General features: G+C 51.0%; 47 protein-coding genes (2 of these 47 only partly in view). 31 read left to right on the forward strand and 16 right to left on the reverse strand.

Annotated elements, in window-relative coordinates; translation table 11 throughout:
• Both focA and ycaO read right to left on the reverse strand, forming a co-directional pair.
• On the reverse strand, positions 1-130 hold the 5' end (the start) of the coding sequence (gene focA, locus ACJHX4_RS03655) for a formate transporter FocA (RefSeq protein ID WP_001295917.1). 728 nt of this gene lie to the left of the window's left edge; only the first 130 of its 858 coding nucleotides appear in the window; its start codon is at positions 128-130; its stop codon lies off the left edge, out of view.
• A 405-nt stretch (positions 131-535) separates the two neighbouring features.
• Positions 536-2,296 (reverse strand): 30S ribosomal protein S12 methylthiotransferase accessory factor YcaO, encoded by a 1,761-nt coding sequence (ycaO, locus tag ACJHX4_RS03660; RefSeq protein WP_000194832.1) that lies wholly within the window; start codon positions 2,294-2,296, stop codon positions 536-538.
• A 129-nt stretch (positions 2,297-2,425) separates the two neighbouring features.
• On the opposite strand from ycaO, the gene ACJHX4_RS03665 reads away from it, so the two are divergent.
• From ACJHX4_RS03665 to ACJHX4_RS03730, 14 genes are all read left to right on the forward strand, one after another.
• Positions 2,426-3,118 carry a DUF421 domain-containing protein gene (locus tag ACJHX4_RS03665; RefSeq protein ID WP_000642852.1) on the forward strand — a complete coding sequence of 231 codons (693 nt, stop codon included), beginning with the start codon at positions 2,426-2,428 and terminating at the stop codon, positions 3,116-3,118.
• A gap of 198 nt (positions 3,119-3,316) precedes the next feature.
• Entirely contained in the window at positions 3,317-4,405 is a 1,089-nt protein-coding gene (gene serC / locus ACJHX4_RS03670; RefSeq protein WP_000057158.1) for a 3-phosphoserine/phosphohydroxythreonine transaminase, read from the forward strand.
• A gap of 70 nt (positions 4,406-4,475) precedes the next feature.
• Positions 4,476-5,759 carry a 3-phosphoshikimate 1-carboxyvinyltransferase gene (gene aroA, locus ACJHX4_RS03675; RefSeq protein ID WP_000445240.1) on the forward strand — a complete coding sequence of 428 codons (1,284 nt, stop codon included), beginning with the start codon at positions 4,476-4,478 and terminating at the stop codon, positions 5,757-5,759.
• Between the two features lie 169 nt (positions 5,760-5,928).
• Entirely contained in the window at positions 5,929-6,693 is a 765-nt protein-coding gene (gene ycaL, locus ACJHX4_RS03680; protein WP_001385260.1) for a metallopeptidase YcaL, read from the forward strand.
• A gap of 172 nt (positions 6,694-6,865) precedes the next feature.
• On the forward strand, positions 6,866-7,549 hold the full coding sequence (gene cmk / locus ACJHX4_RS03685; RefSeq protein WP_000125016.1) for a (d)CMP kinase: 684 nt from the start codon (positions 6,866-6,868) through the stop codon (positions 7,547-7,549).
• A 110-nt stretch (positions 7,550-7,659) separates the two neighbouring features.
• Positions 7,660-9,333 carry a 30S ribosomal protein S1 gene (rpsA, locus tag ACJHX4_RS03690; RefSeq protein WP_000140327.1) on the forward strand — a complete coding sequence of 558 codons (1,674 nt, stop codon included), beginning with the start codon at positions 7,660-7,662 and terminating at the stop codon, positions 9,331-9,333.
• Positions 9,334-9,492: 159 nt separating this feature from the next.
• A complete protein-coding gene (gene ihfB / locus ACJHX4_RS03695; protein WP_000167336.1) occupies positions 9,493-9,777 on the forward strand; it encodes an integration host factor subunit beta in 285 nt (94 codons plus the stop codon).
• 205 nt (positions 9,778-9,982) lie between these two features.
• Positions 9,983-12,247, forward strand: coding sequence for a ComEC family protein (locus ACJHX4_RS03700; protein ID WP_000705731.1), 2,265 nt, complete (start codon positions 9,983-9,985; stop codon positions 12,245-12,247).
• 36 nt (positions 12,248-12,283) lie between these two features.
• Positions 12,284-14,032, forward strand: a complete 1,749-nt coding sequence (gene msbA, locus ACJHX4_RS03705) for a lipid A ABC transporter ATP-binding protein/permease MsbA (protein ID WP_000551259.1) — start codon at positions 12,284-12,286, stop codon at positions 14,030-14,032.
• Positions 14,029-15,015 carry a tetraacyldisaccharide 4'-kinase gene (gene lpxK, locus ACJHX4_RS03710; protein WP_000570547.1) on the forward strand — a complete coding sequence of 329 codons (987 nt, stop codon included), beginning with the start codon at positions 14,029-14,031 and terminating at the stop codon, positions 15,013-15,015. Before msbA ends, lpxK begins: the two co-directional genes overlap by 4 nt.
• A gap of 36 nt (positions 15,016-15,051) precedes the next feature.
• Positions 15,052-16,284: a crosslink repair DNA glycosylase YcaQ gene (gene ycaQ / locus ACJHX4_RS03715; RefSeq protein ID WP_000056492.1), complete on the forward strand. Its 1,233-nt coding sequence runs from the start codon at positions 15,052-15,054 to the stop codon at positions 16,282-16,284.
• Positions 16,285-16,335: 51 nt separating this feature from the next.
• On the forward strand, positions 16,336-16,518 hold the full coding sequence (gene ycaR / locus ACJHX4_RS03720) for a protein YcaR (RefSeq protein ID WP_000350057.1): 183 nt from the start codon (positions 16,336-16,338) through the stop codon (positions 16,516-16,518).
• Entirely contained in the window at positions 16,515-17,261 is a 747-nt protein-coding gene (gene kdsB / locus ACJHX4_RS03725) for a 3-deoxy-manno-octulosonate cytidylyltransferase (RefSeq protein WP_000011610.1), read from the forward strand. Before ycaR ends, kdsB begins: the two co-directional genes overlap by 4 nt.
• A 153-nt stretch (positions 17,262-17,414) precedes the next feature.
• On the forward strand, positions 17,415-18,308 hold the full coding sequence (locus tag ACJHX4_RS03730) for a YcbJ family phosphotransferase (RefSeq protein ID WP_000436917.1): 894 nt from the start codon (positions 17,415-17,417) through the stop codon (positions 18,306-18,308).
• Here ACJHX4_RS03730 and elyC read toward each other — a convergent pair.
• A complete protein-coding gene (gene elyC, locus ACJHX4_RS03735; RefSeq protein ID WP_000899600.1) occupies positions 18,285-19,064 on the reverse strand; it encodes an envelope biogenesis factor ElyC in 780 nt (259 codons plus the stop codon). The two genes, ACJHX4_RS03730 and elyC, sit on opposite strands and share 24 nt — an antisense overlap.
• A 135-nt stretch (positions 19,065-19,199) precedes the next feature.
• On the opposite strand from elyC, the gene cmoM reads away from it, so the two are divergent.
• The 7 genes from cmoM to gloC all read left to right on the forward strand — a co-directional run bounded on the left by cmoM (position 19,200) and on the right by gloC (position 29,960).
• Positions 19,200-19,985 (forward strand): tRNA uridine 5-oxyacetic acid(34) methyltransferase CmoM, encoded by a 786-nt coding sequence (gene cmoM, locus ACJHX4_RS03740; protein WP_001295930.1) that lies wholly within the window; start codon positions 19,200-19,202, stop codon positions 19,983-19,985.
• A complete protein-coding gene (mukF, locus tag ACJHX4_RS03745) occupies positions 19,982-21,304 on the forward strand; it encodes a chromosome partition protein MukF (protein ID WP_001288856.1) in 1,323 nt (440 codons plus the stop codon). The genes cmoM and mukF overlap by 4 nt, the downstream gene beginning before the upstream one ends.
• Positions 21,285-21,989: a chromosome partition protein MukE gene (gene mukE, locus ACJHX4_RS03750; protein WP_001295931.1), complete on the forward strand. Its 705-nt coding sequence runs from the start codon at positions 21,285-21,287 to the stop codon at positions 21,987-21,989. Before mukF ends, mukE begins: the two co-directional genes overlap by 20 nt.
• A complete protein-coding gene (mukB, locus tag ACJHX4_RS03755; protein ID WP_000572654.1) occupies positions 21,989-26,449 on the forward strand; it encodes a chromosome partition protein MukB in 4,461 nt (1,486 codons plus the stop codon). The genes mukE and mukB overlap by 1 nt, the downstream gene beginning before the upstream one ends.
• A gap of 260 nt (positions 26,450-26,709) precedes the next feature.
• Positions 26,710-28,557: a L,D-transpeptidase gene (ldtD, locus tag ACJHX4_RS03760; RefSeq protein ID WP_000925990.1), complete on the forward strand. Its 1,848-nt coding sequence runs from the start codon at positions 26,710-26,712 to the stop codon at positions 28,555-28,557.
• A 180-nt stretch (positions 28,558-28,737) separates the two neighbouring features.
• Positions 28,738-29,286 (forward strand): YcbK family protein, encoded by a 549-nt coding sequence (locus ACJHX4_RS03765; protein ID WP_001295932.1) that lies wholly within the window; start codon positions 28,738-28,740, stop codon positions 29,284-29,286.
• 26 nt (positions 29,287-29,312) lie between these two features.
• A complete protein-coding gene (gene gloC / locus ACJHX4_RS03770) occupies positions 29,313-29,960 on the forward strand; it encodes a hydroxyacylglutathione hydrolase GloC (protein ID WP_001109456.1) in 648 nt (215 codons plus the stop codon).
• A 49-nt stretch (positions 29,961-30,009) separates the two neighbouring features.
• On the opposite strand, the gene aspC is transcribed toward gloC, so the two are convergent.
• From aspC to pncB, 4 genes are all read right to left on the reverse strand, one after another.
• Complete coding sequence (aspC, locus tag ACJHX4_RS03775; RefSeq protein WP_000462681.1) at positions 30,010-31,200, reverse strand: aspartate transaminase; 1,191 nt, start codon at positions 31,198-31,200, stop codon at positions 30,010-30,012.
• 184 nt (positions 31,201-31,384) lie between these two features.
• Positions 31,385-32,473: a porin OmpF gene (gene ompF, locus ACJHX4_RS03780; protein WP_000977908.1), complete on the reverse strand. Its 1,089-nt coding sequence runs from the start codon at positions 32,471-32,473 to the stop codon at positions 31,385-31,387.
• Positions 32,474-33,075: 602 nt separating this feature from the next.
• Positions 33,076-34,476, reverse strand: a complete 1,401-nt coding sequence (gene asnS / locus ACJHX4_RS03785; RefSeq protein ID WP_000117888.1) for an asparagine--tRNA ligase — start codon at positions 34,474-34,476, stop codon at positions 33,076-33,078.
• Positions 34,477-34,644: 168 nt separating this feature from the next.
• Positions 34,645-35,847 (reverse strand): nicotinate phosphoribosyltransferase, encoded by a 1,203-nt coding sequence (gene pncB / locus ACJHX4_RS03790; protein ID WP_001295933.1) that lies wholly within the window; start codon positions 35,845-35,847, stop codon positions 34,645-34,647.
• A gap of 265 nt (positions 35,848-36,112) precedes the next feature.
• Between pncB and pepN the strand changes: the two genes are divergently transcribed.
• Positions 36,113-38,725, forward strand: coding sequence for an aminopeptidase N (gene pepN / locus ACJHX4_RS03795; protein WP_000193867.1), 2,613 nt, complete (start codon positions 36,113-36,115; stop codon positions 38,723-38,725).
• A gap of 42 nt (positions 38,726-38,767) precedes the next feature.
• Here pepN and ssuB read toward each other — a convergent pair whose 3' ends face one another.
• From ssuB to ssuE, 5 genes are read right to left on the reverse strand one after another with little or no spacing between them, the layout of a single operon-like run.
• Positions 38,768-39,535 carry an aliphatic sulfonates ABC transporter ATP-binding protein gene (gene ssuB, locus ACJHX4_RS03800; protein ID WP_001090493.1) on the reverse strand — a complete coding sequence of 256 codons (768 nt, stop codon included), beginning with the start codon at positions 39,533-39,535 and terminating at the stop codon, positions 38,768-38,770.
• Positions 39,532-40,323: an aliphatic sulfonate ABC transporter permease SsuC gene (gene ssuC / locus ACJHX4_RS03805; RefSeq protein ID WP_023363144.1), complete on the reverse strand. Its 792-nt coding sequence runs from the start codon at positions 40,321-40,323 to the stop codon at positions 39,532-39,534. Before ssuC ends, ssuB begins: the two co-directional genes overlap by 4 nt.
• Before the next feature lie 11 nt (positions 40,324-40,334).
• A complete protein-coding gene (ssuD, locus tag ACJHX4_RS03810; protein WP_000055987.1) occupies positions 40,335-41,480 on the reverse strand; it encodes an FMNH2-dependent alkanesulfonate monooxygenase in 1,146 nt (381 codons plus the stop codon).
• On the reverse strand, positions 41,477-42,436 hold the full coding sequence (gene ssuA, locus ACJHX4_RS03815) for an aliphatic sulfonate ABC transporter substrate-binding protein SsuA (protein ID WP_001226266.1): 960 nt from the start codon (positions 42,434-42,436) through the stop codon (positions 41,477-41,479). Before ssuA ends, ssuD begins: the two co-directional genes overlap by 4 nt.
• On the reverse strand, positions 42,429-43,004 hold the full coding sequence (ssuE, locus tag ACJHX4_RS03820; RefSeq protein ID WP_001263945.1) for an NADPH-dependent FMN reductase: 576 nt from the start codon (positions 43,002-43,004) through the stop codon (positions 42,429-42,431). Before ssuE ends, ssuA begins: the two co-directional genes overlap by 8 nt.
• A 236-nt stretch (positions 43,005-43,240) precedes the next feature.
• Here ssuE and pyrD point away from each other — a divergent pair, with 236 nt between their 5' ends.
• The gene (pyrD, locus tag ACJHX4_RS03825; RefSeq protein ID WP_001295934.1) at positions 43,241-44,251 is read left to right on the forward strand and encodes a quinone-dependent dihydroorotate dehydrogenase; all 1,011 of its coding nucleotides are present in this window, start codon (positions 43,241-43,243) and stop codon (positions 44,249-44,251) included.
• A 173-nt stretch (positions 44,252-44,424) separates the two neighbouring features.
• Positions 44,425-44,967, forward strand: coding sequence for a cell division protein ZapC (zapC, locus tag ACJHX4_RS03830; protein WP_001295935.1), 543 nt, complete (start codon positions 44,425-44,427; stop codon positions 44,965-44,967).
• Here zapC and ycbX read toward each other — a convergent pair.
• Positions 44,964-46,073, reverse strand: a complete 1,110-nt coding sequence (gene ycbX, locus ACJHX4_RS03835) for a 6-N-hydroxylaminopurine resistance protein YcbX (protein WP_000224299.1) — start codon at positions 46,071-46,073, stop codon at positions 44,964-44,966. The genes zapC and ycbX overlap by 4 nt on opposite strands.
• Before the next feature lie 97 nt (positions 46,074-46,170).
• On the opposite strand from ycbX, the gene rlmKL reads away from it, so the two are divergent.
• The 6 genes from rlmKL (at position 46,171) to rmf (ending at position 54,209) form a co-directional block, all read left to right on the forward strand.
• Positions 46,171-48,279 (forward strand): bifunctional 23S rRNA (guanine(2069)-N(7))-methyltransferase RlmK/23S rRNA (guanine(2445)-N(2))-methyltransferase RlmL, encoded by a 2,109-nt coding sequence (gene rlmKL / locus ACJHX4_RS03840; protein WP_001086497.1) that lies wholly within the window; start codon positions 46,171-46,173, stop codon positions 48,277-48,279.
• Positions 48,280-48,290: 11 nt separating this feature from the next.
• On the forward strand, positions 48,291-50,198 hold the full coding sequence (locus ACJHX4_RS03845; RefSeq protein ID WP_000053085.1) for an ABC transporter ATP-binding protein: 1,908 nt from the start codon (positions 48,291-48,293) through the stop codon (positions 50,196-50,198).
• Between the two features lie 129 nt (positions 50,199-50,327).
• Positions 50,328-51,581 carry a membrane integrity-associated transporter subunit PqiA gene (pqiA, locus tag ACJHX4_RS03850; RefSeq protein ID WP_000333176.1) on the forward strand — a complete coding sequence of 418 codons (1,254 nt, stop codon included), beginning with the start codon at positions 50,328-50,330 and terminating at the stop codon, positions 51,579-51,581.
• 4 nt (positions 51,582-51,585) lie between these two features.
• Positions 51,586-53,226, forward strand: coding sequence for an intermembrane transport protein PqiB (pqiB, locus tag ACJHX4_RS03855; protein ID WP_000445547.1), 1,641 nt, complete (start codon positions 51,586-51,588; stop codon positions 53,224-53,226).
• Positions 53,223-53,786 (forward strand): membrane integrity-associated transporter subunit PqiC, encoded by a 564-nt coding sequence (pqiC, locus tag ACJHX4_RS03860; protein WP_000759108.1) that lies wholly within the window; start codon positions 53,223-53,225, stop codon positions 53,784-53,786. Before pqiB ends, pqiC begins: the two co-directional genes overlap by 4 nt.
• 255 nt (positions 53,787-54,041) lie before the next feature.
• The gene (gene rmf / locus ACJHX4_RS03865) at positions 54,042-54,209 is read left to right on the forward strand and encodes a ribosome modulation factor (protein WP_000828648.1); all 168 of its coding nucleotides are present in this window, start codon (positions 54,042-54,044) and stop codon (positions 54,207-54,209) included.
• A 69-nt stretch (positions 54,210-54,278) separates the two neighbouring features.
• Here rmf and fabA read toward each other — a convergent pair whose 3' ends face one another.
• Complete coding sequence (fabA, locus tag ACJHX4_RS03870) at positions 54,279-54,797, reverse strand: bifunctional 3-hydroxydecanoyl-ACP dehydratase/trans-2-decenoyl-ACP isomerase (protein WP_000227926.1); 519 nt, start codon at positions 54,795-54,797, stop codon at positions 54,279-54,281.
• A 68-nt stretch (positions 54,798-54,865) separates the two neighbouring features.
• On the reverse strand, positions 54,866-56,626 hold the full coding sequence (locus ACJHX4_RS03875; RefSeq protein WP_000156502.1) for a Lon protease family protein: 1,761 nt from the start codon (positions 56,624-56,626) through the stop codon (positions 54,866-54,868).
• Between the two features lie 185 nt (positions 56,627-56,811).
• On the opposite strand from ACJHX4_RS03875, the gene matP reads away from it, so the two are divergent.
• A complete protein-coding gene (gene matP / locus ACJHX4_RS03880) occupies positions 56,812-57,264 on the forward strand; it encodes a macrodomain Ter protein MatP (RefSeq protein ID WP_000877153.1) in 453 nt (150 codons plus the stop codon).
• A 75-nt stretch (positions 57,265-57,339) separates the two neighbouring features.
• Here matP and ompA read toward each other — a convergent pair whose 3' ends face one another.
• On the reverse strand, positions 57,340-57,671 hold the end of the coding sequence (gene ompA, locus ACJHX4_RS03885) for a porin OmpA (protein WP_001346420.1). It continues 721 nt past the right edge of the window; 332 of the gene's 1,053 nt are visible here — the last part of the coding sequence; the start codon falls outside the window, past its right edge; it ends in the stop codon at positions 57,340-57,342.

A 57,671-nucleotide genomic window follows, 5' to 3' on the forward strand; every position in this document is an offset into this window, starting at 1 on the left:
AAACACCGGCGGTAATCGCCAGATAGAAAGTCTTAAGCGGATGTTTCGTTGCTTTATAGACACCTGCCTCTTCGGCCACTTTGGCCATTGCAGCAGGAAGTAAAAGATCAAAAGGGTTGTCAGCTTTCACACTAACTCTCTCTTTATTAAGTCGGCGACGAGATACTAACAAAGCATTATAGATGAGAAATTGATATAGATCATATCTCGCCTGGCTTATAGGCCCGTAACTCGCATGGTTTTTATGCAAATACGGAGTAAATATTTGATTATCCAAATAAAAATAAATTTTAAAAATTAACAAATGAGTTGAATTTTTTCCGCATCCTCCGCTAAAACAGTTAATTAAAAGGGAGCACCTGGCGAATAAAGTAACAATATCGATCGTATTTATTAAATACGAATTACCGATATTTAACCTTATAATTACAATTATTTTATTAATGCAAATATATGTAAAGCGGGGCATTAAAAAAACGCCCCGTAATATAACTCAGACGAATCATTAAGCCTACATTGCGTAGGCTATTTGATTTTATTTTGCCCAGAATGCTGCTTTGGCGCGTTGCAGCTTTTCGTAGGCCTTCAACAACGACTGATGTGCAGCAAACGCGTGCAGATCGCTATCTACTGGTTGCAAGCCATAAAACGCCGCTTCGCCGCTCATTGCTGCACTGGCGGCTTCCACGGCATCTGCGCCGTACATGCGAACAAACGCATTCAGATATTGCAGCGGCTGGCGATCTTCTTCCTGCGCAAGTAATAACAATGTTTGCAGGCAGCGATAATAATTGGCGCGTTCCGGGCTGAATACTGATGAGTTAAACTCCATCGTCCATTCGGTCCAGACCAGAGCCTGTTCCAGATCGCCACCAGCCAGCGCCAGCATGGCTTTTAATTCACCGATACGCAGAGTGTACCAGCCGTTATCCGACCCGGTCGCCAGGCCCAACAGTTCACGCACGCGGGTAAAGTCATCAAAACCTTCTTCATCCAGTTGCTCGATGAGGTTCAGGTAATCTTCCTTTTCCCACTCGCTACCGGGCAGTGACAGAATCGTTTCACGTAAATGGCTGCCCATACTGTTATTCGCCAACCACAGATCTTCAGCCGGATAAATATCGGACATGCCAGGTACGATAATACGGCAAGAGTAGACACCCAGATGCTCGTAATCGGCAATATAAACTTCTTTATCTTCCTTTTTGAAGATAGCCATCAGCGTGGCGAACTCTTCTTCCGTGGTGCCGGAGAAGCTCCAGTCAACAAACGGATAATCGGCATCCTGCTTGAACAGGTCCCAGGAGATTAAACCGCTGGAATCGATAAAGTGCGTTTCGAGGTTGGTATGTTCAGCGACTTCTTCATCATCGAAGGTTGGTGGAGTAAACACATCCAGATCTTTCAGGCCACGACCTTGCAGCAACTCGGTCACGGTACGTTCCAGTGCAACGCCAAAATCAGGATGCGCACCGAATGAGGCAAAGCAGGTACCGTTAGCAGGATTGAACAGTACCACGCAAATCACCGGATACTGGCCGCCAAGCGAACCGTCATAAGCGAAGATCGGGAAACCTTCCGCTTCCAGCGTTTCGATCGCTTCAACTACTGCTGGATAACGTGCCAGCACGTCTGCCGGGATTTCCGGCAAGCTGATGCTTTCAGCAATAATGCGGTTTTTCACGTAACGTTCGAAAACTTCGGATAACCCCTGAACGCGTGCTTCGTTACGGGTATTGCCAGCAGACATACCGTTAGAAACGTACAAGTTACCAATGATATTCATCGGAATATAAATGGTCTGATTGTCGGACTGGCGCGTAAACGGTAGACCGCAAATACCACGATCTTCGTTACCGGATTGCAGGTCAATCAGCATACTACCGGTCAGTTCATTCTCCGGATCGTAAAATGCGCGCAGACGGTCATCGAGCAGCCCTTCTGGTACATCGTCATTTTCGGTCAGTGGGAACCATTTTTCGTTGGGATAATGCACGAATGGGCCGTTGGCGATGGTTTCGCCCAGCCAGAAGTCCGCAAAAAAGTAGTTGGTTGAGAGACGCTCGAAATATTCACCGAGGGCAGAAGCCAGCGCCGCTTTTTTGGTTGCGCCTTTACCGTTGGTAAAACACAGTGCGCACTCTTTGTCGCGAATATGTACAGACCAGACATTAGGCACGGGATTCAGCCAGGAGGCCTCTTCAATCTGAAAACCGAGGTCTGAAAGTTTTTGCTGGAAGCGAGCGATGGAATCTTCCAGAGCGGCATCTTTGCCGGGGATAAATGTTTGCGTCATGAAAATCACTTTAGTCGTACGGAAAGCGCGCAATAATACGGGTTTTATCTCAAAGGCGCTATCACCGCCGCCATGCCGATGAACTGTTGGCTATGCTTTTAGCGGATAAACCACGATAAGAGCATAAAAATGAAGGCGTTCGATCTCCACCGTATGGCATTTGATAAAGTGCCTTTTGATTTCCTTGGCGAAGTTGCACTACGTAGTCTTTATACCTTTGTACTGGTTTTTTTGTTCCTCAAAATGACCGGAAGACGCGGTGTGCGGCAGATGTCGCTGTTTGAAGTGTTAATCATTCTGACACTGGGTTCAGCGGCGGGAGATGTGGCGTTTTATGATGATGTGCCGATGGTCCCGGTACTTATCGTCTTTATTACTCTGGCGTTGTTATACCGCCTGGTAATGTGGTTGATGGCGCACAGTGAAAAACTGGAAGATCTTCTGGAAGGCAAGCCGGTTGTCATTATTGAAGATGGCGAGCTGGCCTGGTCGAAACTCAATAACTCCAACATGACGGAATTTGAGTTCTTTATGGAGCTACGATTGCGCGGTGTAGAGCAGTTGGGGCAGGTACGTCTGGCGATTCTCGAAACCAACGGGCAAATCAGTGTTTATTTCTTTGAAGATGACAAGGTGAAACCGGGGTTACTTATTTTACCCAGTGACTGTACTCAGCGTTACAAAGTGGTGCCGGAGTCGGCGGACTATGCCTGCATCCGTTGCAGTGAAATCATTCATATGAACGCGGGGGAAAAACAATTATGTCCGCGCTGTGCAAATCCAGAATGGACGAAGGCAAGTCGAGCTAAACGGGTGACCTGACAGCAAAAACATCGGCTTTTTGCTAATAATCCGAGAGATTCTTTTGTGTGATGCAAGCCACATTTTTGCCCTCAACGGTTTTACTCATTGCGATGTGTGTCACTGAATGATAAAACCGATAGCCACTGGAATAATGTATTACCTGTGGTCGCAATCGATTGACCGCGGGTTAATAGCAACGCAACGTGGTGAGGGGAAATGGCTCAAATCTTCAATTTTAGTTCTGGTCCGGCAATGCTACCGGCAGAGGTGCTTAAACAGGCTCAACAGGAACTGCGCGACTGGAACGGTCTTGGTACGTCGGTGATGGAAGTGAGTCACCGTGGCAAAGAGTTCATTCAGGTTGCAGAGGAAGCCGAGAAGGATTTTCGCGATCTTCTTAACGTCCCCTCCAACTACAAAGTATTGTTCTGCCATGGCGGTGGTCGCGGTCAATTTGCTGCAGTACCGTTGAATATTCTTGGTGATAAAACCACTGCAGATTATGTTGATGCGGGTTACTGGGCAGCAAGTGCTATCAAAGAAGCGAAAAAATACTGCACACCAAATGTGTTTGATGCGAAAGTGACCGTTGATGGTCTTCGCGCAGTTAAGCCAATGAGTGAATGGCAACTCTCTGATAATGCTGCTTATATGCATTACTGCCCGAACGAAACCATCGATGGTATCGCTATCGATGAAACACCAGACTTCGGTAAAGACGTGGTGGTCGCCGCTGACTTCTCTTCAACCATTCTTTCCCGTCCGATTGATGTCAGCCGTTATGGTGTAATTTACGCTGGCGCGCAGAAAAATATCGGCCCGGCTGGCCTGACAATCGTCATCGTTCGTGAAGATTTGCTGGGCAAAGCGAATATCGCCTGCCCATCGATTCTGGATTACTCCATCCTCAACGATAACGATTCCATGTTCAACACGCCGCCGACATTTGCCTGGTACTTATCTGGCCTGGTCTTCAAATGGCTGAAAGCGAACGGCGGTGTGGCTGCAATGGATAAGATCAATCAGCAAAAAGCAGAACTGCTGTATGGGGTGATTGATAACAGCGATTTCTACCGCAATGATGTGGCGAAAGCTAACCGTTCGCGGATGAACGTGCCGTTCCAGTTGGCGGATAGCGCGCTTGATAAATTGTTCCTCGAAGAGTCTTTCGCTGCGGGCTTACATGCGCTGAAAGGTCACCGAGTGGTCGGCGGAATGCGTGCGTCTATTTATAACGCCATGCCGCTGGAAGGTGTTAAAGCACTGACAGACTTCATGGTTGAGTTCGAACGTCGTCACGGCTAATGTCGAAATTTTGCATAATCCCCACAGCCAGCCTGTGGGGTTTTTATTTCTGTTGTAGAGAGTTGAGTTCATGGAATCCCTAACGTTACAACCCATCGCTCGTGTCGATGGCACTATTAATCTGCCCGGTTCCAAGAGCGTTTCTAACCGCGCTTTATTGCTGGCGGCATTAGCACACGGCAAAACAGTATTAACCAATCTGCTGGATAGCGATGACGTGCGCCATATGCTGAATGCATTAACAGCGTTAGGGGTAAGCTATACGCTTTCAGCCGATCGTACGCGTTGCGAAATTATCGGTAACGGTGGTCCATTACACGCAGAAAGTGCCCGGGAGTTGTTCCTCGGTAACGCCGGAACGGCAATGCGTCCGCTGGCGGCAGCACTTTGCCTGGGTAGCAATGATATTGTACTGAGCGGTGAACCGCGAATGAAAGAACGCCCGATTGGTCATCTGGTGGATGCGCTGCGCCAGGGCGGGGCGAAGATCACTTACCTGGAACAAGAAAATTATCCGCCATTGCGTTTACAGGGCGGCTTTACTGGCGGCAACGTTGATGTTGATGGCTCCGTTTCCAGCCAGTTCCTCACCGCACTGTTAATGACTGCGCCTCTTGCGCCGGAAGATACGGTGATTCGTATTAAAGGCGATCTGGTTTCTAAACCTTATATCGATATCACCCTCAATCTGATGAAGACGTTTGGTGTTGAAATTGAAAATCAGCACTATCAACAATTTGTCGTAAAAGGGGGGCAGTCTTACCAGTCTCCGGGCACTTATTTGGTTGAAGGCGATGCATCTTCGGCTTCTTATTTCCTGGCAGCAGCAGCAATCAGAGGCGGCACTGTAAAAGTGACCGGCATTGGACGCAACAGTATGCAGGGTGATATTCGCTTTGCTGATGTTCTGGAAAAAATGGGCGCGACCATTTGCTGGGGCGATGATTATATTTCCTGCACGCGTGGTGAACTGAACGCCATTGATATGGATATGAACCATATTCCCGATGCGGCGATGACCATTGCCACCGCGGCGTTATTTGCAAAAGGCACCACCACGCTGCGCAATATCTATAACTGGCGTGTTAAAGAGACCGATCGCCTGTTTGCGATGGCAACAGAACTGCGTAAAGTCGGTGCGGAAGTCGAAGAGGGGCATGATTTCATTCGCATTACGCCACCGGAAAAACTGAAATTTGCTGAGATCGCCACTTATAATGATCACCGGATGGCGATGTGTTTCTCGCTGGTCGCATTATCAGATACGCCTGTGACGATTCTTGATCCAAAATGTACCGCTAAAACTTTTCCAGACTATTTCGAGCAATTGGCGCGGATAAGTCAACCCGGCTGAATGAATAACGGGCGATAACATAGACAATCCTTTCTTTTCAAAGACGTCGGCACATTGCCGGCGTTTTTTTTCGGACCTTGTGGGGTATTTTTATTAATGGTAGCGTTAATTATCAATGTAACTTGTTGATACATAATGTTTATATATAATTAATCAACGGATGATTCACATGAAGAATACTAAATTATTGCTGGCGATTGCGACCTCTGCAGCCTTACTGACAGGATGTCAGAATACGCACGGTATTAATACCGATTTGGCTATCAGCTCAGGTCTGAATGCTTATAAAGCCGCAACATTAAGCGATGCTGATGCTAAAGCAATCGCCAATCAGGGCTGTGTCGAAATGGACAGCGGCAATAAAGTGGCAAGCAAATCCAGCAAGTACGGGAAACGTCTGGCAAAAATCGCCAAAGCATTGGGTAACAATATTAATGGCACGCCAGTCAACTATAAGGTTTATATGACCAGCGACGTCAACGCATGGGCGATGGCGAACGGTTGTGTTCGTGTCTACAGTGGCCTGATGGACATGATGAACGACAACGAAATTGAAGGCGTTCTGGGCCATGAACTGGGCCACGTCGCGTTGGGTCACTCGCTGGCTGAAATGAAAGCTTCTTATGCGATCGTGGCCGCACGCGATGCCATTTCAGCTACCAGCGGTGTGGCTTCCCAGCTTTCCCGCTCACAATTGGGTGATATCGCAGAAGGCGCTATCAATGCTAAATACTCCCGTGATAAAGAGTCAGAAGCAGATGATTTCTCCTTTGATCTGTTGAAGAAACGTGGCATCAGTACCCAGGGGCTGGTTGGTAGCTTTGAAAAACTCGCTAGCCTGGATGGCGGTCACACCCAGTCCATGTTTGATTCTCACCCACCATCAACAGAGCGTGCGCAACACATCCGTGATCGTATCGCCTCTGGTAAGTAAATCATTGTCATCTTTCGGGCTGGTCTTCTGCCAGCCCGCTATAATTGCGCAATAAATCCCCATCTGAATACAGACAAAACTGGTTTTTGCACACAACGTTAACGATTTGTGGCGTCGGCGCGTATAATGCGCGCGGTTATGTTAACGGTACGCCTGTTTTAAGGAGATAAAGATGACGGCAATTGCCCCGGTTATTACCATTGATGGCCCAAGCGGTGCAGGGAAAGGCACCTTGTGTAAGGCTATGGCGGAAGCGTTGCAATGGCATCTGCTGGATTCGGGTGCAATTTATCGCGTACTGGCACTAGCGGCATTACATCACCATGTTGATGTTGCATCGGAAGATGCGCTGGTGCCGCTGGCATCCCATCTGGATGTACGTTTTGTGTCAACCAACGGCAATCTGGAAGTGATCCTCGAAGGGGAAGATGTCAGCGGCGAAATTCGTACTCAGGAGGTGGCGAATGCTGCTTCACAAGTCGCGGCATTCCCACGCGTTCGTGAAGCATTATTGCGTCGCCAACGCGCGTTTCGCGAATTACCAGGCCTGATTGCCGATGGGCGCGACATGGGAACGGTGGTATTCCCTGATGCGCCAGTGAAAATTTTCCTTGACGCCTCCTCGGAAGAACGTGCGCATCGCCGCATGCTACAGTTGCAGGAGAAGGGCTTTAGTGTTAACTTTGAGCGCCTTTTGGCCGAGATCAAAGAACGTGACGACCGCGATCGTAATCGAGCGGTAGCGCCACTGGTTCCGGCAGCCGATGCTTTAGTGTTGGATTCCACCACCTTAAGCATTGAGCAAGTGATTGAAAAAGCGCTACAATACGCGCGCCAGAAATTGGCTCTCGCATAAGCGACCGAATTTGCAGTACCCCCGTTGCAATGGAATGACAGCGGGTATGTTAAACAACCCCATCCGGCATGGAGCCAGGTGGACGTTAAATATAAACCTGAAGATTAAACATGACTGAATCTTTTGCTCAACTCTTTGAAGAGTCCTTAAAAGAAATCGAAACCCGCCCGGGTTCTATCGTTCGTGGCGTTGTTGTTGCTATCGACAAAGACGTAGTACTGGTTGACGCTGGTCTGAAATCTGAGTCCGCCATCCCGGCTGAGCAGTTCAAAAACGCCCAGGGCGAGCTGGAAATCCAGGTAGGTGACGAAGTTGACGTTGCTCTGGACGCAGTAGAAGACGGCTTCGGTGAAACTCTGCTGTCCCGTGAGAAAGCTAAACGTCACGAAGCCTGGATCACGCTGGAAAAAGCTTACGAAGATGCTGAAACTGTTACCGGTGTTATCAACGGCAAAGTTAAGGGCGGCTTCACTGTTGAGCTGAACGGTATTCGTGCGTTCCTGCCAGGTTCTCTGGTAGATGTTCGTCCGGTGCGTGACACTCTGCACCTGGAAGGCAAAGAGCTTGAATTCAAAGTAATCAAGCTGGATCAGAAGCGCAACAACGTTGTTGTTTCTCGTCGTGCCGTTATCGAATCCGAAAACAGCGCAGAGCGCGATCAGCTGCTGGAAAACCTGCAGGAAGGCATGGAAGTTAAAGGTATCGTTAAGAACCTCACTGACTACGGTGCATTCGTTGATCTGGGCGGCGTTGACGGCCTGCTGCACATCACTGACATGGCCTGGAAACGCGTTAAGCATCCGAGCGAAATCGTCAACGTGGGCGACGAAATCACTGTTAAAGTGCTGAAGTTCGACCGCGAACGTACCCGTGTATCCCTGGGCCTGAAACAGCTGGGCGAAGATCCGTGGGTAGCTATCGCTAAACGTTATCCGGAAGGTACCAAACTGACTGGTCGCGTGACCAACCTGACCGACTACGGCTGCTTCGTTGAAATCGAAGAAGGCGTTGAAGGCCTGGTACACGTTTCCGAAATGGATTGGACCAACAAAAACATCCACCCGTCCAAAGTTGTTAACGTTGGCGATGTAGTGGAAGTTATGGTTCTGGATATCGACGAAGAACGTCGTCGTATCTCCCTGGGTCTGAAACAGTGCAAAGCTAACCCGTGGCAGCAGTTCGCGGAAACCCACAACAAGGGCGACCGTGTTGAAGGTAAAATCAAGTCTATCACTGACTTCGGTATCTTCATCGGCCTGGACGGCGGCATCGACGGCCTGGTTCACCTGTCTGACATCTCCTGGAACGTTGCAGGCGAAGAAGCAGTTCGTGAATACAAAAAAGGCGACGAAATCGCTGCAGTTGTTCTGCAGGTTGACGCAGAACGTGAACGTATCTCCCTGGGCGTTAAACAGCTCGCAGAAGATCCGTTCAACAACTGGGTTGCTCTGAACAAGAAAGGCGCTATCGTAACCGGTAAAGTAACTGCAGTTGACGCTAAAGGCGCAACCGTAGAACTGGCTGACGGCGTTGAAGGTTACCTGCGTGCTTCTGAAGCATCCCGTGACCGCGTTGAAGACGCTACCCTGGTTCTGAGCGTTGGCGACGAAGTTGAAGCTAAATTCACCGGCGTTGATCGTAAAAACCGCGCAATCAGCCTGTCTGTTCGTGCGAAAGACGAAGCTGACGAGAAAGATGCAATCGCAACTGTTAACAAACAGGAAGATGCAAACTTCTCCAACAACGCAATGGCTGAAGCTTTCAAAGCAGCTAAAGGCGAGTAATTCTCTGACTCTTCGGGATTTTTATTCCGAAGTTTGTTGAGTTTACTTGACAGATTGCAGGTTTCGTCCTGTAATCAAGCACTAAGGGCGGCTACGGCCGCCCTTAATCAATGTAGCAACAGCAGCCGCTTAATTTGCCTTTAAGGAACCGGAGGAATCATGACCAAGTCAGAATTGATAGAAAGACTTGCCACCCAGCAATCGCACATTCCCGCCAAGACGGTTGAAGATGCAGTAAAAGAGATGCTGGAGCATATGGCCTCGACTCTTGCGCAGGGCGAGCGTATTGAAATCCGCGGTTTCGGCAGTTTCTCTTTGCACTACCGCGCACCACGTACCGGACGTAATCCGAAGACTGGCGATAAAGTAGAACTGGAAGGAAAATACGTTCCTCACTTTAAACCAGGTAAAGAACTGCGCGATCGCGCCAATATTTACGGTTAAGTTTTTACTCAAACTTGAACGCGAGAAAAGCACCTGTCGGGTGCTTTTTTCATTTCTCTAATCTGGAACTGGAAGCTGCCTCGCAGAGTTTTGAGCAGTTTTCACCCTATCGTTAAATTCTTCTGAACGTGCCTCGGGGAACGCAAAACTCCCACCAGACAACCGTTCAACAAAGTTGCACACTTTCTATAAACAGGGAGGGTGCATGAAAATAACGACAGTCGGCGTATGCATAATTTGCGGAATTTTTCCGTTGCTGATTTTGCCCCAATTGCCAGGGACAGTAACCCTTGCGTTTCTGACTCTCTTCGCCTGTGTACTGGCATTTATCCCTGTTAAAACCGTCCGTTATATCGCGCTGACGTTGCTGTTTTTCGTTTGGGGCATATTAGCAGCAAAGCAAATTTTGTGGGCAGGAGAAACCTTAACTGGCGCGACGCAGGATGCAATTGTTGAGATCATTGCTACTGACGGCATGACCACTCATTACGGTCAAATTACTCATCTACAAGGTCGACGTATATTCCCTGCGCCAGGCCTCGTACTGTATGGCGAATATCTTCCGCAAGCGGTTTGTGCCGGACAAGTATGGTCAATGAAACTCAAAGTTCGTGCAGTTCATGGTCAACTTAATGATGGCGGCTTTGATAGCCAGCGTTATGCCATTGCCCAGCATCAACCGCTCACCGGCCGTTTTCTGCAGGCAAGTGTCATTGAACCGAATTGTAGCCTGCGTGCACAGTATCTGGCGTCACTACAAACAACGCTGCAACCCTATATGTGGAACGCGGTTATTCTTGGATTAGGTATGGGGGAACGGTTATCCGTCCCCAAAGAAATCAAAAATATCATGCGTGATACTGGAACGGCGCATTTAATGGCGATATCAGGATTGCACATCGCTTTTGCGGCGTTGCTGGCTGCAGGACTCATTCGCGGTGGGCAAGTTTTTCTGCCTGGGTGCTGGCTCCACTGGCAAATGCCATTAATTGGTGGAATCTGCTGTGCTGCTTTTTATGCCTGGCTTACGGGAATGCAACCTCCTGCATTGCGTACCGTGGTGGCGCTTGCCATTTGGGGAATGCTTAAGTTAAGTGGACGACAATGGAGTGGCTGGGATGTATGGATATGTTGTCTGGCGGCAATTTTGCTGATGGATCCTGTTGCCATTCTCTCGCAAAGTTTATGGCTTTCTGCCGCTGCGGTCGCGGCACTGATTTTTTGGTATCAGTGGTTTCCCTGTCCGGAGTGGCAGCTGCCGCCGGTATTGCGCGCGGTTGTTTCCCTCATCCATCTGCAACTGGGAATCACCCTCCTGCTTATGCCCGTGCAAATTGTCATATTTCATGGCATTAGTCTGACCTCGTTTATTGCAAATCTTTTTGCAATTCCCCTGGTGACATTTATCACGGTTCCGTTGATTCTCGCCGCGATGGTTGTGCATTTAAGCGGGCCGTTTATTCTGGAACAAGGGTTATGGTTTCTTGCCGACCGGTCTTTGGCTTTACTTTTCTGGGGGTTAAAGAGTTTGCCGGAAGGGTGGATCAACATTGCTGAACGTTGGCAATGGCTAACATTTTCCCCATGGTTCTTACTGGTGGTATGGCGATTAAACGCCTGGCGAACGTTGCCAGCAATGTGTGTGGCTGTAGGCTTGCTGATGTGCTTGCCGCTGTGGCAAAAACCTCGACCTGACGAGTGGCAAGTGTACATGCTTGATGTCGGGCAGGGGCTGGCAATGGTCATTGCGCGAAACGGCAAAGCGATTCTCTATGACACGGGACTGGCCTGGCCCGAAGGGGATAGTGGGCAACAACTGATTATCCCCTGGCTCCACTGGCATAATCTTGAACCGGAAGGCGTTATTTTGAGTCATGAACATCTGGATCACCGGGGAGGGCTGGACTCAATATTGCACACATGGCCGATGTTATGGATCCGAAGTCCGTTAAACTGGGAACATCATCAGCCCTGTGTGCGTGGCGAAGCGTGGCAATGGCAAGGATTGCGTTTCAGCGCGCACTGGCCTTTACAAGGTAGCAACGATAAAGGAAATAACCATTCCTGTGTGGTTAAGATTGATGACGGGACGAATAGCATTCTTCTAACCGGTGATATTGAAGCCCCCGCTGAACAAAAGATGCTAAGCCGTTACTGGCAGCAAATGCAGGCAACATTACTTCAGGTACCTCACCATGGCAGTAATACCTCATCATCGTTGCCATTAATTCAGCGAGTGAATGGAAAAGTGGCACTCGCATCGGCATCGCGCTATAACGCATGGCGACTGCCCTCAAGCAAAGTTAAATATCGCTATCATCAACAGGGTTATAAGTGGCTTGATACTCCACATCAGGGGCAAATAACGGTCAATTTTTCAGCGCAAGGCTGGTGGATTAGCAGCCTCAGAGAGCAAATTTTACCTCGTTGGTATCATCAGTGGTTTGGCGTGCCAGTGGATAACGGGTAGAATATGCGGCTATTTCAACAAATGCTGGTTTTTTGAATGCATAACGACAAAGATCTCTCTACGTGGCAGACGTTCCGCCGACTGTGGCCAACCATTGCGCCTTTTAAAGCGGGTCTGATCGTGGCGGGCGTAGCGTTAATCCTCAACGCAGCCAGCGATACCTTCATGTTATCGCTCCTTAAGCCACTTCTTGATGATGGCTTTGGTAAAACAGATCGCTCCGTGCTGATGTGGATGCCGCTGGTGGTGATCGGGCTGATGATTTTACGTGGTATCACCAGCTATATCTCCAGCTACTGTATCTCCTGGGTATCAGGAAAGGTGGTAATGACTATGCGTCGCCGCCTGTTTGGTCACATGATGGGAATGCCGGTTTCATTCTTTGACAAACAGTCAACGGGTACGCTGTTGTCACGTATCACCTACGATTCCGAACAGGTCGCTTCTTCTTCTTCCGGCGCACTGATTACTGTTGTGCGTGAAGGTGCGTCGATCATCGGCCTGTTCATCATGATGTTCTATTACAGTTGGCAACTGTCGATCATTTTGATTGTGCTGGCACCGATTGTTTCGATTGCGATTCGCGTTGTATCGAAGCGTTTTCGCAACATCAGTAAAAACATGCAGAACACCATGGGGCAGGTGACCACCAGCGCCGAACAAATGCTGAAAGGCCATAAAGAAGTATTGATTTTCGGTGGTCAGGAAGTGGAAACGAAACGCTTCGATAAAGTCAGCAACCGAATGCGTCTTCAGGGGATGAAAATGGTTTCAGCCTCTTCCATCTCTGATCCGATCATTCAGCTGATCGCCTCTTTGGCGCTGGCGTTTGTTCTGTATGCGGCAAGCTTCCCAAGTGTCATGGATAGCCTGACTGCCGGTACGATTACCGTTGTTTTCTCTTCAATGATTGCACTTATGCGTCCGCTGAAATCGCTGACCAACGTTAACGCCCAGTTCCAGCGCGGTATGGCGGCTTGTCAGACGCTGTTTACCATTCTGGACAGTGAGCAGGAGAAAGACGAAGGTAAGCGCGTGATCGAGCGTGCGACTGGCGACGTGGAGTTTCGCAATGTCACCTTTACTTATCCGGGACGTGATGTGCCTGCATTGCGTAACATCAACCTGAAAATTCCGGCAGGGAAGACGGTTGCTCTGGTTGGCCGCTCTGGTTCAGGTAAATCAACCATCGCCAGCCTAATCACACGTTTTTACGATATTGATGAAGGCGAAATCCTGATGGATGGTCACGATCTGCGCGAGTATACCCTGGCGTCGTTACGTAACCAGGTTGCTCTGGTGTCGCAGAATGTCCATCTGTTTAACGATACGGTTGCCAACAACATTGCTTACGCAAGGACTGAACAGTACAGCCGTGAGCAAATTGAAGAAGCTGCGCGTATGGCCTACGCCATGGACTTCATCAATAAGATGGATAACGGTCTCGATACAGTCATTGGTGAAAACGGCGTGTTGCTCTCTGGCGGTCAGCGTCAGCGTATTGCTATCGCTCGAGCCTTGTTGCGTGATAGCCCGATACTGATTCTGGACGAAGCTACCTCGGCGTTGGATACCGAATCCGAACGTGCGATTCAGGCAGCACTGGATGAGTTGCAGAAAAACCGTACCTCTCTGGTGATTGCCCACCGCTTGTCTACCATTGAAAAGGCAGACGAAATCGTGGTTGTCGAGGATGGTGTCATTGTGGAACGCGGTACGCATAACGATTTGCTTGAGCACCGTGGCGTTTACGCGCAACTTCACAAAATGCAGTTTGGCCAATGATCGAAAAAATCTGGTCTGGTGAGTCCCCTTTATGGCGGCTATTGCTGCCACTCTCCTGGTTGTATGGCCTGGTGAGTGGCGCGATCCGTCTTTGCTATAAACTAAAACTGAAGCGCGCCTGGCGTGCCCCCGTACCGGTTGTCGTGGTTGGAAATCTCACTGCAGGCGGCAACGGAAAAACCCCGGTCGTTGTCTGGCTGGTGGAACAGCTGCAACAGCGCGGTATTCGCGTGGGGGTCGTATCGCGGGGATATGGTGGTAAGGCTGAATCTTATCCGCTGTTATTGTCGGCAGATACCACCACAGCACAGGCGGGTGATGAGCCTGTGTTGATTTATCAACGCACTGGCGCGCCTGTTGCGGTTTCTCCCGTGCGTTCTGACGCGGTAAAAGCCATTCTGGCGCAACACCCTGATGTGCAGATCATCGTAACTGACGATGGTTTACAGCATTATCGTCTGGCGCGTGATGTGGAAATTGTCGTTATTGATGGTGTGCGTCGCTTTGGCAATGGCTGGTGGTTGCCGGCGGGGCCAATGCGTGAGCGAGCAGGGCGCTTAAAGTTGGTTGATGCGGTAATCGTCAACGGCGGTGTCCCCCGCAGCGGTGAAATCCCCATGCATCTGCTGCCGGGTCAGGCGGTGAATTTACGTACCGGTACACGTTGTGACGTTGCTCAGCTTGAACATGTGGTGGCGATTGCGGGGATTGGGCATCCGCCGCGCTTTTTTGCCACGCTGAAGATGTGTGGCGTACAACCCGAAAAATGTGTACCGCTGGCCGATCATCAGTTTTTGAATCATGCGGATGTCAGCGCGTTGGTAAGCGCCGGACAAACGCTGGTAATGACTGAAAAAGATGCGGTGAAATGCCGGGCCTTTGCAGAAGAAAATTGGTGGTATTTGCCTGTAGACGCACAGCTTTCAGGTGATGAACCAGCGAAACTGCTTGCGCAACTAACTTCGCTGGCTTCTGGCAACTAGTTACGCCGCGGCAGCGTTCGATTGATGGAGTCATGAATGTCTCTGCCGCACCTCTCCCTTGCTGATGCGCGTAATCTTCATCTCGCTGCACAAGGCCTGTTAAACAAACCCCACCGTCGAGCGTCGTTGGAGGATATTCCGGCAACGATCTCCCGCATGTCCTTGCTGCAAATCGATACCATCAATATTGTTGCCCGTAGCCCATATCTGGTGCTTTTCAGTCGTCTGGGAAATTATCCTGCCCAGTGGCTGGATGAGTCTCTGGCGCGTGGCGAATTAATGGAATACTGGGCGCATGAAGCCTGCTTTATGCCGCGTAGCGATTTTCGTCTTATTCGCCACCGCATGCTGGCACCTGAAAAAATGGGCTGGAAATATAAAGACGCCTGGATGCAGGAACATGCGGCGGAAATTGCACTGTTAATTCAGCATATTCATGATAGGGGGCCGGTACGTTCAGCCGATTTTGAGCATCCTCGTAAAGGTGCAAGCGGCTGGTGGGAGTGGAAGCCGCATAAACGACATCTGGAAGGTTTATTTACTGCCGGAAAGGTGATGGTGATTGAACGGCGCAACTTCCAGCGCGTTTATGATTTAACCCACCGTGTCATGCCTGACTGGGATGATGAGCGCGATCTCGTTTCGCAAGCAGAAGCAGAAATCATCATGCTGGATAACAGTGCGCGTAGCCTGGGAATATTTCGCGAACAGTGGCTGGCAGATTACTACCGGCTAAAACGTCCGGCACTGGCGGCGTGGCGTGAAGCGAGGGCTGAACAGCAGCAAATCATTGCTGTGCATGTTGAAAAATTGGGCAATCTTTGGCTGCATGCTGATTTGCTGCCGCTACTCGAGCGTGCGCTCGCCGGAAAGCTCACTGCAACGCACAGCGCGGTACTTTCGCCTTTTGATCCTGTTGTCTGGGATCGCAAACGCGCGGAGCAGCTTTTTGATTTTAGCTACCGGCTGGAGTGCTATACCCCAGCGCCGAAACGCCAGTATGGCTATTTTGTTCTGCCGTTATTACATCGTGGGCAATTAGTTGGGCGAATGGATTCCAAAATGCATCGCCAGAAAGGCATCCTTGAAGTTATCTCTCTGTGGTTACAGGAAGGCATTAAACCAACGACAACGCTGCAAAAAGGGTTACGTCAGGCGATTACTGATTTCGCTAACTGGCAGCAGGCAACGCGGGTGACATTAGGACGCTGCTCGCAAGGCCTCTTTACTGATTGCCGCGCCGGCTGGGAAATAGACCCCGTCGCATAAATGATTATGATAAGATTTATGCATTCATAACCCGATCCATCTGGAGGAACTATGGATCATCGTCTGCTTGAAATCATTGCCTGCCCGGTTTGCAACGGAAAACTTTGGTATAACCAGGAAAAACAAGAGCTTATTTGCAAACTGGACAACCTGGCTTTCCCGCTGCGCGATGGCATTCCAGTGTTGCTGGAAACGGAAGCCCGCGTGCTGACTGCTGATGAGGGTAAATCATGAGTTTTGTGGTCATTATTCCCGCGCGTTACGCGTCCACGCGTCTGCCCGGTAAACCATTGGTTGATATTAACGGCAAACCCATGATTGTTCATGTTCTTGAACGCGCGCGCGAATCAGGTGCCGAGCGCATCATCGTGGCAACCGATCATGAGGATGTTGCCCGCGCTGTTGAAGCCGCTGGCGGCGAAGTATGTATGACGCGCGCCGATCATCAGTCAGGTACAGAACGTTTGGCGGAAGTTGTCGAAAAATGCGCATTCAGCGACGACACGGTGATCGTTAATGTGCAGGGTGATGAACCGATGATCCCTGCGACAATCATTCGTCAGGTTGCTGATAACCTCGCTCAGCGTCAGGTGGGTATGGCGACTCTGGCGGTGCCAATCCACAATGCGGAAGAAGCGTTTAACCCGAATGCGGTGAAAGTGGTTCTCGATGCCGAAGGGTACGCACTGTACTTCTCTCGCGCCACCATTCCGTGGGATCGTGATCGTTTTGCAAAAGACCTTGAAACCGTTGGCGATAACTTCCTGCGTCATCTTGGTATTTATGGCTACCGAGCAGGCTTTATCCGTCGTTATGTTACCTGGCAGCCAAGTCCGTTAGAACATATCGAAATGTTAGAGCAGCTTCGTGTTCTGTGGTATGGCGAAAAAATCCACGTTGCTGTCGCCCAGGAAGTTCCTGGCACAGGTGTGGATACCCCTGAAGATCTCGAGCGCGTTCGCGCTGAAATGCGCTAATTTCACTTCACGACACTCCAGCCAATTTTGGGAGGAGTGTCGTACCGTTACGATTTTCCTCAATTTTTCTTTTCAACAATTGATCTCATTCAGGTGACATCTTTTATATTGGCGCTCATTATGAAAGCAGTAGCTTTTATGAGGGTAATCTGAATGGAACAGCTGCGTGCCGAATTAAGCCATTTACTGGGCGAAAAACTCAGTCGTATTGAGTGCGTCAATGAAAAAGCGGATACGGCGTTGTGGGCTTTGTATGACAGCCAGGGAAACCCAATGCCGTTAATGGCAAGAAGCTTTAGTACGCCCGGAAAAGCCCGACAACTGGCATGGAAAACCACCATGCTGGCAAGAAGTGGGACTGTCCGTATGCCGACTATTTATGGTGTGATGACGCATGAAGAACACCCCGGCCCCGATGTCCTGCTACTGGAGCGAATGCGTGGTGTTTCGGTGGAGGCACCAGCCCGAACACCAGAACGCTGGGAACAACTCAAAGACCAAATCGTTGAAGCCTTACTGGCCTGGCACCGTCAGGACAGTCGTGGTTGCGTCGGCGCGGTCGACAATACTCAGGAAAATTTCTGGCCCTCATGGTACCGGCAACATGTTGAAGTGCTATGGACCACGCTCAATCAGTTCAATAACACCGGTCTATCGATGCAGGATAAGCGGATCCTGTTTCGCACTCGCGAATGTCTCCCGGCATTATTTGAAGGCTTTAACGACAATTGTGTACTGATTCACGGTAACTTCTGTTTACGCAGCATGCTGAAAGATTCGCGCAGCGATCAGTTACTGGCGATGGTCGGACCGGGACTAATGCTTTGGGCACCGCGAGAATACGAACTGTTCCGACTAATGGATAATTCTCTGGCGGAAGATTTGCTCTGGAGTTATCTGCAACGCGCGCCAGTGGCGGAGTCGTTCATCTGGCGGCGTTGGTTGTATGTGTTATGGGATGAAGTTGCGCAACTGGTCAACACCGGACGATTTAATCGGCGTAACTTCGATCTGGCATCAAAATCACTCTTGCCGTGGCTCGCCTGACGAACCTTTCAGCCACTGCCAGATCCGGCCAAGCGTTTCATAGCCAACGCGGTCGCTATGCATCAACCAAACCGGAGAAGGGATTGCCCGTTCCCACGGATTAAGCGGCGAGTCGATGGCCAACTGATTCGCCGGGGCTGGTAGCGGATTTAACCCTTCCTGCTGAAAAAAGATCATCGCCCGCGGCAGATGTGATGCGGAGGTCACCAGCAGGAAAGGTGCGTCACCAATCGCCTGTTTCACTGCTGCAGCTTCTTCTTCGGTATCTTTTGGCAAATCCAGGGTGATAATTTGCTCGCGCGGCACGCCCAGCGATTGCGCAACTCTGGCACCGACTTCGGCTGTGCTCACCGTATTGGTTTTAGCTACGCCTCCCGTGAAGATCAGTTTTGATCCCGGATTTTCGCGCCATAAGCGAATACCTTCATTCAGGCGTGGCAGACTGTTATTGATTAAATTAGAGCTCGGCGCCCACTGCGGGTTCCAGGTATAACCACCTCCGAGCACCACGATATAGTCCACTTTTTGCGAATTATTCCATGTCGGATAGGTGCTTTCGATGGGACGCAGCAGGCGGTCGGCTACCGGTTGCAAACTCAATAACAAGAGCGCCAGCCACCCAATGCTAATAAAAATCTTCCCGGTTTTTTGAAAACGGCTAAACCACAGCAGCGCCAGGCCAGCGCCAATAATCAACAACATTAGCGGAAGTGGCAGCAACATATTGCCAATCACTTTTTTCAGTGTAAAAAGCATCCTTTCTGGTTCCTTTTTTAACCATATAGCAAGGGATCGCCAGCGATATTACACCAGACGGGTTCATTCTCGCCGTGGCTGTGACAAAATAGCGTCTTTATCAGAAAACGTCTTAGCCAACCGGTGGAGAAAGCAATGCAGGATCGCAATTTTGATGATATTGCGGAAAAGTTTTCCCGTAACATTTACGGCACCACCAAAGGGCAGCTTCGACAGGCTATTCTGTGGCAGGATCTCGATCGCGTGCTGGCAGAAATAGGCCCGCAAAAACTGCGTGTGCTGGATGCTGGCGGTGGAGAAGGGCAGACCGCAATCAAAATGGCCGAGCGCGGGCATCAGGTCATTTTATGCGATCTTTCTGCGCAGATGATCGACCGCGCAAAACAGGCGGCAGAAGCAAAAGGTGTGAGCGACAACATGCAATTTATACATTGCGCCGCTCAGGATGTTGCTTCGCATTTGGAAACGCCCGTTGATCTGATATTGTTCCATGCGGTGCTCGAGTGGGTGGCCGATCCCCGCAGCGTATTACAGACCCTGTGGTCAGTGTTGCGTCCAGGCGGCGTGTTGTCGTTAATGTTCTACAATGCGCATGGTTTGTTGATGCATAACATGGTCGCCGGGAATTTTGATTACGTGCAGGCGGGAATGCCGAAAAAGAAAAAACGGACGCTTTCGCCAGATTATCCACGCGACCCGGCGCAGGTTTATCTGTGGCTGGAAGAAGCTGGTTGGCAAATTCTGGGTAAGACAGGCGTTCGCGTGTTTCATGATTATCTGCGTGAGAAGCACCAGCAGCGCGACTGCTATGAAGCATTACTTGAATTAGAAACGCGTTATTGCCGTCAGGAACCGTATATTACCCTGGGGCGTTATATTCATGTCACCGCGCGCAAACCGCAGAGCAAGGATAAAGTATGAGTGAATTTTCCCAGACAGTCCCCGAACTGGTTGCCTGGGCCAGAAAAAATGACTTCTCCATCTCGCTGCCGGTAGACCGACTCTCTTTTCTGCTGGCGGTTGCCACGCTGAACGGCGAGCGTCTGGATGGTGAGATGAGTGAAGGCGAGCTGGTGGATGCATTCCGCCATGTGAGTGATGCGTTTGAGCAAACCAGCGAAACCATCGGCGTGCGCGCCAACAACGCGATCAACGACATGGTGCGTCAACGTCTGCTGAACCGCTTTACCAGCGAGCAGGCGGAAGGGAACGCAATTTACCGTCTGACGCCGCTCGGCATCGGCATCACTGACTATTACATTCGTCAGCGCGAGTTTTCTACGCTGCGCCTTTCTATGCAATTGTCGATTGTGGCGGGTGAGCTCAAACGCGCAGCAGATGCCGCCGAAGAGGGCGGTGATGAATTTCACTGGCACCGCAATGTTTATGCGCCACTGAAATATTCGGTAGCAGAAATTTTCGACAGTATCGACCTGACGCAACGTCTGATGGATGAACAGCAGCAGCAGGTGAAGGATGATATCGCCCAGTTGTTGAACAAAGACTGGCGGGCGGCGATTTCCAGCTGTGAATTGTTGCTTTCAGAAACTTCCGGAACGCTGCGTGAATTGCAGGATACGCTGGAAGCGGCAGGCGATAAATTGCAGGCCAACCTGTTACGCATTCAGGATGCGACGATGACCCATGACGACCTGCATTTTGTCGATCGTCTGGTGTTCGATCTTCAGAGCAAACTCGACCGTATTATCAGTTGGGGCCAGCAATCCATCGACTTGTGGATTGGCTACGACCGCCACGTACACAAATTTATTCGTACTGCGATCGATATGGATAAAAACCGCGTCTTTGCTCAGCGGTTACGTCAGTCGGTACAAACCTATTTTGATGAGCCGTGGGCGCTAACTTATGCCAATGCCGATCGTCTGCTGGATATGCGTGACGAAGAGATGGTACTGCGCGATGAAGAAGTGACTGGGGAACTTCCTGAGGATCTGGAGTACGAAGAGTTTAACGAGATCCGCGAACAGCTGGCGGCGATCATCGAAGAACAACTTGCCGTGTACAAAACCAGACAAGTGCCGTTGGATCTTGGTCTGGTGGTACGCGAATATCTGTCACAGTATCCGCGTGCACGTCACTTTGACGTTGCGCGCATTGTTATTGATCAGGCGGTACGTCTTGGCGTAGCGCAAGCAGATTTCACCGGACTGCCAGCGAAATGGCAGCCGATTAATGATTACGGAGCCAAGGTACAGGCGCATGTCATCGACAAATATTGAACAAGTGATGCCGGTTAAGCTGGCGCAGGCGCTGGCGAATCCGTTATTTCCGGCGCTGGATAGCGCCTTACGTTCAGGCCGCCATATTGGCCTCGACGAACTGGATAATCATGCATTCCTGATGGATTTTCAGGAATATCTGGAAGAGTTTTACGCGCGTTATAACGTTGAGCTTATTCGTGCACCGGAAGGGTTCTTCTATCTACGCCCACGTTCCACCACGCTGATCCCTCGTTCCGTCTTGTCGGAACTGGATATGATGGTCGGGAAAATCCTCTGTTATCTCTATCTCAGCCCGGAACGGCTGGCGAATGAGGGGATTTTTACTCAACAGGAACTGTACGACGAACTGCTCACCCTGGCCGATGAAGCGAAACTGCTGAAACTGGTGAACAACCGTTCAACCGGTTCAGACGTTGACCGTCAGAAGTTGCAGGAAAAAGTACGTTCTTCGCTCAACCGTCTGCGTCGTTTAGGCATGGTGTGGTTTATGGGCCACGACAGCAGCAAGTTCCGCATTACCGAATCGGTGTTCCGCTTCGGCGCCGATGTGCGTGCTGGCGACGATCCCCGTGAAGCACAGCGTCGCCTGATTCGTGATGGTGAAGCAATGCCGATTGAAAATCATCTGCAACTCAACGATGAAACCGAAGAGAGTCAGCCAGATAGCGGAGAGGAAGAATAATGATTGAACGCGGTAAATTTCGCTCACTGACGCTGATTAACTGGAACGGCTTTTTTGCCCGAACTTTTGACCTTGACGAGCTGGTCACGACGCTTTCTGGCGGTAACGGGGCGGGTAAATCCACCACCATGGCGGCGTTCGTTACGGCGCTTATCCCCGATCTGACCCTGCTGCATTTCCGTAACACTACGGAAGCCGGGGCCACCAGCGGTTCGCGCGATAAAGGTCTGCACGGTAAGCTGAAAGCGGGTGTCTGTTATTCGATGCTCGACACCATTAACTCGCGTCACCAGCGCGTGGTGGTCGGTGTGCGTCTGCAACAGGTTGCCGGACGCGATCGTAAAGTGGATATCAAGCCGTTTGCCATTCAGGGACTGCCGATGTCGGTGCAGCCGACACAACTGGTGACCGAAACTCTGAACGAACGCCAGGCGCGCGTGCTGCCGCTTAACGAGCTGAAAGACAAGCTCGAGGCGATGGAAGGCGTGCAGTTTAAACAGTTCAACTCCATTACCGATTACCACTCGCTGATGTTCGATCTGGGCATCATCGCGCGTCGTCTGCGCTCAGCGTCTGACCGTAGTAAATTCTATCGTCTGATCGAAGCCTCGCTGTATGGCGGGATCTCCAGCGCCATTACTCGTTCTCTGCGCGACTACCTGTTGCCGGAAAACAGTGGGGTGCGGAAAGCGTTCCAGGACATGGAAGCGGCGCTGCGTGAAAACCGCATGACGCTGGAAGCGATTCGTGTCACCCAGTCGGACCGTGACCTGTTTAAGCATCTGATCAGCGAAGCCACCAACTACGTGGCGGCGGACTACATGCGTCACGCCAACGAGCGCCGTGTTCATCTCGATAAGGCCCTGGAGTTTCGTCGCGAGCTACATACTTCGCGTCAGCAACTGGCGGCTGAGCAGTACAAACACGTCGACATGGCGCGAGAGCTGGCTGAGCACAACGGTGCCGAAGGCGATCTGGAAGCGGATTATCAGGCGGCCAGCGATCACCTGAACCTGGTGCAAACCGCACTGCGTCAGCAGGAGAAGATCGAACGCTACGAAGCGGATCTCGATGAGCTGCAGATCCGTCTGGAAGAGCAAAACGAAGTGGTGGCAGAAGCCATCGAACGCCAGGAAGAGAACGAGGCTCGTGCGGAAGCTGCCGAACTGGAAGTGGACGAGCTGAAAAGCCAGCTTGCTGACTACCAGCAGGCGCTGGACGTCCAGCAAACGCGCGCGATCCAGTATAACCAGGCGATTGCTGCGCTTAATCGTGCCAAAGAACTGTGCCATCTGCCGGACTTAACCGCCGACAGCGCTGCCGAATGGCTGGAAACCTTCCAGGCGAAAGAGCTGGAAGCGACCGAAAAAATGCTCTCTCTTGAGCAGAAAATGAGCATGGCGCAAACCGCGCACAGCCAGTTTGAGCAGGCTTATCAGCTGGTGGTGGCAATCAACGGCCCGCTGGCGCGTAACGAGGCGTGGGATGTCGCTCGCGAACTATTGCGCGAAGGGGTCGATCAGCGTCACCTGGCAGAGCAGGTTCAGCCGTTGCGGATGCGCTTAAGCGAACTGGAACAGCGTCTGCGTGAGCAGCAAGAAGCTGAGCGTCTGCTGGCAGATTTCTGCAAACGTCAGGGCAAGAATTTTGATATTGATGAACTGGAAGCTCTGCATCAGGAGCTGGAAGCACGCATTGCCTCTCTTTCCGATAGCGTCTCTAACGCCCGAGAAGAGCGGATGGCACTGCGCCAGGAGCAGGAACAGCTGCAGTCTCGCATTCAGAGTTTGATGCAGCGTGCGCCGGTTTGGCTGGCAGCGCAAAACAGTCTCAACCAGTTGAGCGAACAGTGCGGCGAAGAGTTCACCTCCAGCCAGGATGTCACCGAATTTCTGCAACAGTTGCTGGAGCGTGAGCGCGAGGCAATTGTTGAACGCGATGAAGTAGGCGCGCGCAAAAACGCCGTCGATGAAGAGATCGAACGTTTAAGCCAGCCAGGTGGTTCTGAAGATCAGCGTCTGAACGCGCTGGCGGAGCGTTTTGGTGGTGTGCTGCTGTCAGAAATTTATGACGACGTTAGCCTGGAAGATGCGCCGTACTTCTCAGCACTGTATGGCCCGTCACGCCACGCCATCGTGGTGCCAGATCTGTCACAGGTAACCGAACACCTGGAAGGCTTGACCGATTGCCCGGAAGATCTCTATTTGATCGAAGGGGATCCGCAGTCATTCGATGACAGCGTGTTCAGCGTTGATGAGCTGGAAAAAGCGGTGGTGGTGAAAATCGCCGATCGTCAGTGGCGTTATTCACGTTTCCCGGAAGTGCCGCTGTTTGGTCGTGCTGCGCGTGAAAGCCGTATTGAAAGCCTCCATGCCGAGCGGGAAGTGCTTTCCGAACGCTTCGCCACGCTTTCCTTTGATGTACAGAAAACCCAGCGTCTGCATCAGGCGTTCAGCCGCTTTATCGGCAGTCATCTGGCGGTGGCGTTTGAGTCTGACCCGGAAGCAGAAATCCGTCAACTGAACAGCCGTCGCGTCGAACTGGAACGGGCGTTGAGTAATCATGAAAATGATAACCAGCAGCAGCGTATTCAGTTTGAGCAGGCGAAAGAGGGCGTTACGGCGCTGAACCGCATTCTGCCGCGTCTCAACCTGTTGGCTGATGACAGCCTGGCGGATCGCGTCGATGAAATCCGCGAACGTCTGGATGAAGCCCAGGAAGCCGCGCGTTTTGTTCAGCAGTTTGGCAATCAACTGGCGAAACTGGAGCCGATCGTTTCGGTATTGCAGAGCGACCCGGAACAGTTCGAACAATTAAAAGAAGATTACGCGTACTCTCAGCAGATGCAGCGCGATGCCCGTCAGCAGGCGTTTGCCCTGACGGAAGTGGTGCAGCGTCGTGCGCACTTTAGCTACTCTGACTCGGCAGAAATGCTTAGCGGTAACAGCGATCTCAACGAAAAACTGCGTGAACGTCTGGAACAGGCGGAAGCGGAGCGTACCCGCGCTCGTGAAGCGTTGCGCGGACACGCAGCGCAGTTGAATCAGTACAACCAGGTGCTGGCTTCGCTGAAAAGTTCGTATGACACCAAAAAAGAGCTACTTAACGATCTGCAACGTGAATTGCAGGATATCGGCGTGCGTGCTGATAGCGGGGCAGAAGAGCGGGCACGTATTCGCCGTGACGAGTTGCACGCGCAACTGAGCAATAACCGTTCACGACGCAATCAACTGGAAAAAGCGCTTACCTTCTGCGAAGCGGAGATGGACAACCTGACCCGTAAACTGCGCAAGCTGGAGCGGGATTACTTTGAGATGCGCGAGCAGGTAGTGACCGCCAAAGCGGGCTGGTGTGCGGTGATGCGCATGGTGAAAGATAATGGCGTTGAGCGTCGCTTACACCGTCGTGAGCTGGCTTATCTCTCCGCTGATGATTTGCGCTCCATGTCGGATAAGGCGTTAGGTGCGCTGCGTCTGGCGGTGGCGGATAACGAACATCTGCGCGACGTGCTGCGGATGTCGGAAGATCCAAAACGTCCGGAACGTAAAATTCAGTTCTTCGTGGCGGTTTATCAGCATCTGCGTGAACGTATTCGTCAGGATATTATTCGTACCGATGATCCGGTGGAAGCTATCGAACAGATGGAGATCGAGCTTAGCCGTCTGACCGAAGAATTAACCTCTCGTGAACAGAAACTGGCGATCAGTTCCCGCAGCGTGGCGAACATCATTCGCAAAACCATTCAGCGCGAGCAGAACCGTATCCGTATGCTCAACCAGGGGTTGCAGAACGTATCGTTTGGCCAGGTGAACAGCGTACGTCTGAACGTGAACGTACGTGAAACGCACGCCATGCTGCTGGATGTGCTCTCTGAACAGCACGAGCAGCATCAGGATCTGTTTAACAGCAACCGCCTGACCTTCTCAGAAGCGCTGGCGAAACTGTATCAACGTCTTAACCCGCAGATTGATATGGGGCAGCGCACGCCGCAGACCATCGGTGAAGAACTGCTGGATTACCGCAACTATCTGGAAATGGAAGTTGAGGTTAACCGTGGTTCCGATGGCTGGTTGCGTGCAGAGTCTGGTGCATTGTCGACCGGTGAGGCGATTGGTACCGGTATGTCGATTCTGGTGATGGTGGTACAAAGCTGGGAAGATGAATCTCGCCGCCTGCGCGGTAAAGATATCTCTCCTTGCCGCCTGCTGTTCCTCGATGAAGCAGCGCGACTGGACGCCCGTTCCATCGCCACGCTGTTTGAATTGTGTGAACGTTTGCAAATGCAGCTCATTATCGCAGCGCCGGAAAATATCAGCCCGGAGAAAGGCACCACCTATAAACTGGTACGTAAAGTCTTCCAGAATACCGAACACGTTCACGTCGTCGGCCTGCGAGGATTTGCGCCTCAACTCCCTGAAACGCTTCCAGGAAGTGACGAAGCGCCTTCTCAGGCGAGTTAAAATTAAGGCGGCAGCAATGCCGCCTTTTCTTTTTCCGAAAACTCCGTTTCTGCACTAAAAAAGTGGCACATTACGGCGCGCTTTTCTTTAAACTTCTTTACATTAGGTTATGTAAAAACGTATCGGCGTTTATATACTGAAGATAAGCCTGATGAGTAACAGGCTTGCTCGTCATACTTTCGTGAGTATTGGCGTTGTACAGGCAAGTCGTAAAATAACAGCCTGGCTATTCAGAGTATGATAAAAACAGGGGGCAAGGGATGTTGCTTAATATGATGTGTGGTCGTCGGCTGTCGGCAATCAGTTTGTGCCTGGCCGTAACATTCGCTCCACTGTTCAATGCGCAGGCCGATGAGCCTGAAGTAATCCCTGGCGACAGCCCGGTGGCTGTTAGTGAACAGGGCGAGGCACTGCCGCAGGCGCAAGCCACGGCAATAATGGCGGGGATCCAGCCATTGCCTGAAGGTGCGGCTGAAAAAGCCCGCACGCAAATCGAATCTCAATTACCCGCAGGTTATAAGCCGGTTTATCTTAACCAGCTTCAATTGTTGTATGCCGCACGCGATATGCAACCCATGTGGGAAAACCGTGATGCTGTTAAAGCCTTCCAGCAACAGCTGGCAGAGGTGGCGATTGCCGGTTTCCAGCCGCAGTTTAATAAATGGGTAGAGTTACTGACCGATCCTGGTGTTAACGGGATGGCACGCGACGTGGTGCTCTCTGATGCGATGATGGGCTATCTCCATTTCATTGCAAATATTCCGGTCAAAGGCACTCGCTGGCTATATAGCAGTAAACCTTATGCGCTTGCAACGCCGCCGCTTTCGGTGATTAACCAATGGCAGCTGGCGCTGGATAAAGGTCAATTGCCGACGTTTGTTGCAGGACTGGCACCGCAGCATCCGCAATATGCGGCGATGCATGAATCGTTACTGGCCTTACTCAGTGACACCAAACCGTGGCCTCAACTGACCGGTAAAGCAACGTTGCGCCCAGGACAGTGGAGTAACGACGTACCGGCGTTGCGCGAAATATTGCAACGTACAGGCATGTTGGACGGGGGACCGAAAATTACGCTACCTGGCGATGACACGCCAACTGACGCGGTAGTCAGCCCATCGGCTGTTACTGTTGAAACAGCAGAAACTAAGCTGATGGACAAACAAACTACGTCTCGTAGTAAACCTGCGCCTGCCGTTCGCGCCGCCTACGATAATGAACTGGTGGAAGCCGTTAAACGTTTTCAGGCATGGCAAGGATTGGGAGCAGATGGTGCTATTGGCCCGGCAACGCGTGACTGGTTAAACGTAACGCCCGCCCAGCGTGCTGGCGTGTTGGCACTCAACATCCAGCGATTGCGCTTGCTGCCAACAGAGCTTTCTACCGGGATCATGGTTAACATTCCAGCCTATTCGCTGGTCTACTATCAGAACGGCAATCAGGTGCTGGATTCGCGAGTCATTGTCGGTCGCCCCGATCGCAAAACGCCGATGATGAGCAGTGCACTTAACAACGTAGTGGTAAACCCGCCGTGGAACGTACCACCAACTCTGGCACGCAAAGATATTCTGCCGAAAGTGCGCAACGATCCGGGATATCTCGAAAGCCATGGCTATACGGTGATGCGCGGCTGGAACAGCAGAGAAGCGATTGACCCATGGCAGGTTGACTGGTCTACAATCACGGCCTCGAATTTACCGTTCCGTTTCCAGCAGGCTCCAGGCCCACGGAACTCGCTGGGGCGCTATAAATTCAATATGCCGAGTTCAGAGGCCATTTATTTGCATGACACGCCGAACCACAATCTGTTCAAACGTGATACACGCGCATTGAGCTCAGGCTGTGTACGAGTGAATAAAGCTTCCGATCTGGCGAATATGCTGTTGCAGGATGCAGGATGGAATGACAAACGTATTTCTGATGCGCTGAAGCAGGGCGATACGCGTTACGTCAATATTCGGCAGTCGATTCCGGTGAATCTCTACTATCTGACGGCCTTTGTTGGTGCTGATGGTCGTACCCAGTATCGTACAGATATTTACAATTATGATCTGCCTGCGCGATCCAGCTCGCAAATTGTATCGAAAGCGGAACAATTAATCAGGTAAATGAAGCAGTTCGGGGAAATCAGTTGTCGTAATAATTAGCATGATCGGGGGCGATTCTCTGCAGCCCCCGTCACTGCTGGGGTTGAGTCATCTTGACGTCTTCTTTACGGGCGGTTAAGGTGCCTCTTGTGCGCCAGAAGTGCATATAAACGATAACATTGACCTGTAGACTTGATTATCATGGACAAATTCGACGCTAATCGCCGCAAACTGCTGGCGCTTGGTGGCGTTGCACTCGGTGCCGCCATCCTGCCGACCCCGGCGTTTGCAACACTCTCTACCCCACGCCCGCGCATTTTGACACTCAATAATCTTCATACCGGAGAGTCAATCAAAGCGGAGTTTTTCGATGGCAGAGGCTATATTCAGGAAGAATTGGCAAAACTTAACCATTTTTTCCGCGATTACCGCGCGAACAAAATAAAGTCCATCGACCCAGGATTATTCGACCAGTTGTATCGCCTGCAAGGGTTGTTAGGCACCCGCAAACCGGTGCAACTCATTTCCGGTTATCGTTCCATTGATACCAACAATGAACTACGCGCCCGCAGCCGTGGAGTAGCGAAGAAAAGCTATCACACCAAAGGCCAGGCGATGGATTTCCACATTGAAGGTATCGCGTTAAGCAATATTCGCAAAGCCGCGTTATCTATGCGCGCAGGTGGTGTAGGATATTACCCACGTAGTAACTTTGTGCATATTGATACCGGGCCAGCACGGCACTGGTAGTAATCGCTTAACGAAACAGGGGCAGTATGAACTATCGTATTATTCCGGTCACCGCATTCTCCCAGAACTGTTCATTGATCTGGTGTGAACAAACCCGTCTGGCCGCACTGGTCGATCCTGGCGGCGATGCGGAAAAAATCAAACAGGAAGTTGATGCCAGCGGCCTGACACTGATGCAGATCCTGCTGACTCATGGTCATCTGGACCACGTTGGCGCAGCGGCGGAACTGGCGCAACATTACGGCGTGCCGGTTTTTGGCCCGGAAAAAGAAGATGAGTTCTGGCTGCAAGGCTTGCCTGCGCAAAGTCGTATGTTTGGTCTGGAAGAGTGCCAGCCGCTGACGCCAGATCGTTGGCTGAACGAAGGCGATACCATCAGCATAGGGAATGTGACTTTACAGGTGTTACATTGCCCCGGGCATACGCCGGGTCATGTGGTGTTTTTTAATGAGCAGGCAAGGCTGCTCATTTCTGGCGATGTTATTTTCAAAGGCGGAGTAGGGCGCAGTGATTTCCCGCGTGGCGATCACAATCAACTGATTTCTTCAATCAAAGATAAATTGCTGCCACTGGGGGATGACGTGACATTTATTCCGGGTCACGGACCATTATCCACTCTCGGTTATGAGCGCCTGCATAATCCCTTCTTGCAAGACGAAATGCCTGTCTGGTAAAGGCGCATAAAAAAGCCCGCTTTCAAGCGGGCTTCATCGGTTTTAACGCTTACAGCACTGCCACAATCGCTTCGCACAGCGGTGCCATGTTATCTGGTGTCATCCCGGCCACGTTTACGCGACCAGAAGCAACAGCATATACGCCAAACTCTTCGCGCAGACGCAGCACTTGTTCTTTTGTCAGGCCACTGAAGGAGAACATGCCGTTCTGTTTGATGATAAAGCTGAAGTCGCGATTTGCGCCTTTTTCCTGCAGCGTATTGACGAACAACTGACGCATACGCTGAATACGCTGGCGCATATCAGTCAGTTCTTGTTCCCAAATCGCACGTAACGCATCGTTGCTCAGGATGGTGGCAACAACAGAAGCGCCGTGTGCTGGTGGGTTAGAGTAGTTAGCACGAATCGCCGCTTTCATTTGGCTGAATGCACGTTCAACAGTTTCACTGTCAGCAGCAACCAGAGTACAAGCGCCAACACGCTCGTTGTACAGGCCAAAGTTTTTAGAGTAGGAACTGGCAACAATCAGCTCCTTATGCAGAGCCGCGAAAGCGCGCAGTCCTTCAGCATCTTCTTCCAGACCCCGAGCAAAACCCTGGTAAGCGAAGTCAAACAGCGGTAACCAGCCTTTCTCAACGGAGAGTTGTGCCAGTGTCTGCCATTGTTCCAGCGTAGGGTCGATGCCGGTTGGGTTATGGCAGCAGCCATGGAACAGCACTACGTCGCCAGCCTGGGCTTCGTTCAGGCTGTTAATCAGTGCATCGAAGTCAAGAGTGTGATTTTCCGCATCATAATAAGCGTATTCACGAACTTCCAGACCTGCAGAGTTAAAGACGCTCTTATGGTTCGGCCAGCTTGGGTTGCTCACCCACACACGCTTAACGCTGGTATTTTTTGCCAGGAAATCGGCAGCCACGCGTAGTGCGCCAGTGCCACCCGGAGTCTGTGCCGTGCGAGCACGTTTGTCATTGATCAGGGCGCTACCTTTACCAAACAGCAGTTCCTGAGTGCAGCGACCAAATTCAGGGATGCCGTCAATGCCGAGGTAATTTTTGGTGGTTTCATTTTCGAGCAGATACTGTTCAGCCTTTTTCACGCTGGTCAGTACCGGGGTTTTACCCGTCTCATCTTTATAGACACCAATCCCGAGGTTAATTTTGCCGGGACGTTCATCGGCACGAAACAGATCGGCCAGGCCCAGAATCGGGTCGGCAGGAGCGGCGGTAATGTTCTCAAACATGACGAGGTTCCATTATGGTTACAGAAGGGAAGTCCGCTATCAGGGTAACGGGAGATTTACAAAATTCCAACTATTACTGATGAAAACGCAGGCTGTTTTTGCAAGACGTGAGATTGCTCTGGAAGGCATAAAAAAAACAGGACCAAAGTCCTGTTTTTTCGGCATTTAACAAAGAGGTGTGCTATTAGAACTGGTAAACGATACCCACAGCAACGGTATCGTCGGAACCTACGCCCAACTTGTTGTCAGAATCGATCTGGTTGATGATGTAGTCAACATAGGTGGACATGTTTTTGTTGAAGTAGTAGGTTGCGCCCACTTCAAAGTAGTTCACCAGATCAACATCACCGATACCGTCTACGTCTTTCGCTTTAGATTTAGTGTAAGCGATGGACGGACGCAGACCGAAATCGAACTGGTATTGCGCAACTAACAGAACGTCTTGCGTTTTGTTGGCGAAGCCGCTGGTGTTTGTAAATTTGTTAGTGATCGGCGTAGCGTTACGGGTTTCACCGTAGTTCGCTGCCAGGTAGATGTTGTTCGCGTCATACTTCAGACCAGTAGCCCACTGTTCAGCTTTTTTGCCTTTGCCAAGGGGAGACTCTTCCTGCAGGTTGGTACGGTCAGCGGCACCATAAGCACCAACGATACCAAAGCCTTCGTATTCGTAGCTGATAGAACCGCCAACACCGTCGCCGTTAGAGCGGCGTGCAGTGTCACGCTCGTTTTTACCCAGGTACTGAACAGCAAAGTTCAGACCATCAACCAGACCAAAGAAGTTGGAGTTACGATAGGTAGCAACGCCGCCAACACGACCAACGAAGAAGTCATCGCTGTATGCAGTATCACCACCAAATTCTGGCAGCATATCGGTGTAACCCAGTGCATCATAAACCACACCGTAGTTACGGCCGTAATCGAAAGAACCAACGTCAGCGTATTTAAGACCCGCGAATGCCAGACGCGTTTTGTTACCAGTTTGAGCGTCAGCGCCTTCAGAGTTGTTACCCTGGAAGTTATATTCCCACTGACCATAACCGGTCAGATCGGAATTGATTTGAGTTTCCCCTTTAAAACCAAGACGGGCATAGGTCATGTCGCCATTGCCACCGTAACTGTCTTCACCGTTACCCTTGGAGAAATAATGCAGACCGACAGCTTTACCGTACAGATCTACTTTGTTGCCATCTTTGTTATAGATTTCTGCAGCGTTTGCAGTACCTGCTACTAACAGAGCAGGGACGATCACTGCCAGAATATTGCGCTTCATCATTATTTATTACCCTCATGGTTTTTTTTATGACACCTGCCACTGCCGTCAATAAGTTCTGTCAATAAAAATTTACGGAACTATTGATGAGAGTTTGGTGTCTTTATGTGTCTGCAGGCATCTTTCCATTCAAACTAACGTTTCGCTACCGTGAAAGTGCTACAAAGATAAAGATTTGGTTTCAAAAAGAAAAAATGTGTGACAAAAAGTAAAAATTAAGGAACTTTGTGAACACCGTCATATTTCCATAGAGGCGTGATGATATTTACAGCAATTTTTATCTATTTATATGATTTCCTTATATTTAAATTAACTAAACGGAAATTTTGTTTCTGATGGAAACTTTATCGACCGGGCACAAAATCTTCTTTCAGACATCCAGAATGCCAAAAAATCGTATAAAAATTGTGCTATCAGCTAAGAAAAAACTAATCCGCAATAAGAATGCAGATTATTTTTTGTGCGTAAATGTTGCAGTGTAATATTCCGTAACAGGATGATCGTTATGGCAGGGTTGCAAATAGATTGCTTGACTTAACAAACAGATAACTTGACAGAAAGGATAAAAAAAGAGCCAGCGGGCGCTGGCTCTTGAAGACACTAAATTAGAAGCTGGCGTTACGCGGAGTACGTGGGAACGGAATAACATCACGTACGTTTTGCACGCCAGTTACGTAAGCAATCAGGCGTTCAAAACCAAGACCGAAACCTGAATGCGGAACAGTACCGTAGCGACGCAGATCGCGATACCACCAGTAATCTTCTTTGTTCAGGCCCATTTCAAGCATACGCTCGTCCAGCACGTCCAGACGTTCTTCACGCTGGGAGCCACCAATGATCTCACCGATGCCCGGAGCCAGAACGTCCATAGCCGCAACGGTTTTACCGTCTTCGTTAAGGCGCATATAGAACGCTTTAATATCTTTCGGATAGTTTTTAACCACTACTGGTGCTTTAAAGTGTTCTTCCGCCAGATAACGCTCATGCTCAGAAGAGAGATCGACGCCCCAGTAAACCGGGTTTTCAAACTTCCTGCCGCAGTTTTCGAGAATGGTCACTGCGTCGGTGTAATCCACCTGCGCGAAATCGGCCTCAATGAAGCGTTCCAGACGTGAAACGGCATCTTTATCTACGCGTTCAGCGAAGAATTTCATGTCGTCAGCGCGTTCTTCGAGAACCGCTTTGAAGACATATTTCAGCATGGCTTCAGCCAGACCTGCGATATCGTTCAGGTTAGCAAACGCCACTTCCGGCTCCAGCATCCAGAATTCCGCCAGGTGACGGCTGGTGTTGGAGTTTTCAGCACGGAAAGTCGGGCCGAAGGTATAAATTTTGGACAATGCGCAAGCGTAGGTTTCGCCGTTCAACTGGCCAGATACGGTCAGGAAAGACTCTTTACCAAAGAAGTCTTTGTCGAAATCCACTTTGCCCTGATCGTTACGCGGCAGGTTTTCCAGATCCAGCGTAGAAACACGGAACATTTCGCCTGCACCTTCGGTATCAGATGCGGTAATCAGTGGCGTTGAAACCCAGAAGAATCCCTGCTCGTTAAAGAAGCGATGCAGCGCCTGCGCCAGCGTATGGCGAACGCGCGCGACGGCACCAATCAGGTTTGTGCGCGGACGCAGGTGAGCGACTTCACGCAGATACTCAATGCTGTGGCGTTTTGCCGCCATCGGGTAAGTGTTTGGATCTTCAACCCAACCAGCAACTTCAACCTTGCTGGCCTGAATTTCAAATTGTTGCCCCTGGCCCGGCGACGCCACGACTTTACCCGTTACAATGACCGAGCAGCCGGTGGTCAGACGCAGGACGTCTTCATTGTAATTGGGCAGAGAATTATTGATGACAGCCTGTACAGGATCAAAGCAGGAACCGTCATAAACGGCGAGGAAGGAGATGCCAGCTTTTGAATCTCGGCGGGTACGTACCCATCCGCGCACGGTGACTTCGCTGTCAACGGCTACGCGGCCCTGGAGTACGTCGGCTACAGGCACAACGCTCATAATATTCTCTCTGTTAATAGTCGGAAAAAATAAACACTTGTCCACCCGTAAATGGGGGGATACCTATGTTACCTGGCATCTGCAATCAGACAAGCAGAATTCGCAAATGCAGCGAAAGATTTCGGAATTAAAGGTAAAAAAAGGGAGCCGATTAGCTCCCTGATGATATTAACTGGCTTTTTTAATATGCGGAAGGTCGAACGCTTTGCGCAGCGCCCGAACAAACGCTTTATCGTGGCAGATCGTTTTGCCAGGGCTGTCAGAAAGTTTCGCCACCGGTTTACCGTTACACTCTACCAACTTAATGACAATATTCAGAGGTTTTACCTGGGGGATATCGCAGGTCAGGCGAGTCCCAATACCAAAACTTAATTGCACGCGGGAAGAGAAGTGGCGGTATAGCTCAACCGCTTTGCGTAAATCCAGATTGTCAGAGAAAACCAGCGTTTTACTCTGTGGATCAATTCCCAGCTTTTCATAATGTGCAATGGCTTTTTCACCCCATTCAAGCGGGTCGCCAGAGTCATGGCGCAGGCCCTGGTAACGACTGGCAAATTCCACGCCGAAATCTCGCAGGAAAGCATCCATGGTGATGCAGTCGGTTAACGCAATGCCAAGTTGGTCGGGATACTCTTCCAGCCAGGCAGCAAGTGCAGCTCGCTGGCTGTTGGCTAGATCCGGGCTGATTTGCTGATGCGCCTGGAACCATTCGTGTGCCTGTGTTCCCATTGGCGTGAGGGAAAGCCGACGCGCCAGATCGTAGTTGCTGGTGCCCACGAACCAGGATTCCTGTTGCAGACGTTTCACGATGGTTTCTTGTACTTCGCGAGAAAAACGGCGGCGGGTGCCAAAATCCATCAGATGGAAGCGCGACATATCAAGACCGGCGGTTAATGCCGAGAAGTCGACTAATTTGTTTTCCAGCGTGTCGAGGGCTTGCGCAACGTCGGCCTGCGGTGAGCGATAGCGATGTACCATTTCACTGATAACCGCCAGCAAAGGAACTTCCCAGAGGATGACTTCACGCCACGGGCCGCTTAAACGAATATCCAGCTTGCCATTATCGTTGGACACGGTGACTTGTTCCGGGTTAAAGCGGAACTCGCGTAGCCAGTTAAGATAGTCGGCCTTAAAGAAAGGCAGGGCAGAGAGCCACTGATATTCATCATCCTGCAGGCGCAGGTGCTGCATCGCCTGAACCTGTTCACGAATAGCATCGGCATAAATACCCAGCAGATCGTCACCTCGGCAACGAAACTCCGCCGCGACATGCACATCGTAATAGTGATGAAACACGGCTTGCTGCATATGCAACTTATAAGCATCTGTATCCAGCAACGAGTGCAGAACAGGAGAAGCGAATTGTGTCATAGGTGCGCAGTAGCGTCCTCGTACAGGAGCGTTTAGTACAATAAACATCTTCAGGAACTGCTGGAGTATACCTTGTTTCGCAATTTATTGAACCCCGATCACACCATATGCCACCTTTCTGGTCGATGGCATAACGCGGTGTATGTTATAAAAATGTAGCAATAAAGGCGTTTGTACCTGAAAAGATGAAGATTCTGCATAGCGCGATTTACGCAACAGGAATAGACTGAACACCAGACTCTATAAAAGATGCTAAAGGTTATTTATGACTCAACAGCCACAAGCCAAATACCGTCACGATTATCGTGCGCCGGATTACCAGATTACTGATATTGACTTGACCTTTGACCTGGACGCGCAAAAGACGGTCGTTACCGCGGTCAGCCAGGCTGTCCGTCATGGTGCATCAGATGTTCCGCTTCGTCTCAACGGCGAAGACCTCAAACTGGTTTCTGTTCATATTAATGATGAGCCGTGGACCGCCTGGAAAGAAGAAGAGGGCGCACTGGTCATCAGTAATTTGCCGGAGCGTTTTACGCTTAAGATCGTTAATGAAATTAGCCCGGCGGCGAATACTGCGCTGGAAGGGCTTTATCAGTCAGGCGATGCGCTTTGCACCCAGTGTGAAGCCGAAGGTTTCCGCCATATTACGTATTATCTCGACCGCCCGGACGTGCTGGCGCGTTTTACCACCAAAATTATTGCCGATAAAACCAAATATCCCTTCCTGCTTTCCAACGGTAACCGCGTTGCGCAAGGTGAACTGGAAAATGGACGTCATTGGGTACAGTGGCAGGATCCATTCCCGAAACCGTGTTACCTGTTTGCGCTGGTGGCTGGTGATTTTGATGTACTGCGCGATACCTTCACTACCCGCTCTGGTCGTGAAGTGGCGCTGGAGTTGTATGTCGATCGTGGCAACCTTGATCGTGCGCCGTGGGCAATGACCTCGCTGAAAAACTCCATGAAATGGGATGAAGAACGCTTCGGCCTGGAGTATGACCTCGACATCTATATGATCGTCGCGGTGGATTTCTTCAATATGGGCGCAATGGAGAATAAGGGGCTGAATATCTTTAACTCCAAATATGTGCTGGCCCGCACCGACACCGCCACCGACAAAGATTACCTCGATATTGAACGCGTTATCGGCCATGAATATTTCCATAACTGGACCGGCAACCGTGTCACCTGCCGCGACTGGTTCCAGCTCAGTCTGAAAGAAGGTTTAACCGTCTTCCGCGATCAGGAATTCAGCTCTGACCTTGGTTCCCGCGCGGTAAACCGTATCAATAATGTGCGCACCATGCGCGGATTGCAGTTTGCAGAAGACGCCAGCCCGATGGCGCACCCAATTCGCCCGGATATGGTCATTGAAATGAACAACTTCTACACCCTGACCGTTTACGAGAAGGGCGCGGAAGTGATTCGTATGATCCACACTCTGCTTGGCGAAGAAAATTTCCAGAAAGGGATGCAGCTCTATTTCGAGCGTCATGATGGTAGCGCAGCGACCTGTGACGATTTTGTGCAGGCGATGGAAGATGCGTCGAATGTCGATCTCTCCCATTTCCGCCGTTGGTACAGCCAGTCCGGCACGCCGGTTGTGACCGTCAAAGACGACTACAATCCGGAAACTGAGCAGTACACCCTGACCATCAGCCAGCGCACGCCAGCTACGCCGGATCAGGCAGAAAAACAACCGCTGCATATTCCGTTTGCCATCGAACTGTATGACAACGAAGGCAAAGTGATCCCGTTGCAGAAAGGCGGTCATCCGGTGAATTCCGTGCTGAACGTCACCCAGGCGGAACAGACCTTTGTTTTTGATAATGTCTACTTCCAGCCGGTGCCTGCGCTGCTGTGCGAATTCTCTGCGCCAGTGAAACTGGAATATAAGTGGAGCGATCAGCAACTGACCTTCCTGATGCGTCATGCGCGTAATGATTTCTCTCGCTGGGACGCGGCGCAAAGTTTGCTGGCAACCTACATCAAGCTGAACGTCGCCCGTCATCAGCAAGGGCAGCCGTTGTCTCTGCCGGTGCATGTGGCTGACGCTTTCCGCGCGGTGCTGCTCGATGAGAAGATTGATCCGGCGCTGGCGGCAGAAATCCTGACGCTGCCTTCCGTCAATGAAATGGCAGAACTGTTCGATATCATCGATCCGATTGCTATTGCCGAAGTACGCGAAGCACTCACTCGTACTCTGGCGACTGAACTGGCAGATGAGCTGCTGGCTATTTACAACGCGAATTACCAGAGCGAGTACCGTGTTGAGCATGAAGATATTGCAAAACGCACTCTGCGTAATGCCTGCCTGCGCTTCCTCGCTTTTGGTGAAACGCATCTGGCTGATGTGCTGGTGAGCAAACAGTTCCACGAAGCGAACAATATGACCGATGCGCTGGCGGCGCTTTCTGCGGCGGTTGCTGCACAACTGCCATGCCGTGACGCGCTGATGCAGGAGTACGACGACAAGTGGCATCAGGATGGTCTGGTGATGGATAAATGGTTTATCCTGCAAGCCACCAGCCCGGCGGCGAATGTGCTGGAGACGGTACGTGGTCTGTTGCAGCATCGCTCATTTACCATGAGCAACCCGAACCGCATTCGTTCATTGATTGGCGCATTTGCGGGCAGCAACCCGGCAGCGTTCCATGCCGAAGATGGCAGCGGTTATCAGTTCCTGGTGGAAATGCTTACCGACCTGAACAGCCGAAATCCACAAGTGGCTTCGCGCCTGATTGAACCGTTGATTCGCCTGAAACGTTACGATGCCAAACGTCAGGAGAAAATGCGCGCGGCGCTGGAACAGTTGAAAGGGCTGGAAAATCTCTCTGGCGATCTGTACGAGAAGATCACCAAAGCACTGGCTTGATAAATAACCGAATGGCGGCAATAGCGCCGCCATTCGGAGAATTTACCCCTGTTTTCTCAGGCGAGTTTCAAATTCACCACGCTGCATCACCCGCTGCAATACTTCCGCTTCCAGCTCTGCTAATCGTACCGACCCTAACCGGCGCGGACGGGGGATATCCACCGTCAAATCCAGACCAATTTTTCCCTCTTCAATTAACAACACCCGGTCAGCCATCGCCACCGCTTCGCTCACATCATGCGTCACCAGCAAGACGGTAAAGCCGTGCTCCTGCCAGAGTGATACAATCAAATCCTGCATCTCGAGTCGCGTTAAAGCGTCCAGCGCACCGAGTGGTTCATCAAGCAACAATAAACCTGGTCGATGAATCAGCGCCCTTGCCAGCGCCACACGTTGTTTCTGCCCGCCAGAAAGTGCGGCAGGCCATTCCCCCGCGCGATTCTCCAGTCCTACCGCAGCCAGAGCCCGACGCGCGGCATCGCGCCACTGGCCTTTAAGGCCTAACCCAACGTTATCAATCACCGATTTCCACGGCAGCAGACGCGCGTCCTGAAACATCATTCGCGTATCATCCTGAATCTCAGCCAGCGGTGTGGTGCCCGCTAACACGTCGCCTGCGGTTGGCGTTTCCAGACCTGCCAGCAGGCGCAGCAGGGTACTTTTGCCACCACCGCTGCGGCCCACCACCGCCACAAACTGACCTGCTGGAATATGTAAATCCAGTTGGTTCAGGACGATATTTTCCGCGTAATGTTTGCTTACTGCATTGAGCAACAATGGTGTGCCCTGGTTCAGACGAGCAGTATTCATACCGTGGCCTCCTTCAAATGATAAGCCGGGTTCCAGCGCAACCAGAGACGCTCTAACAGCTGCGCGCTGACGTCAGCAAGTTTGCCGAGCAGGGCGTAAAGAATAATGGCGACTACCACCACGTCCGTTTGCAGAAACTCCCGCGCATTCATCGCCAGATAACCAATGCCGGAATTGGCAGAAATAGTTTCGGCAACGATCAGCGTCAGCCACATCAGGCCCAAAGCAAAACGCACACCGACCATAATTGAGGGCAGGGCACCAGGCAGGATCACATGGATAAACAGCGGCATGCCGGATAATCCATAGCTACGTGCCATCTCCACCAGCTCACGGTCGATATTACGGATGCCATGCCAGGTGTTGATATAAATGGGGAATAGCGTACCGAGCGCCACCAGAAAGATTTTTGCGGATTCATCAATGCCAAACCACAAAATCACCAGCGGGATCAGCGCCAGATGCGGCACGTTGCGCAACATCTGAATTGAGGTATCCAGCAGTCGCTCACCCCAGCGTGACAGCCCGCTAATCAGCCCCAGAATTAATCCCAGCGATCCGCCAATTGAAAAACCAATCAGTGCACGCCAGGAGCTGATCGCCAGATGCTGCCACAGTTCGCCGCTGGCAGAGAGCGTCCAGAACGCCATCACCACTCCTTCCGGTGAGGGCAAAATACGCGTCGATAGCCAGCCAACCGAGGAGGCCAGTTGCCACACCGCCACGATGCCCACCGGTAAAAACCAGGGGGCAACGCGCAATAACCACTTCTTCACTGGCGTTGCCATCATCGTGTTCCTTAGCTTTGCGCGACGTTACGGGGGATAAAATCATTCGCCACCGCTTCGCCTTGTGGATTCAGCGGTTGTGGCTGGGGAATTTCCGGGATGGCGACATCCAGATGTGGGAACAGTAACTCGCCGACCCGATACGCTTCTTCCAGATGCGGGTAGCCCGAAAGCACAAAACTGTCGATGCCAAGTGCAGCGTATTCGTTGATTCGCGCGGCGACCGTAGGACCATCGCCCACCAGCGCTGTCCCGGCACCGCCGCGCACTAAGCCAACACCCGCCCATAAATTGGGGCTGATCTCCAGATTGTCGCGCTTGCCGTTATGTAGCGCCGCCATTCGCTGTTGTCCTACGGAATCCGTTCGGGCGAATGAGGCCTGTGCTTTGGCGATAGTTTCATCATCAAGATGCGAGATTAACCGCTCGGCGGCCTGCCACGCTTCGTCGTTGGTTTCACGAACAATCACATGCAGACGAATACCGAAACGAATTTTGCGTCCATGCGCGGCAGCTTTCGCCCGCACGTGTTCGATTTTCTCTTTTACCAGTTTCGGTGGTTCGCCCCAGGTAAGGTAGAGATCAACTTGTTCTGCCGCCAGCTCCTGGGCGACATCTGACGATCCGCCAAAGTAAAGCGGAGGATAAGGCTGTTGAATCGGCGGGAAGAGCAGTTTGGCCCCGCGTACATGAATATGTTTGCCGTTGAAATCCACAGTCTCGCCAAGCAACAACCGCCGCCAGACCTGGGTAAATTCTGCCGAGGCTTCGTAACGCTCGCTATGATCAAGGAACACGCCGTCGCCTGCCAGTTCTTGGGGATCGCTGCCTGTGACCAGGTTAAACAACGCACGTCCGTTAGAGAGACGGTCAAGCGTGGCGGCCTGGCGGGCGGCAACGGTAGGTGAGGTTACGCTGGGGCGCAGGGCGACAAGAAACTTCAGCCGTTGTGTCACCGGGATCATCGACGCCGCCACCAGCCACGCATCTTCACACGATCGCCCCGTCGGGATCAGCACACCGGTATAGCCCAGACGATCCGCCGCTTGCGCAATTTGTTGCAGATAACCGTGATCAACCGGACGTGAACCTTCTTCCGTTCCCAGATAATGCCCGTCACCGTGGGTCGGTAAAAACCAGAACATATTCAGACTCATAATTGTTTTCCTTCCAGTTGAGTGGGCTGCCAGATGCGCTGGCGAATATCGACTTTTTTCGGCACCAGACGGTTTTCATAAAACAGATCTGCCGTTTGCTGCTGTAAGGCGGCAACTTCAGCGCTCAACGGTTTGATGGTGGTGGGAGGACGATGATCCAGATACGAGGCAATAACCGGTGCCGGTAAGCCCATCGTTTTTGCCAGTAAAGCGATGCTTTGTTCGCGCTGGCTGCGGGTTAACGCATCGGCCTCACTAAAGGTTGTCAGCACACCCTGAATAAAAGCGCCGTTTTTTTCTGCATACGGACGAGCTGCCAGATAAAACGATCCAGTTTGATTGAGATCGGTGCCGTCTTTCAGCACCCGCACGCCGCCCTGTAATAATGCAGCGGAGTAGTAGGGATCCCAGATAGCCCAGGCGTCAACGTTACCTTGCTGGAACGCGGCGCGGGCATCGGCAGGCGTCAGGTAAGTGGGCTGAATATCCGTGAATTTAAGCCCGGCCTGGCGAAGGGCTCGCAGTAAAAGATTGTGCGAACTGGAACCTTTCTGAAAGGCAACTTTGTGACCTTTAAGATCGGCTACGGTTTTGATCGGGCTGTTTTCTGCCACCAGAATCACTTCGGCTTTGGGCTTCGGTGGCTCGACGCCCACGTATACCAAATCAGCCCCGGCAGCCTGGGCAAAGATTGGCGGAATATCCCCGGTACTGCCGAGATCGATACTGCCAACGTTTAACGCCTCCAGCATCTGTGGGCCAGCGGGGAACTCGACCCAGGAGATTTTTGTTTGCGGATAGCGTTTTTCCAGTAACTGGTGGCTTTTTGCCAGCACCATACCAATACTGCCTTTTTGATAGCCTATACGTAACGCTTCAGGCGAGGATTCTGCAGCAACCGCAATCGTAGAGACGCTAAGTAAACCCGCCAGCACCAGTTTAATGATCTTACGCATGGGCATTACCTCGCAAAGACAGTAGGTCAGGAACCTGAACATCGCGGCGGTGCAACGCCTGCCAGAAAGTTTCTAGCGCGGTATCAAGACGAGTTTGCAGATTTGGCGTGAACTGGGGTTTGTGTTGGTAATCAATTACTTGCGAGTCATCGGCAAACACGCCGTGCAGGATCTCCTGGGCTTTCAGCGTACTTAAAACTGGCTTAAGGGCATAATCGACCGCCAGCAGATGGGCCACGGTGCCGCCTGTCGCCAGCGGCAGCACCACTTTGCCTTGCAACGCACGTTCTGGCAGCAGGTCGAGCAGGGTTTTCAGTGCACCGGAATAGGCGGCTTTATACACAGGCGTGGCGACAATCAGCCCATCGGCCTGTTGCAGCTGTTCGGTGAAGGTCTTGAGTGCCGGACTATCGAAACGAGCATAAAGCAGATCTTCCGGGACGAAGTTTTGCAAATTCCAGTGATAAACCTCTACATCCAGGCCATTTAGTTTTTCCCGCGCATATTCCAGCAAGGAGCTGGAGCGAGAAGGAAATCGAGGACTACCCGCCAGGGTGATGACACGCATACTCTCTCCTTATAACCAATTGTTCTTGTTTTGTTAACATTGATAACAATTCGGTCAGTCTGACAGAGGGCGTCCGCGAGTCGAAATGATTTATCTGAGGAAGAAAAGCCAAAAAAAGCATAAAAAAAGCGCAATAAGAAAACGTTTGCTATTTATTGCCGCAGGTCAATTCCCTTTTGGTCCGAACTCGCACATAATACGCCCCCGGTTTGCACACCGGGAATCCAGGAGAGTTCATGTACTACCCCTTCGTTCGTAAAGCCCTTTTCCAGCTCGATCCAGAGCGCGCTCATGAGTTTACTTTTCAGCAATTACGCCGTATTACAGGAACGCCGTTTGAAGCACTGGTGCGGCAGAAAGTGCCTGCGAAACCTGTTAACTGCATGGGCCTGACGTTTAAAAATCCGCTTGGTCTGGCAGCCGGTCTTGATAAAGACGGGGAGTGCATTGACGCGTTAGGCGCGATGGGATTTGGATCCATCGAGATCGGTACCGTCACGCCACGTCCCCAGCCAGGTAATGACAAGCCGCGTCTCTTTCGTCTGGTAGATGCCGAAGGTTTGATCAACCGTATGGGCTTTAATAATCTTGGCGTTGATAACCTCGTAGAGAACGTAAAAAAAGCCCATTATGACGGCGTTCTGGGTATTAACATCGGCAAAAATAAAGATACGCCGGTGGAGCAGGGTAAAGATGACTATCTGATTTGTATGGAAAAAATCTATGCCTATGCGGGATATATCGCCATCAATATTTCATCGCCAAATACCCCAGGATTACGCACACTGCAATATGGTGAAGCGCTGGATGATCTCTTAACTGCGATTAAAAATAAACAAAATGATTTGCAAGTGATGCACCATAAATATGTGCCGATCGCAGTGAAGATCGCGCCGGATCTTTCTGAAGAAGAATTGATCCAGGTTGCCGATAGTTTAGTTCGCCATAATATTGATGGCGTTATTGCAACCAATACCACACTCGATCGTTCTCTGGTTCAGGGAATGAAAAATTGTGATCAAACCGGTGGCTTAAGTGGTCGTCCGCTTCAGTTAAAAAGCACCGAAATTATTCGCCGCTTGTCACAGGAATTAAACGGACGCTTGCCGATTATTGGTGTTGGCGGCATTGACTCGGTTATCGCTGCGCGTGAAAAGATTGCTGCGGGTGCCTCACTGGTGCAAATTTATTCTGGTTTTATTTTTAAAGGTCCGCCGCTGATTAAAGAAATCGTTACCCATATCTAATTATTTCTTCAAATTCCTCTTTATAAGATAATCAGGGCTTTATTTTCAGCCCTGGTTGTTTTATATTCATCGCTGTTGCTTATTTAGACATTTTGTACTTTTATTGTTGAGGTTATTAAGCGAAGCGACAATGGATTGTGTCGCTGCGGTTTTATAAGGTTGGGGAGTGGCAGATGCGAATTAAACCAGACGATAACTGGCGTTGGTATTACGATGAAGAGCACGATCGAATGATGCTCGATTTAGCCAATGGTATGCTATTTCGCTCACGTTTTGCGCGCAAAATGTTGACTCCAGATGCCTTTTCTCCCGCAGGTTTTTGCGTTGATGACGCCGCGCTCTATTTCTCTTTTGAAGAAAAGTGCCGCGATTTTAATTTATCTAAAGAACAAAAAGCCGAACTGGTGCTGAATGCACTGGTAGCAATTCGTTATCTCAAACCGCAAATGCCGAAAAGCTGGCATTTTGTATCTCATGGTGAAATGTGGATGCCCATGCCGGGCGATGCGGCCTACGTTTGGTTGAGCGACACTCACGAGCAAGTGAATTTACTGGTCGTTGAATCTGGCGAGAATGCCGCGCTATGTCTACTGGCACAACCCTGCGTTGTTATTGCGGGTCGCGCGATGCAGTTGGGCGACGCCATTAAAATCATGAACGACAGGCTGAAACCGCAGGTTAATGTTGACAGCTTCAGCCTCGAACAGGCAGTCTAACGCGCCAGCTTAAGCGCAGTCTTCGGTACACAACTACAGCAAAGAATAGTGCCATCATCGCCTGTTGCTGATTTTTTTAGCGGCGTGACTTCGCCTTCTAAAAGCTGAACACGGCAACTTCCACAAATGCCTGCGCGGCAAGAATAAGGGATACGAATTCCCTGATTTTCTAATTGCTCCAGCAGCACCTGTTGGTTATTTCCACGAAATGCCTGTCCCTGCCAGTCAATATCTACGTTTGCGTCCGGTTGTTGCGTGATGTTGGCAGTATCATCAGCGGCACCTGCGCCGTAAATTTTAGCTGGAGCCGTTGCCAGAATTTCCACCTCATCGCCAACGCGAATCACGCCGCTATTACGGGCAATTAAATTCTGACCAAAATCGACATCGCCGTTATCCTGGGCAGTACGGAAAGATTGCAGCGTTTTTAATGGTTCGTCTGCCGGATGTTTTTGCCCTTTTTCTGGGCTGACGGTGGTGAAAATACAGCGGCTACAAGGCTTAACCACATCAAACACGACATCACCAATGCGAATCACTTTCCAGCTATCTTCTTCCCAGGCCGATGCACCGGAAACCACCAGATTGGGGCGGAATTGCTCCATTTTTACACTGGCCGGACAACGTTGTTGGAGAGCACGTAACGAGGCCTCGTTAGCAAGAAGGTAAGGATAGCCATCAGCAAATGACAGGGGTACAGTGTTGTGGCGTTTCACGCGCCGGGTCATTTGTGGCCCCACCCAGCGTAATTGCACTTCGCGGGAGAAAAATCCACTTAGCCATTTGTTGATCGCATCTGGCGCAATTCGCGCGGTAAAATGTGTGCCCCAAACTTCGGTTGGTGCGTCTTGTGTGGCGAAATCAGCAAAACGAACATATGCGCTACTGCCATCTGGTGCGGTGAGATGCAAGCCATCATGCACGGGTGAAGGAGTAAACCGTACCATTAGCGGAAACTGGCGAGCGGTAATAAACGTACCGTCAGGTTCCGTGATCATAAAGATGCGATCGAAGGCCAGACCACTGACATCTGCCAGGGTATGTGTAAGACCAATGCCGCGCATCGATTTAACAGGATGAATAAAAAGCCGGGTTAATGTCGCCACGGTGCGGTCCTCAAATGAAAATAAGCCCTCAACTTTATGACATGACGCGCTTATTAGCTATAATGCGCAACAATTTTCTTAGAGTAAAAGTGACGATATGAATTCTCTGTTTGCCAGTACGGCCCGTGGGCTGGAAGAGCTGTTAAAAACTGAACTGGAAAACCTGGGGGCCGTTGAATGCCAGGTGGTTCAGGGTGGGGTCCATTTCAAGGGCGACACACGGCTTGTTTACCAGAGCCTGATGTGGAGCCGCCTGGCCTCGCGTATTATGTTGCCGCTGGGCGAGTGTAAGGTTTACAGTGATTTAGACCTCTATCTCGGCGTTCAGGCGATCAACTGGACAGAGATGTTTAATCCTGGCGCGACCTTCGCTGTCCATTTCAGTGGTTTAAATGACACCATTCGCAACAGCCAGTACGGCGCGATGAAAGTGAAAGACGCGATCGTCGATGCTTTCACGCGGAAAAATCTGCCACGTCCCAATGTTGATCGCGATGCGCCGGATATTCGCGTTAACGTCTGGCTGCATAAAGAAACCGCCAATATCGCCCTTGATCTCAGTGGTGATGGCTTGCATCTGCGTGGCTATCGTGATCGTGCTGGTATTGCACCGATCAAAGAAACCCTGGCAGCCGCGATTGTGATGCGATCCGGCTGGCAGCCAGGAACACCACTGCTCGATCCAATGTGTGGTTCTGGTACGTTGCTGATTGAAGCAGCGATGCTGGCGACCGACCGCGCACCGGGCTTGCACCGTGGCCGTTGGGGCTTTAGCGGCTGGGCGCAGCATGATGAAGCTATCTGGCAGGAAGTGAAAGCGGAAGCGCAAACTCGCGCCCGTAAAGGCCTGGCAGAGTATAGCTCTCATTTTTACGGTTCGGACAGCGACGCCCGGGTGATTCAACGTGCGCGCACTAACGCCCGTCTTGCGGGGATTGGTGAACTGATCACCTTTGAGGTGAAAGATGTCGCGCAACTGACCAATCCGCTGCCGAAAGGGCCGTACGGTACAGTGTTGAGCAACCCGCCATACGGTGAACGTCTGGACAGCGAACCGGCGCTGATTGCGCTGCATAGTCTGCTGGGCCGAATCATGAAAAACCAGTTCGGTGGCTGGAATCTCTCTTTGTTTAGTGCCTCGCCGGATCTGCTAAGCTGCCTGCAGCTGCGTGCAGACAAACAGTACAAGGCGAAAAACGGCCCGCTGGACTGCGTACAGAAAAACTACCACGTTGCCGAAAGCACACCAGACAGCAAACCGGCAATGGTAGCGGAAGACTACGCCAACCGCCTGCGTAAGAACCTCAAAAAATTCGAGAAGTGGGCACGTCAGGAAGGGATTGAATGTTATCGCCTGTATGATGCCGATCTGCCGGAATATAACGTTGCCGTTGACCGTTATGCCGACTGGGTGGTGGTGCAGGAGTATGCGCCGCCAAAAACTATTGATGCGCACAAAGCGCGTCAGCGTCTGTTCGATATTATCGCTGCAACCATTTCGGTACTGGGGATTGCGCCAAACAAACTGGTGCTGAAAACCCGTGAACGCCAGAAGGGCAAAAATCAGTACCAGAAACTGGGCGAGAAGGGCGAGTTTCTTGAAGTTACCGAATATAACGCTCACTTGTGGGTGAACTTGACGGATTACCTCGATACCGGTCTGTTCCTCGATCACCGTATCGCCCGTCGTATGCTCGGTCAGATGAGCAAAGGCAAAGATTTCCTCAACCTGTTCTCCTATACCGGTAGCGCCACCGTGCATGCGGGATTAGGCGGCGCGCGCAGCACCACCACCGTGGATATGTCGCGTACTTATCTGGAGTGGGCAGAACGCAACCTGCGTCTGAATGGCCTAACCGGGCGTGCGCATCGCCTGATTCAGGCCGATTGCCTGGCGTGGCTGCGTGAGGCAAATGAACAGTTCGATCTGATCTTTATCGATCCGCCAACCTTCTCTAACTCAAAACGAATGGAAGATGCGTTTGATGTTCAGCGCGATCATCTGGCGCTGATGAAAGATTTGAAACGTCTGCTGCGTGCAGGTGGGACGATCATGTTCTCGAACAACAAACGCGGCTTCCGTATGGATCTCGACGGCCTGGCGAAACTGGGACTGAAAGCACAAGAAATTACGCAAAAAACGCTCTCCCAGGATTTCGCCCGTAACCGCCAGATCCACAACTGCTGGCTGATTACCGCAGCCTGAAAGGAATAGTAATGTCATTAATCAGTATGCATGGCGCATGGCTGTCGTTCAGCGACGCGCCGCTTCTCGATAACGCAGAACTGCATATCGAAGATAACGAACGTGTTTGTCTGGTGGGTCGTAACGGCGCAGGCAAATCGACGTTAATGAAGATCCTCAACCGTGAACAGGGGCTGGATGACGGTCGCATTATTTACGAGCAAGATTTGATTGTAGCTCGTCTGCAACAGGATCCGCCGCGTAACGTTGAGGGTAGCGTTTATGATTTCGTTGCCGAAGGCATTGAAGAACAAGCGGAATACCTGAAACGCTATCACGATATTTCGCGCCTGGTGATGAACGACCCGAGCGAGAAAAATCTCAACGAACTGGCGAAGGTTCAGGAACAGCTGGATCACCACAACCTGTGGCAGCTGGAAAACCGCATCAACGAAGTGCTGGCGCAACTGGGATTAGATCCTAATGTTGCGCTGTCGTCGCTTTCCGGTGGCTGGTTGCGTAAAGCGGCATTAGGACGCGCGCTGGTGAGCAATCCGCGCGTATTGCTGCTCGACGAACCGACTAACCACCTGGATATTGAAACCATCGACTGGCTGGAAGGGTTCCTCAAAACCTTCAATGGGACAATTATTTTCATTTCCCACGACCGTTCGTTTATCCGCAATATGGCGACGCGCATTGTTGATCTCGATCGCGGCAAGCTGGTGACCTATCCAGGGAATTACGACCAGTACCTGCTGGAAAAAGAAGAAGCCCTGCGCGTGGAAGAATTACAAAATGCCGAGTTCGATCGCAAACTGGCGCAGGAAGAGGTGTGGATCCGCCAGGGGATCAAAGCACGTCGTACCCGTAATGAAGGCCGCGTACGCGCCCTGAAAGCAATGCGTCGTGAGCGTGGTGAACGTCGCGAAGTGATGGGTACCGCAAAGATGCAGGTGGAAGAAGCCAGCCGCTCCGGTAAGATCGTTTTCGAAATGGAGGACGTTTGCTACCAGGTTGACGGTAAGCAACTGGTGAAAGATTTTTCTGCCCAGGTTCTACGCGGCGACAAAATTGCCCTGATTGGTCCGAATGGGTGCGGCAAAACCACGCTGCTGAAACTAATGCTCGGTCAGCTTCAAGCAGACAGCGGGCGTATTCACGTTGGCACCAAACTGGAAGTGGCTTATTTCGATCAGCACCGCGCGGAACTGGATCCCGATAAAACGGTGATGGATAACCTTGCCGAAGGTAAGCAAGAGGTGATGGTTAACGGCAAGCCACGCCACGTATTGGGCTATTTGCAGGACTTCCTGTTCCATCCAAAACGGGCGATGACGCCGGTACGTGCGCTTTCTGGCGGTGAGCGTAACCGCTTGTTGTTGGCGCGTTTGTTCCTCAAACCAAGCAACTTATTGATTCTTGACGAACCGACCAACGATCTTGATGTCGAAACGCTGGAACTGCTGGAAGAACTGATCGACAGCTATCAGGGCACGGTATTGCTGGTTAGCCACGATCGTCAGTTTGTCGATAACACCGTTACAGAATGCTGGATCTTCGAAGGCGGCGGTAAAATTGGTCGTTATGTCGGCGGTTATCATGATGCCCGTGGTCAGCAAGAACAGTATGTGGCGCTCAAACAGCCTGCGGTGAAAAAAAGCGAAGAAGCCGCCGCGCCAAAAGCAGAAACTGTAAAACGCAGCAGTAGCAAACTAAGCTATAAATTGCAGCGTGAACTGGAGCTGCTACCGCAATTGCTTGAAGATCTGGAGGCGAAGCTGGAAGCTTTACAGACGCAAGTGGCGGATGCTTCCTTCTTCAGTCAGCCGCATGAGCAGACGCAAAAAGTACTCGCTGATATGGCTGCTGCAGAGCAGGAGCTGGAGCAAGCCTTTGAACGCTGGGAGTATCTTGAAGCGTTAAAAAATGGTGGCTGATCGCAAAATAGTCGATTTAAACAGAGACTGCTGACAACGGTAAAATTGCCTGATGTACTGGGTTTATCAGGCATGAAAACCAACACTTTGTTAGTCATCTGCAAAATAGCGCATCATTAAGGAGTACCAATGTGCGAACATCATCATGCCGCGAAGCACATCCTGTGCTCGCAGTGTGACATGCTGGTGGCGTTACCGCGCCTTGAGCATGGTCAGAAAGCGGCATGTCCCCGGTGTGGCACAACGTTAACCGTGGCGTGGGATGCCCCTCGGCAGCGTCCCACCGCCTATGCGTTGGCTGCACTGTTCATGCTGTTGCTGTCCAACTTGTTTCCTTTTGTGAATATGAACGTTGCAGGAGTTACCAGTGAAATTACATTACTGGAAATTCCCGGCGTGCTTTTTTCTGAGGACTACGCCAGCCTCGGCACCTTTTTCCTGTTGTTTGTGCAACTGGTTCCCGCGTTTTGTCTGATAACCATTCTGTTACTGGTGAATCGCGCGGAATTACCGGTCCGTTTAAAAGAGCAACTGGCACGGGTGCTTTTTCAACTCAAAACCTGGGGAATGGCGGAGATTTTCCTCGCGGGTGTGCTGGTCAGTTTCGTTAAACTGATGGCTTACGGCAGCATTGGGGTAGGCAGCAGCTTTCTCCCCTGGTGTTTATTTTGTGTCCTGCAACTGCGCGCTTTTCAGTGCGTTGATCGTCGCTGGTTATGGGACGACATCGCCCCGATGCCAGAACTGCGCCAGCCGCTAAAACCAGGCGTCACGGGGATACGCCAGGGGCTGCGTTCGTGTTCCTGTTGTACGGCAATCCTTCCTGCTGATGAACCCGTGTGCCCGCGTTGTAGTACCAAAGGGTACGTTCGGCGTAGAAACAGCCTGCAATGGACACTCGCGCTGCTTGTAACGTCTATCATGCTGTATCTTCCGGCTAATATTTTGCCCATCATGGTGACGGATTTATTAGGCTCGAAGATGCCGTCGACGATTCTCGCTGGGGTCATTCTGTTATGGAGCGAAGGCTCTTATCCCGTCGCTGCGGTGATTTTTCTGGCCAGTATTATGGTGCCAACGTTAAAGATGATCGCCATTGCGTGGCTGTGTTGGGATGCCAAAGGACACGGCAAGCGCGACAGTGAAAGAATGCATTTGATTTATGAAGTTGTTGAGTTTGTAGGCCGCTGGTCGATGATTGACGTTTTCGTTATCGCGGTGCTCTCGGCGCTGGTGCGTATGGGAGGTTTAATGAGTATTTATCCGGCAATGGGTGCATTAATGTTTGCTTTAGTCGTCATAATGACAATGTTTTCTGCTATGACGTTTGACCCGCGTTTGTCGTGGGATCGTCAACCTGAATCAGAGCATGAGGAGTCCTGACAGTATGGAATCTAATAATGGGGAAGCCAAAATCCAGAAAGTGAAGAACTGGTCTCCCGTGTGGATATTTCCTATCGTCACGGCGCTCATTGGGGCCTGGGTTCTTTTTTATCATTACAGCCATCAGGGACCGGAAGTGACCCTGATCACCGCGAATGCGGAAGGAATTGAAGGTGGCAAAACCACCATTAAAAGCCGTAGCGTTGACGTCGGCGTGGTTGAAAGCGCCACACTGGCTGATGATTTGACGCACGTTGAAATCAAAGCGCGGCTGAATTCCGGTATGGAAAAATTGCTGCATAAAGATACCGTCTTTTGGGTGGTGAAACCGCAGATTGGTCGAGAAGGGATTAGCGGCCTGGGAACGCTGCTGTCTGGGGTTTATATCGAACTGCAGCCAGGCGCGAAAGGCAGCAAAATGGATAAATACGATTTGCTGGACTCGCCACCGTTGGCCCCGCCTGATGCGAAAGGTATCCGTGTGCTTCTCGATAGCAAAAAAGCCGGGCAGCTCTCGCCAGGGGATCCGGTGCTGTTCCGTGGCTATCGGGTAGGTTCGGTTGAAACCAGCACTTTCGATACGCAAAAACGCAATATCAGCTATCAACTGTTCATCAATGCACCTTATGACCGACTGGTGACCAGCAATGTTCGTTTCTGGAAAGATAGTGGCATTGCGGTTGATCTGACGTCAGCGGGAATGCGTGTGGAGATGGGCTCATTGACAACGCTGCTTAGTGGCGGTGTCAGCTTTGATGTGCCGGAAGGTCTGGATTTAGGGCAGCCAGTGGCACCGAAAACAGCTTTCGTTTTGTATGATGATCAGAAGAGCATTCAGGATTCGTTGTACACCGATCACATTGATTATCTGATGTTCTTTAAAGATTCGGTACGCGGTCTGCAACCGGGAGCTCCGGTAGAATTCCGGGGTATTCGCCTGGGTACCGTAAGCAAAGTGCCATTCTTTGCGCCGAATATGCGTCAGACATTTAACGATGATTACCGTATTCCGGTACTGATTCGTATCGAGCCAGAGCGGCTGAAAATGCAGCTTGGCGAAAATGCGGATGTTGTTGAGCACCTTGGCGAATTGTTGAAACGTGGTTTACGCGGATCGCTGAAAACCGGAAACCTGGTCACTGGCGCACTGTATGTTGATCTCGATTTCTATCCAAATACGCCTGCAATAACCGGTATTCGTGAATTTAATGGTTATCAGATTATCCCGACCGTCAGCGGCGGCCTGGCGCAAATCCAGCAACGACTGATGGAAGCGTTGGATAAGATCAACAAACTGCCACTGAATCCGATGATTGAACAGGCAACCAGTACGCTTTCTGAAAGTCAGCGCACAATGAAAAACCTGCAAACGACGCTGGATAGCATGAACAAGATCCTCGCCAGCCAGTCGATGCAGCAGTTACCGACGGATATGCAGTCAACGTTGCGTGAATTGAATCGCAGTATGCAGGGCTTCCAGCCTGGTTCCGCAGCCTACAACAAGATGGTGGCGGATATGCAGCGCCTTGATCAGGTGTTGCGAGAACTGCAACCGGTGCTGAAAACGCTCAACGAGAAGAGTAACGCGCTGGTATTTGAAGCGAAGGACAAAAAAGATCCAGAGCCGAAGAGGGCGAAACAATGAAAAAGTGGCTAGTGACGATTGCGGCACTGTGGCTGGCCGGATGCAGCTCCGGTGAAATTAATAAAAACTATTACCAGTTACCTGTGGTGCAGAGCGGTACACAAAGCACCGCCAGCCAGGGTAATCGCCTGTTATGGGTTGAGCAGGTCGCTGTTCCTGACTATCTGGCGGGGAATGGTGTGGTTTATCAAACCAGTGATGTGAAGTATGTGATTGCCAACAACAACTTGTGGGCCAGCCCGTTGGATCAACAGTTGCGCAACACCCTGGTTGCCAACCTGAGTACGCAACTGCCCGGCTGGGTGGTTGCCTCCCAGCCTCTGGGAAGCGCCCAGGACACGCTCAATGTTACCGTCACGGAGTTTAACGGTCGCTATGATGGCAAGGTCATTGTCAGTGGTGAGTGGCTGTTGAACCACCAGGGACAACTGATCAAACGTCCGTTCCGTCTGGAAGGAGTGCAAACTCAGGATGGTTACGATGAGATGGTTAAAGTGCTGGCCCGTGTCTGGAGTCAGGAAGCCGCTTCTATTGCGCAAGAGATAAAGCGTCTACCTTAATCATAAAGATTTGTAAATATAACCGTCTCCGGTATGTTGCCTGAGGCGGTTTTTTTGTTTCTAACGTGCGGAAAAAGTTGTTCCTCTTCACATTTTTTGTACAACCGACATGCCCGTGTAGCTCACAAATATGACAGTGGCGTGAATTTTGCGCATTGACGGCAGTTATGATTCGCGGTATTGCTTAACTGTGGTTGCATATTTAGTAATCACTGTTTTCTTTTCCACCAGAAACCAGTATGAGGGAAACGAGGCATGAAGAGACAAAAACGAGATCGCCTGGAACGGGCACATCAACGTGGTTATCAGGCCGGCATCGCCGGACGCTCAAAAGAAATGTGTCCCTATCAGACGCTGAATCAAAGGTCACAATGGCTGGGAGGCTGGCGAGAAGCCATGGCGGACAGGGTAGTAATGGCCTGATTCTGTCTCTTTAAAAAGAAACCTCCGCATTGCGGAGGTTTCGCCTTTTTATACTCTGTCTGATTATTATCAGAAGGCAGACGTATCCTGGAACAGACCGACTTTCAGGTCGTTGGCGGTATAGATCAAACGACCATCAACCAGCACTTCGCCATCAGCCAGGCCCATAATCAGACGACGGTTAACTATGCGTTTAAAGTGAATACGATAGGTCACTTTTTTCGCCGTCGGCAGCACCTGACCTGTGAATTTCACTTCACCTACGCCCAACGCGCGACCTTTACCTTCGCCGCCCAGCCAGCCGAGGTAGAACCCTACCAGCTGCCACATTGCGTCCAGGCCCAGGCATCCCGGCATAACCGGATCACCAATGAAGTGGCATCCGAAGAACCACAGATCCGGATTGATATCCAGCTCTGCTTCAACATACCCTTTGTCGAAGTTACCACCCGTTTCGGTCATTTTGACCACACGGTCCATCATCAGCATGTTTGGTGCTGGCAATTGCGGGCCTTTAGCGCCAAACAGTTCACCGCGACCAGAGGCAAGAAGGTCTTCTTTTGTATAGGATTCGCGTTTATCTACCATGTTCTCTGTAAGCCTTATTTTATTGAAGCACGCAGGATAGCTAACACGTGTACGCTGAACAAGTCCGATCAGTTCGGAATAAACCAGTTCAGCCAACGTAATGGCCATGGAAAACGGTGACGTCCTTCCTGTTGCGATGCTTGTGCGATACGTTCCTGGATGGTTTGCATCAGCGTCGTCTGGCCTTCGCCATCCCACACCAGATTTAATAATAACGGCAGTGCGTCAGTCACATCGTCTACTGCCCAGATGGTGAATTTGCCTTCTTCTACCGCTTTCACCAGTTCACTGTGAAGACTTAAATGGCGAACGTTAGCAGTGGGGATAATGACACCTTGTTTCCCCGTTAACTCACGTTGCTGGCAAATAGCAAAGAAGCCTTCGATTTTCTCATTTAAACCACCGACTGGCTGGGCGCGACCGAACTGATCGACTGAACCTGTGATAGCGATACTCTGATTCACCGGCACATCGGCGAGGGCGCTGATCAGAGCGCAGAGTTCAGCCATCGAGGCACTATCGCCATCCACTTCACTGTATGACTGCTCAAATGTCAGCGATGCTGAGAAGGGGATCTGTTGCTCAAGCTGTAGTTCCGACATCAGGAACGCTTGCATGATCATCATCCCTTTCGCATGGATATTGCCGCCAAGCTCCGCTTTGCGTTCGATGTCGGTGAATTCACCATCGCCAATATGCACAACGCAGCTAATGCGAGAAGGTTCGCCAAAAGCGCGTGGATGACCCGGAAATTCAATGACCGAAAGGGCGTTAATTTGCCCGATGCGTTCGCCTTCGGTTTCAATCAGGATTTGCTCCTGAAGGATCTCATCCTGCATGCGTTCAGCGAGGAAACCTTCGCGCCATTCACGCTGCTGTAGCATTAAGTTTAGCTGCTCGCCGGAGAAGGTGTCGCCATCACACAGGGAGGCGACCTCTTGACACTGGCGGAGGATCCACTGCGGGCTAAGCGGAAGTGTTTCTTGTTCACCAGTGTAGCGTGCTGCTTCGCGGATAAGTACCGGCCAGGCATCCGCTCCCGGTGCTGGTAAGTGATTATGTCTGGCGGTAAATGTCACCCAGCGACACCACTGGCTTACTGACTCCGCATCGACAATCTGCAGAGTATCTTCAAATTCGCTATAAATAGCCTGCTCTGAAAGCTCTGGCTCCATCTCCTGGAAATCAGCCAATGATTCGCGTTCGCCTACCAGAATGACTTTCAGCTTCAATGGCATCGAAGGCACAGAGACGGGGAGAGGGCGCGACTCATCAAACGCAACCCAGTCAAAACGCTCGCGGTTAACGATATTTTTCAGCCGCATCCACAGCAGAGGTTGCGCCAGCAGTGTACGCAAAGAGATGATGAGAATACCGCCATTTGCCTGATGCACCAGACCAGGCTGCAGGGTAATATCGCCATTAAACTGACGCAGGCAGCCAAAGAGTTGCTCTGCTTCTACCCAGTCGGCAGCGACAACTTGCGTTAAAGTCGCAAAATTATCATCTGCACTCACTGCGTGACGTAAGCGGATGGTGTGGCCGGAAACCTCATAGTGACCGCCCACCAGTTGGCCTGCATCGCTTTGTAGCGTACGCGCGGCATCAGCAATAAGATTCAGATACTCAGACTCTTCCGGGGCCTTCGCCAGCATAAAAGAGGAGGATGCTCGCGTATGCAGCAACTGCTCCAGCGCAAATTGCAGTCGCGGTTGAGTATCACTGAATAAAGGATCGTTTTCGTCAATCAAATGTGGCTGAGCAAATATTTCCTGATAGCTATCGGTATCAGGAACCAGGTCACGCCATGCAAGTTTCGTAATGGTCAAAGTTGATGTTTTTTAGTCTGTTGTCAAAGCCGCGATTATACCGTAACCGGCACTGCAGCACACGTAGAAAGCAACGACAATACGCCTGGCATGGGCGTTAAAGCTCACAGGATGGAGATTCTTTTCTTCACTGGCCTAAAAAGCTGATATTCTGTAAAGAGTTACACGGTAACATTGAGATCGCTATGAAATATCAACAACTTGAAAATCTTGAAAGCGGTTGGAAATGGAAGTATCTGGTGAAGAAGCACCGCGAAGGGGAGTTAATCACCCGTTACATAGAAGCCAGTGCCGCCCAGGAAGCCGTCGATGAGTTGCTCTCGCTGGAAAATGAACCCGTGCTGGTAAATGGTTGGATTGACAAGCATATGAATCCGGAACTGGTCAATCGCATGAAGCAGACCATTCGGGCCAGACGGAAGCGCCATTTTAATGCGGAACACCAGCATACGCGCAAAAAATCGATCGATCTGGAATTTATCGTCTGGCAACGTCTGGCTGGCCTTGCGCAGCGTCGCGGTAAAACGCTTTCTGAAACGATTGTTCAGCTGATTGAAGATGCGGAAAACAAAGAGAAATACGCGAATAAAATGTCTTCTTTGAAGCAGGATCTGCAGGCATTGCTGGGTAAGGAATAACTGTCAAAAGTCAGTTCAATTTACGCAAGGCGAAAAAAAACCCCGCAGCAGCGGGGTTTTTTACCAGACGAGAACTTAAGCCTGCGGCTGAGTTACAACGTCTTTGATGCCTTTAACTTCGATCTCTACGCGACGATCCGGAGCCAGGCAATCGATCAGTGCAGCACGCTGTTTCACGTTGTCACAGGTGTTGCCAGTAACCGGGTTGGATTCGCCCATACCACGTGCGGAGATTTTGTCTGCCGGGATACCTTTAGAGATCAGGTAATCAACAACGGACTGAGCACGACGCTCGGACAGAGCCTGGTTATAAGCGTCAGAACCGATGCGGTCAGTGTAACCCAGAACAACTACGGAACCGTCTTTCGGATCCAGGTTGCTCAGCTGGCTGTACAGCTGATCCAGAG

Source organism: Escherichia sp. WS2035 (assembly GCF_046487065.1).
Classification (GTDB): Bacteria; Pseudomonadota; Gammaproteobacteria; order Enterobacterales; family Enterobacteriaceae; genus Escherichia; species Escherichia coli.

Bases quoted from the DNA above. Each gene is read 5' to 3' on its own strand.
- ycaO (WP_000194832.1), bottom strand. From the start codon at position 2,296: ATGACGCAAACATTTATCCCCGGCAAAGATGCCGCTCTGGAAGATTCC.
- ACJHX4_RS03665 (WP_000642852.1), top strand. From the start codon at position 2,426: ATGAAGGCGTTCGATCTCCACCGTATGGCATTTGATAAAGTGCCTTTT.
- serC (WP_000057158.1), top strand. From the start codon at position 3,317: ATGGCTCAAATCTTCAATTTTAGTTCTGGTCCGGCAATGCTACCGGCA.
- aroA (WP_000445240.1), top strand. From the start codon at position 4,476: ATGGAATCCCTAACGTTACAACCCATCGCTCGTGTCGATGGCACTATT.
- ycaL (WP_001385260.1), top strand. From the start codon at position 5,929: ATGAAGAATACTAAATTATTGCTGGCGATTGCGACCTCTGCAGCCTTA.
- cmk (WP_000125016.1), top strand. From the start codon at position 6,866: ATGACGGCAATTGCCCCGGTTATTACCATTGATGGCCCAAGCGGTGCA.
- rpsA (WP_000140327.1), top strand. From the start codon at position 7,660: ATGACTGAATCTTTTGCTCAACTCTTTGAAGAGTCCTTAAAAGAAATC.
- ihfB (WP_000167336.1), top strand. From the start codon at position 9,493: ATGACCAAGTCAGAATTGATAGAAAGACTTGCCACCCAGCAATCGCAC.
- ACJHX4_RS03700 (WP_000705731.1), top strand. From the start codon at position 9,983: ATGAAAATAACGACAGTCGGCGTATGCATAATTTGCGGAATTTTTCCG.
- msbA (WP_000551259.1), top strand. From the start codon at position 12,284: ATGCATAACGACAAAGATCTCTCTACGTGGCAGACGTTCCGCCGACTG.
- lpxK (WP_000570547.1), top strand. From the start codon at position 14,029: ATGATCGAAAAAATCTGGTCTGGTGAGTCCCCTTTATGGCGGCTATTG.
- ycaQ (WP_000056492.1), top strand. From the start codon at position 15,052: ATGTCTCTGCCGCACCTCTCCCTTGCTGATGCGCGTAATCTTCATCTC.
- ycaR (WP_000350057.1), top strand. From the start codon at position 16,336: ATGGATCATCGTCTGCTTGAAATCATTGCCTGCCCGGTTTGCAACGGA.
- kdsB (WP_000011610.1), top strand. From the start codon at position 16,515: ATGAGTTTTGTGGTCATTATTCCCGCGCGTTACGCGTCCACGCGTCTG.
- ACJHX4_RS03730 (WP_000436917.1), top strand. From the start codon at position 17,415: ATGGAACAGCTGCGTGCCGAATTAAGCCATTTACTGGGCGAAAAACTC.
- elyC (WP_000899600.1), bottom strand. From the start codon at position 19,064: ATGCTTTTTACACTGAAAAAAGTGATTGGCAATATGTTGCTGCCACTT.
- cmoM (WP_001295930.1), top strand. From the start codon at position 19,200: ATGCAGGATCGCAATTTTGATGATATTGCGGAAAAGTTTTCCCGTAAC.
- mukF (WP_001288856.1), top strand. From the start codon at position 19,982: ATGAGTGAATTTTCCCAGACAGTCCCCGAACTGGTTGCCTGGGCCAGA.
- mukE (WP_001295931.1), top strand. From the start codon at position 21,285: ATGTCATCGACAAATATTGAACAAGTGATGCCGGTTAAGCTGGCGCAG.
- mukB (WP_000572654.1), top strand. From the start codon at position 21,989: ATGATTGAACGCGGTAAATTTCGCTCACTGACGCTGATTAACTGGAAC.
- ldtD (WP_000925990.1), top strand. From the start codon at position 26,710: ATGTTGCTTAATATGATGTGTGGTCGTCGGCTGTCGGCAATCAGTTTG.
- ACJHX4_RS03765 (WP_001295932.1), top strand. From the start codon at position 28,738: ATGGACAAATTCGACGCTAATCGCCGCAAACTGCTGGCGCTTGGTGGC.
- gloC (WP_001109456.1), top strand. From the start codon at position 29,313: ATGAACTATCGTATTATTCCGGTCACCGCATTCTCCCAGAACTGTTCA.
- aspC (WP_000462681.1), bottom strand. From the start codon at position 31,200: ATGTTTGAGAACATTACCGCCGCTCCTGCCGACCCGATTCTGGGCCTG.
- ompF (WP_000977908.1), bottom strand. From the start codon at position 32,473: ATGATGAAGCGCAATATTCTGGCAGTGATCGTCCCTGCTCTGTTAGTA.
- asnS (WP_000117888.1), bottom strand. From the start codon at position 34,476: ATGAGCGTTGTGCCTGTAGCCGACGTACTCCAGGGCCGCGTAGCCGTT.
- pncB (WP_001295933.1), bottom strand. From the start codon at position 35,847: ATGACACAATTCGCTTCTCCTGTTCTGCACTCGTTGCTGGATACAGAT.
- pepN (WP_000193867.1), top strand. From the start codon at position 36,113: ATGACTCAACAGCCACAAGCCAAATACCGTCACGATTATCGTGCGCCG.
- ssuB (WP_001090493.1), bottom strand. From the start codon at position 39,535: ATGAATACTGCTCGTCTGAACCAGGGCACACCATTGTTGCTCAATGCA.
- ssuC (WP_023363144.1), bottom strand. From the start codon at position 40,323: ATGGCAACGCCAGTGAAGAAGTGGTTATTGCGCGTTGCCCCCTGGTTT.
- ssuD (WP_000055987.1), bottom strand. From the start codon at position 41,480: ATGAGTCTGAATATGTTCTGGTTTTTACCGACCCACGGTGACGGGCAT.
- ssuA (WP_001226266.1), bottom strand. From the start codon at position 42,436: ATGCGTAAGATCATTAAACTGGTGCTGGCGGGTTTACTTAGCGTCTCT.
- ssuE (WP_001263945.1), bottom strand. From the start codon at position 43,004: ATGCGTGTCATCACCCTGGCGGGTAGTCCTCGATTTCCTTCTCGCTCC.
- pyrD (WP_001295934.1), top strand. From the start codon at position 43,241: ATGTACTACCCCTTCGTTCGTAAAGCCCTTTTCCAGCTCGATCCAGAG.
- zapC (WP_001295935.1), top strand. From the start codon at position 44,425: ATGCGAATTAAACCAGACGATAACTGGCGTTGGTATTACGATGAAGAG.
- rlmKL (WP_001086497.1), top strand. From the start codon at position 46,171: ATGAATTCTCTGTTTGCCAGTACGGCCCGTGGGCTGGAAGAGCTGTTA.
- ACJHX4_RS03845 (WP_000053085.1), top strand. From the start codon at position 48,291: ATGTCATTAATCAGTATGCATGGCGCATGGCTGTCGTTCAGCGACGCG.
- pqiA (WP_000333176.1), top strand. From the start codon at position 50,328: ATGTGCGAACATCATCATGCCGCGAAGCACATCCTGTGCTCGCAGTGT.
- pqiB (WP_000445547.1), top strand. From the start codon at position 51,586: ATGGAATCTAATAATGGGGAAGCCAAAATCCAGAAAGTGAAGAACTGG.
- pqiC (WP_000759108.1), top strand. From the start codon at position 53,223: ATGAAAAAGTGGCTAGTGACGATTGCGGCACTGTGGCTGGCCGGATGC.
- rmf (WP_000828648.1), top strand. From the start codon at position 54,042: ATGAAGAGACAAAAACGAGATCGCCTGGAACGGGCACATCAACGTGGT.
- fabA (WP_000227926.1), bottom strand. From the start codon at position 54,797: ATGGTAGATAAACGCGAATCCTATACAAAAGAAGACCTTCTTGCCTCT.
- matP (WP_000877153.1), top strand. From the start codon at position 56,812: ATGAAATATCAACAACTTGAAAATCTTGAAAGCGGTTGGAAATGGAAG.